The sequence below is a fragment of the Ralstonia mojiangensis genome (genome assembly GCF_023955645.1).
GTDB classification, from domain to species: Bacteria; Pseudomonadota; Gammaproteobacteria; order Burkholderiales; family Burkholderiaceae; genus Ralstonia; species Ralstonia mojiangensis.
In genome coordinates this window covers 55,730-112,828 of the sequence record NZ_JAMXHU010000002.1, presented here as the reverse complement: position 1 = coordinate 112,828, position 57,099 = coordinate 55,730, and the positions used below count along the sequence as shown (strand labels likewise).

Genomic DNA, 57,099 nt, shown 5'->3' with positions numbered 1-57,099 from the left:
GAAAGCCCTCCGGACGCTGAACGATCAATCTGCCGAAGCCCGGCGGCGGCGCACGAATGCCACCAGCAGAACCAGCGCGCCCAGGCCCAGCGCGGGCGCGTTGCCGGTCCGCACGAATGGCGTCAGGCCTTGCGTGCCTTGCACGTCAGTCTGCAATGTGCCAAGCGTGAAGACGGGCAGACGGGCCTGTACGCTGCCGTCGGGCCGCACCACTGCGGTCGCCCCCGTGTTGGTGGCGCGCAGCATCGGACGGCCCGTTTCCAGCGCGCGCATGCGGGAGATCTGCAGGTGCTGGTCCAGCGCGATCGTGTCGCCAAACCATGCAAGATTCGTCACGTTCGCGAGCATCGTGGCGGGCTGATCCGCATGCCGTAGCGATGCGGCAATTTCCTCGCCAAACAAATCCTCGTAGCAGATGTTGGGTGCGACACGCTGGTCGGCCACCGCCATGGGCGGCTGCACCGGCAGGCCGCGCCGGAAGTCGCCCAGCGGCATGTTCATCATGTTGACGAACCAGTGGAAACCGAAGGGGATGAACTCGCCGAAGGGCACGAGGTGGTGCTTGTTGTAGCGGTAGACGCCTTGGAATTGCGGGCCGACGCCGAACACGCTGTTGGTGTAGTCGACGCGCGAGTCCTCGCTGGCGGCTCCAAAGAGCACGCTTGAGCCGGTGGTATCCACATAGGTGCGGATGGCCAGCGCGATCTCCTGCGGCATCTCCTGAATCATGATCGGGAAGGCCGTCTCGGGCGTGACCACCAGTTGCGCGGGTTTTTCGGTGACCATCTTGGTGTACAGCTCCAGCGAGCGCTCGATGCCGGTCTGCTGGAACTTCACGTCTTGCGGCACATTGCCCTGCAAGAGGCGTACGGAGATCGGCTTGCCTGTCGGCTGCGTCCACGCAATGCCGTGCAGCGGCCAGCCGGCCACCAGCAGGAGCGCACCGGCGAGCCCCGCCAGCCAATGCAGGCGGCGCTCGGCCGCGACGCACAGCAGGCCGGCCAGCACGGCGGCGATCAGCACGATGCCGTAGACGCCCACCAGCGGCGCGTAGCCGGCCAGTGGGCCATCGGTGTGCGCGTAACCGCCGTTGATCCAGGGGAAGCCCGTCCAGACCGTGCCGCGCAGCCACTCCGTGACGGCCCATGCCGCGCCAAATACAAGCGCGGATGCGGTACCGGACCACCGTCCGCGTCGTGTTAGCCACTGCCATGCCCACACCGCCAGCGCCGGATGCAGCGCCAGATAGCCAGCGAACAGCAGCACGGCCAGCGCGGCCATCCATGCCGGCATGTCGCCGTAGACGTGCATGCTGATATAGAGCCACCAGACGCCGGACAGGAACCAGCCGAGCCCGAATGCATAGCCAACCCATGCCGCATCACGCAAGCGCGGGGCGCGCTGCACGAGCGCGGCCAGCCCCGTCAGCGAGAGGATCTGCAGCCACCACCAGTGGTTCGGCGCGAACGACAGCGTATGCATGACGCCAAGCAGCGCTGCCAGCGGCATCGCAAAACGCAGCCGCGCGAGCGGCACAGCTTGGGCGTCCTGCCGACGGGACGGTGCGGCAGGGGAAGAGAACTGAGCGGGCACGGAAGGATCAGGCGGGGTGGGAACCAGAAGTGTCGGCCGTGGCATTGCCGCCGGCCGGCGTGGTGAGGCGGCGCACGAGCAGCACCTGCACCTGGCGCGCATCGGCGCGCAGGACGTCGAATTGCAGCGTGCCCATGACGATCTTCTCGCCCCGGTGCGGCACGCGGCCCAGGTGGTTGGACAGCAGCCCGCCCACGGTATCGACGTCTTCGTCGGAGAAATGCGTGCCGAAGGCTTCGTTGAACTGGCTGATTTCGGTCAGCCCGCGCACGCGCATGTGGCCATCGGCGGTCGGCAGGATGTTGTCTTCTTCCTGGTCGAAGTCGTATTCGTCTTCGATGTCGCCGACGATTTGCTCGAGCACATCTTCGATGGTGATGAGGCCGGCCACGCCGCCATATTCGTCAACGACGATGGCGATGTGGTTGCGGTTGACGCGGAAGTCGCGCAACAGCACGTTCAGTCGCTTGGATTCGGGGATGAACACGGCCGGGCGCAGCATGTCGCGCACATCGAAGTCTGCGTCGGTGTAGAAGCGCAGCAGGTCCTTGGCGAGCAGGATGCCGATGATGTTGTCGCGGCTGCCCTCGTAGACGGGGAAGCGCGAATGCGCGGCTTCCTGCACGAAGGGAATGAACTCTGACGGCGCGTCGGCGATGTTGAGCGCGTCCATCTGCGCGCGCGGGATCATGATGTCGCGCGCACATAGATCTGAGACCTGGAAGACGCCTTCGATCATCGACAGGGAGTCGGCGTCGATCAGGCTGCGCGCATGGGCGTCTTGGAGGATTTCGAGCAGCTCGGCCCGCGATTCGGGCTCGGGCGAGATGAGGTCGGTCAGGCGTTCCAGCAGCGTACGGGGTTTGTCGGCTGGCTTCGGACTGGGATACGGATCATTCATGGCGCGGTCGCGCGTCGTTAAACATCGGCCCAGCATACACCAAAAGCCCTGCCGCCCCGATGACGCGGGGTGGCCGCCCAGCCTCCGGAAGTGCGTTTTATTTCACATCTGGAGGCCGGGTTCGGGCGCGTTAAGGACGGACCTTCTGCCGAAGGGGGAGCGGTCAGTCGCGTCCGCCGTCGCCGCCGCGTTGTTGGCCGTTGTCGTGCGTGTTGCTGCCATCGTTGCCCTGATGATTGTCGTTCTGGCCCGGGCCGCCTTCGCCCTGACCATGATGCTGGCTGTGCCCGCCAGAGCCGTCGCCGTCGCCGCCATGATCGTGGTCACCGCCGTGGTTGCCCTTGCCGCCATGGTCGTGATCGTCACCGTGATTGCCGTCGCCGCCATGGCCGTGATCACCGCCGTGGTTGCCCTTGCCGCCATGGTCGTGATCGCCACCGTGATTGCCGTCGCCGCCATGATCGTGGTCACCGCCGTGATTGCCATTTCCACCATGGTCGTGATCACCACCGTGATGTCCGCCGTGATCATGATCGTGGTCGTGATCATGGTGGTGCCCGTGATGGTGACCGCCTCCGTGGCAACTTCCGCACGGCGATGGGACTGGCGATGGGCTCGGCGTTGGCGTCGGCGTTGGGGCTGGTGTCGGTGTTGGACTCGGGCTCGGCGATGGAGCGGGCGACGGGCTTGGCCCGGGGCTCGGTGTTGGCGTCGGCGTCGGCGTGGGGCCGGGGCTGGGCGATGCGCCGGGTGCGGGGGCCGGTGTGGGGCTGGGCTTGGAGGGCGGCGGCGTGTTGTTGCCGTTGGGTGGCGGCGCCTCGTTGTTGCTCGTCGGCGTGGTTGCGGCCGGTGCCGGGTCTGCAGGACGCGAATTGCTGTGATACCGGCCCAGCGTGCTCGCGCCACCGTAGGCCGTCCAGCGTCCGGCGATTTCCATGTCAACGCCCGCGAGCCAATGGTCGCCCGTGGCGCCGACGCCCACCAGTGCCTTGCTGCTCGCGAAGTCGTAGCCGCCGCCAATGAGCGCCTGCACGCTCGTGCTGCCCACCACCGCCTGCAAGCGCGGCCGGATGGTGCCTTGAGCGACCATCAGGTTCACCTCGGCGCCGACCACGTTGTTGCTGTCGGAGATGTTGACGGTGCGGCAACCGACCACTGCGCCCGGATGCCACGCGCCGTCGAACACGACGACGATGCCCGCATAGCACGATTGCTTGTGATCAGCGTGTGCGATGCGTGGCGTGACTGCCAGCGCCGTGCCGACACCCACGCCCAGCAGCAGCGTGGCCCACGGAATGCTGTCCATGAAGCGTTGACGCATGATGACCTCCCCGCATGGCCTTGCCCGTCTGTGCGCGGGCTGGCCGATGGCGCTCGTTTGCGCCGAATTCGTGAAGCGCGCTCGAGTGGCGGCTTATGCGTGGAGGATAGAAATCGCTACGGCAAAACCCATGCGCCATAAGGAGAGCGGCGGGGGTTCCGGATGGCCGACGGCCTGTGCGACGTGTATGCGCGATTCGAACGGCGCGAGCATGCGCCGAATGGCGGAGAAAAACCCGTAAACCGTTGTCAGGACTGGATTTTTCTCAATGCGGGTTGATTCAGTGTTGAAACGGCATGCTGCAAGAATGGAACATGCAAAAGCAAAACGCCGGCGCGAGGCCGGCGTTTGAACATCAAGCGCGTTGCGCTTTAACGAGCTGCATACGGATCGGCAAAACCGAGGTCGCGAAGGATCTCCGTTTCGATGCCTTCCATTTCCTTTGCATCGGCCGCGTCTTCGTGGTCGTAGCCTTGGGCGTGCAGCGCGCCATGCACGATCAGATGCGCGTAGTGCGCGGGCAGCGGCTTCTTCTGTTCCTTCGCTTCCTTTTCGACCACCGCGCAGCACAGCACGATGTCGGCAGAGACCGGGTCTTCCTCGCTCTCCGCGTACGAGAAGGTCAGCACGTTGGTGGCGTAGTCCTTGCCGCGGTAGGTGCGGTTGAGCGTGCGGCCTTCTTCTTCGCCGACAAAGCGCACGTTGAGCTGCGCATCGGCAAACAGGGCAGGGGCGATCCACGCTTCAATGTCGCGTTCCTTCGGCAATGCCTTGCGAGCGGCAGCCTTGAGTTCATCGCCGTATTGCACCGTCAGGTCGAGCGTGAGCATCTCGGCGCCGGCAGTGTCGTCATCGAAGGCTTCTTCCTTGGAGTCGGCTAACTCAGCGGCCTGGGTTTCGATGCGCAACGTGATGCTGTCGTGGTGCTCGGGGCGCAGCGAGAGCATGGCGTGCATGTCGGCGTCGGCGTGCTCGGCAACCAGGGTGATTGGCCCGTCCACGGTATTCGGCAGACCGAGGATCAGGCTACGACCATCGGCAAATGCGATGCGCAGCGCGCTGGCGTCGACCGTCTTGGGTTTGCCTTGGGCGTCAAACACGTCGACGCGCGGGCCGAATGACTCGGCCGCCGTGGGTTGGGTCTTCTTGGGTTTTGCTTTGGTATCGGTCTTTGCTTTAGCCACGTTCAGGCGTCCTTATGCATCTTTATGCTGGGCATGGAATTCGTCATAGGCCTCGACGATGCGGGCCACCAGCGGGTGCCGCACCACGTCGACGCTGGTAAAGCGCGTCATCGCTACGCCGCGCACGTCACGCAGCACATGCTGCGCTTCGATCAGGCCGCTCTTCTGGCCGCGCGGCAGATCGATCTGCGTTGTGTCGCCGGTGATCACCGCCTTGGAGCCGAAACCGATCCGCGTGAGGAACATCTTCATCTGTTCCGGCGTGGTGTTCTGGGCTTCGTCCAGGATGATGAAGGCGTGATTGAGTGTGCGCCCGCGCATGTACGCCAGCGGCGCGATCTCGATCATCTGGCGCTCGAACATCTTCTGCGTCTTGTCGAAGCCGAGCAGGTCGTACAGCGCGTCGTACAGCGGACGCAGGTACGGGTCGACCTTTTGTGCGAGGTCGCCGGGCAGGAAGCCCAGGCGTTCGCCGGCTTCCACGGCGGGGCGTGTCAGCACGATGCGCTTGATGGCGTCGCGCTCCAGCGCATCCACCGCACAGGCCACCGCCAGATACGTCTTGCCCGTACCCGCGGGGCCGATGCCGAACGACAGGTCGTGCGAGAGGATGCTACGCAGGTACTCGCGCTGCATCGGTGTGCGGCCGTGCAGATCGGTGCGCCGCGTATGCAGCACCGGCGACAGATCATTGCCATCCGGCACGTCGGCGCTCGATTCCGGCAGGTACGCCCCGTGTGCGGCCACTTGGCGGGTTTCCACCAGGCCGAGCTGGATGTCGTCCACCGACAGCGGCTCACGCGCAGCGTTGTAGAACGTCTCCAGCGCGTTGGCCGCACCTTGTGCATTGGCGCCACGCACGGTGAACTTGCTGCCGCGCCGGTTGATGGTCACGTCCAGCGCTTGCTCGATCTGGCGCAGGTTCTCGTCCAGCGGCCCGCACAGGTTCTGCAGGCGCGTGTTGTCGTTCTTCGGCGCTGTGAATTCTGCGGTGGTGGGTTTCATCAAGTCAGGTCGTGTTGACGATCAGTGAGTCGCGCTGGCCGTACGCTGTTCCGCCACTTCGCCACGCAACGAATGCGGGAACGCATGCACGATGCGCACGTCGAGCATCTGGCCGATCAGCTGTTCGCGGCGCGCCTGCGGCAGATCGGGCAGCGCAAAGTTGACGACTCGGTTGTTCTCGGTGCGGCCGTGCAATTCCGTCGGATCCTTGCGCGACGGGCCTTCCACCAGAATGCGCTGCACGCTGCCGACCATGCCTTGGCTGATGCGTGCTACGTTTTCTTCGATGGTCGCCTGCAAATGTTTCAGGCGTTCGAGCTTGACGGCCTGCGGCGTGTCGTCGTGCAGGTTGGCAGCCGGTGTGCCGGGGCGCGGGCTGTAGATGAAGCTGAACGACGTGTCGTAGCCGATCTCGTGGATCAGGTCCATCGTCTTGGCGAAATCCGCGTCGGTCTCGCCCGGGAAACCGACGATGAAGTCGGTGGCGATCGAGATATTCGGCCGGATCGCGCGCAGCTTGCGGATGCTGCTCTTGTATTCGAGGACCGTGTAGCCGCGCTTCATCGCCATCAGGATGCGGTCGGAGCCATGCTGCACGGGCAAGTGCAGGTGGTCGACCAGCTTCGGGTTGGTGGCGTACGCCTCGATCAGGCGGGTGGAGAATTCCTTCGGGTGACTGGTCGTGTAGCGGATGCGCTCGATGCCCGGAATCTCGGCGACGTATTCCAGCAGCAGCGCGAAGTCCGCCCGCTCGCTGGTATCGCCCATCTTGCCGATGTAGGCGTTGACGTTCTGGCCCAGCAGCGTGACTTCACGCACACCCTGCTCGGCTAGGCCCGCTACTTCGGCCAGCACGTCGTCGAACGGGCGCGAGACTTCTTCGCCGCGCGTGTATGGCACCACGCAGTAGCTGCAGTACTTCGAGCAGCCTTCCATGATCGACACGAAGGCGGTGGCGCCATCCACGCGCGCGGGCGGAAGGTGGTCGAACTTCTCGATCTCGGGGAAGGACACGTCGACCTGCGAGCGGCCCGTACGGCGGCGCGCCGCGATCAGGTCGGGCAGGCGGTGCAGCGTCTGCGGGCCGAACACCACGTCGACGTAAGGTGCGCGCGCCACGATGGACGCGCCTTCCTGGCTGGCCACGCAGCCGCCCACGCCGACCACGAGATCCGGCTTGAGCGCCTTGAGCGCCTTCACGCGGCCAAGTTCGGAGAACACCTTTTCCTGCGCCTTCTCGCGCACGGAGCATGTGTTGAAGAGGATCACGTCCGCATCTTCGGGCGTGTCGGTGGGGACGAGGCCTTCGGCCGCGTTGAGCACGTCGGACATCTTGTCCGAGTCGTACTCGTTCATCTGGCAGCCGTAGGTTTTGATGAAGACTTTTTTCATGTGCCGTTCACAGTGGTTGACCTGGGGGCACGTGCTTCGTGGGGGGCTCTGACTACTGAGACTGCGCTTGCGCCTGACTTTGTGCCGCCACCGCAGCCTTGTAATCGTCATCGCTGACAACCCAGGCTGTCAGCAACTGCTGATACAAGTCGAGCTGATAGCGCACCTTGAACGTCTGGCCGACCACCGAACCCGGTGGAAGCAGCCGCCCATCCAGCGACAGGATCCGCACGCCCGGGGCGAAGCGGATATCGGCGCTGGTGCTTCCAAAGCCCAACAGCAGGATGCGGACGATCCCGGTGCTGCCGGTACTCAGCGTGCCGGAGTTGGCCGAATTGATGGTCAACTGGGCTGCCGGAGCCGCCGCCGGAATGTTACGCAGCACTTGCGCATGGGACAGCAGCGGCGCCGATACCGCAGCAACGGCAGCAAAGGCGAGGGCGAGGACTTGGCGTCGGGTGCGCATGGCGTCGTCAGGAGAAAGCCACCGCCGGGTGAGCGACCCGGCACACGAAACACGAGACAACCCGATATTGTAGCGTTCCGGGGCGAAGTCTTATAGCGCTTCGGCAATCTTGGCGGCCAAGGCCACGCCGCTCAGGAACGCGGCTTCCACGCGCGGGCCTTCGCACCAATCGCCGCAGGCGCCCAGGCGGGCAGCGGCGTCCCAGTGGCAGGGCATGCCGGCGGACTGCTCCACCAGCGCGTGTGGCCACAGGTGCGCGGCCATCAGATCGGGCTGCGGCGTGCCCGGGAAGGCTTCGGCAAAGCGGGCGTGCATGGCGTGGAGCGCCTGTTCGGGCGTGTCCTGAGCATGCGCGGCCGACCAGGCCGGCGACGCATGCACCACCCAAGATTCATCGACCATGACGCGGCCCGGCTTGGTGTTGTCACGGGCGGCCCAGGCCAGCATATCGTCGTCGATGCGAATGCCGTCATACGGCAGGTCCAGCGGTTGCGCAAAACCCATCATCAGCGCCCAGCACGGGGCGTAGTGCACCGGGGCGATTGCTTCCTGCAGCGACGCCGGCGTGGCGCCATGAAACAGCGCCGGCAGTTCAGGCGCGGGCAGGGCCAGCGCGATGATGTCGGCGTGAGTGGCCTCCGTGCCGTTGCGCTCGATCGTCCAGCGCCGGCCATCGTGCGCCACACGTGTGACGACGTGGCCGAAACGCACATCCAGTGGCGCGGCTAAGCTGCGCACCAGCGCGCCCATGCCGGGCAGGCCGACGTAGCGGGCTTCGTCGCGTGAATCGGCTTGCAGGGCGTCGACCGTGCGATGGCCCCAGCGCGCGGGCCACGGCAGCACCGAGCCCTGACGGCCGGCGGCATCCACCGCGCGGCGGAAGGCCTCGCTGCGCACGTTGAACGACTGCGCGCCGTGGTCGAACGCATACGCCGGTGCGGCCTCGGGGAGCACCGTGGTGGCCAGCCGGCCTCCGACACCGCCCGCGCGCTCATAGACCGTGGTGGCAATGCCTTCTGCGGCAAGTGCGTTGGCACAGGCAACACCGGCAATGCCGGCTCCGACGATGGCGATGGAAGGCTGGCTCATGGATGTGGGGTGAGTGTGGGGCGGGGAATCCGGAAATCGGCGCGTCAATCGTCGCGTAATAGTCCGCCATGATATCGGGTCGCGCCCCAATGAAAAACGCCACCCGGAGGTGGCGTTTTGCGATGGCGCAATTCTGCGGCTTAGAACTTGTAACCCACAGCCAGCCCGAACACGATCGGATCGACCTTGATGTCGGTCTTGTTGACCGCCAGCACCTGGCCTTGCTGGCTGCGGATCGTGATGGTGGAGGTCGTCTTGAGCGGCAGATACGACACCGTGCCGATGGCGGTCCAGTTCTTGGCGAACTCATACGACACGCCCACGTTGGCGACCGGCGTCCACGAACTGGACGTTTCCGCCGTCACCTTGGCCGGGCCCGTCGGAACCTGGCCCATGCCGAGCTGCAGCACCTGCCCCAGGTTTTGCAGGCCGTTGACGAAGTTTTGATTCAGCTTCAGGTTGGTGAAGAAGTTGTAGCTGACGCCTGCGCCGACAAACGGGCGCAGCTTGCTTTCCTTGGTGCCGAAGTAGTACTGCGCGACGATCGCCGGGCTCCATTCACGCACGGTGGCGACCGGGTTGTTTTGCGGCAGGCCCAGGTTGATCAGCGTCAGCGGTCCGACAACCGGCACCGGCGCGATCACATTGCCGCTGCCGTACAGGTTGAACTTGGGCGGCACGCCACCCACGAACGTACCGGCGATGTTGTCGGTAAAGAAGTGCGTGAACGTGAGCGACAGCGTATTCGCGTTACTGACTTTCACGTCAGTTCCTGGCGACTGGTAGGTGCCGAGACCCAGCGCGCTGGTGGTGGTGGTCAGCGGCGTGGCCGAATCCATCGGGCGAATGTAGAACCAGCCCAGTGCCATGACGTTACGGCCCCAGACGTAGTTGTCCATGAAACCGCTGAAGCCGCCACCACTGCTGCTGCTGATGCCACTGCCGCTACCGCTGCTGGCACTTGCAGCCACGTTGGCTTCTGCGGTGGATTGGGCGTGAGCCAGGGGGGCGGCAAGGGTGCTGGCGGCAGCGCAGGCAAGGGCTGCGGCAAGGCGACGGGCGGTGCGGTTCATGTGGTTGTCTCTCTTGATTGGATTGTTATCACGCCTTGGTGTGGCGATTTGTGTTTCCGCAGCATAACGCAGCGCTTTTGTTCGGTTGCGCTGCGATGATCGAAGTTTTCCTCTAGCGTGTACGCACGCAACAAGGGGTTTCCCCTAGTCTCGTTTCATACTCTCCACCGGTCGGCGGAGCCTTGGCCCACAACGGTCTACGGGCGGCAGTCTAAAACTTGTATTCCGGATTTTTAGGGTTGAAAGTCTGGTCGTTCCAGGTCTTGCGCGTCACGCTCTCAATGACGATTTTCTCGAGCTGATTGCCCGATTCATCCCACGCTTCTTCAATGCGCACCCACGGGTTTTTGAGGTCGAAATACAGGCGCACGCGCTTGGCGTAGAACGTGGGCGGTCCGCTTGGCGCATCCCAGGTCAGCCGCAGCATGCGTTCACCGTCTTCGGTCACCATCTTGGCTTCACTGAACTTGCCGTTGCCGCCGGCTGCCACGTGGGCGCGTCCGTCGCGCTCGACCGTGTCGACGATGAATTGCAGCCCCAGCTCGCGCGCCGTGTGGTTCGACTGCGATCTGGCCAGCGAGCCATCCAGCGCACTCCAGATCGCCACGAAACCGACGAGCCCGCCTAGGTGGCCGTACATCTCATCCTTGCGCGCGGTTTCGTCGTAGATGATTTCCTGACCGGCGTGCGAACCGCCTTTGAGCCAACGCGCGTAGACCTGGCGCGGTGCATTGCGATAGCGGATCAGCATGAGCGCCGGTTGGCTTTGCCACTGGTCTTTGACGCGTTCCTGGCGGCGCATGCGGTATTCATATTCCGGCAGCTTGGCCACCTCACCCTTGAGCCAGCGCACCAGCGTTTCGGGTTTCATGGCTTGCGCCATGGCCAGGACGTCTTCGTCAGACCAGCCCGCAAACGCGTTAGCGTGGACCTGGCTGCCGAGCCAAGCCGTCTGTCTGGCGATGTCCATGGCGGCAAAGCTGCCGATGGCTGCCGATTGCGATGTGGCCGTCGGAGCGGCTGCCGCCGGCGCGGAAGCATCCGGCGTGGCGGGCTGGGCCCAGGCGTGTGCGGCGCCTGCCAGCACCACGGCCAGGGCGAGGGTACGCAAATGCATACGGGTCTCCAGTGTTGGCGTTATTGCTGCGCCTGTGCGCGGGCGCGCTTGATGTCCGGATCGGCATCGCGCAGCTCGCGGCGCAGAATCTTGCCCACGGTCGACTTGGGCAGCTCTTCGTGGCGGAACTCGACGATGCGCGGCATCTTGTAGCCGGTCAGATGGGCGCGGCAGTGTTCGAGCAGCGCGGGCTCGGTCAGAGCGCCAGTGCGCGGCACCACGATGATCTTCACGCGCTCGCCGGCCACGGGGTCGGGCACGCCAATCGCCGCCACCTCCAGCACCTCAGGATGCAGTGCCACCACGTCTTCGATCTCGTTCGGGTACACGTTGAAACCCGACACCAGGATCATGTCTTTCTTGCGGTCGATCAGGCGGATGTAGCCGTTGGCATCCATCACGCCAATGTCGCCGGTGGAGAACCAGCCCTCGGCATCGATGGATTTGGCGGTTTCATCGGGGCGCTGCCAGTAGCCGCGCATGACTTGCGGCCCACGCACCTGCAGTTCGCCCGGTTCGCCCAGCGGCGCGATCGTGCCATCGTCGCGCTTGAAGCGCACTTCGGTGGACGGCGCGGGCAGCCCGATCGTGCCGCTGAACTCAGTCACGTGCGGCGGGTTCATCGACACGACCGGCGAGCATTCCGTCAGCCCGTAGCCTTCAACGATGGTGTGGCCCGTGACCTCTTTCCAGCGCTGAGCAATCGCACGCTGCACTGCCATGCCGCCACCGATGGTGATCTTCATGGCCGAGAAATCGCGCTTGGCAAAGTCCGGGTCTTCCAACAGCGCATTGAACAGCGTGTTCACACCTGCAATGCCCGAGAAGCGCTCGTTGCGCAGGATGAAGATCACGCGCTTTGTGTCGCGCGGATTGGCGATCAGGATATTGCGCCCGCCCAGCGTCATGAACATCAGCAGGTTCACCGTGAGCGAGAAGATGTGATACAGCGGCAGCAGCGTGACGTTGGTTTCCACGCCGCCGTTGAGCATGCTCTTGGACCACTCTTCGGCCTGCAGCAGGTTGGCGATGATGTTGCGGTGCGTGAGCATCGCGCCCTTGGCCACGCCCGTGGTGCCGCCGGTGTATTGCAGGAAGGCGATGTCTTCCGGCACCAGTTGTACTGGCTGCATTGCGCGTGAGCTGCCCGCGGCCAACGCATCGCGCAGCCAGACCGGCGACGGCAGCTTGTAGGCCGGTACCTGCTTCTGCACGTGGCGCATCACGAAGTTCAGCGCGCGGCCCTTGAGGTTGAGCGCACCGCCCATCAGGTCGCCAATGCCGGTAATGACGATGTTGCGGATCTCGCTGCCTGGCAGCGCCTGCTCCAGCGTGCGTGCGAAGTTCTCCAGCACGACGATCGTCTGCGCGCCGGAATCGCGCAGCTGGTGCGCCAGTTCCGGCACCGTGTACAGCGGATTGACGTTGACGACGATGGCGCCGGCCAGCAGCGTGCCGAACAGGCACACCGGGTACTGCAGGCTGTTGGGCAACATGATCGCTACGCGGTCGCCTTTCTTCACGCCGCGCGATTGCAGCCACGCCGCAAACTGCTTGGCCTGGCGTTCGCATTCGTCGTAGGTCATCTCGGTGCCGACACTCACGTAGGCGACGCGGGTGCGGTACTTCTCCACCGATTCGCGAAACACCTCGGCCAGCGAGTGATAGCGATCGGGATTGATTTCGGCGGGTACGCCCTCGGGGTACGACTTCAGCCAGATGCGGTCGGTAAGGCTGTTGCGGTCGGCAACGGTGTTCATGGTGTCTCCGTCCATGAAGAACGCGGCGTGGTTTTGTTATGTGCCGCGCGGGTTCTCGGGTCGGGCCGTTCCCGTATTGGCCCGAAGGTTCAATGCGACATCGTTTCGGGGCGCTCCAGAATGGCGACGACACCTTGTCCGCCAGCGGCACAGATCGACACCAGCCCGCGCCCGCTGCCGCGCTGCGCCAGCATCTTGGCCAGCGTGGCGACAATGCGGCCGCCTGTGGCGGCAAACGGGTGGCCCGTGCCCAGCGAGCTGCCGTTCACGTTGAGCTTGCTGCGGTCGATGCTGCCCATCGGGGCGCTGCGGCCAAGCTTTTCGCGGCAGTATTCGGGCGATTCCCAGGCGGCCAGCGTGCTGAGCACCTGGGCGGCAAAGGCTTCGTGGATTTCGTAGTAATCGAAGTCCTGCAGCGTGAGTCCCGCGCGTTGCAGCATGCGCGAGACGGCATAGGCCGGCGCCATCAAGAGCCCTTCGTTCTGCTCCGGCGTGCCGCTGAAGAAATCGACGGCAGCCGTGTCCGCGCAGGTCATGTAGGCGAGCACGGGCAGGTTGTGCGCGCGCGCCCAGTCTTCGCTTGCGAGCAGCACGCACGACGCGCCATCCGTGAGCGGCGTGGAGTTGCCGGCCGTCATGGTGCCGGCCGCGCTGCGATCGAATACCGGCTGCAGCTTTGCCAGTTGCTCGATGGTCAGGTTGCTGCGCAGGTTGTTGTCGCGATCGAGCCCCAGGTGGGCGGTCATCAGGTCGGTGAAGAAACCGCGCTCGTAGGCGGCCGTGAGGTTGTGGTGGCTGCGCAGGGCCAGCGCGTCCTGATCTTCGCGACGGATGCCCCAGCGCTTGGCCATCAGTTCGCAGTGTTCGCCCATCGACAGGCCGGTGCGCGGTTCGCTGTTGCGCGGCAGGAGCGGGCGCACGAACATCGAGGGCCGCAGCCCGGCCAGCGCCTTGACGCGCGCACCGGTGGATTTGGCGCGGTTGGCCTCCAGCAGGATCTTGCGCATCTTCTCGTTCAGGCCGACGGGCGCATCGGAGGTGGTATCCGTGCCGCCGGCAATACCCACGTCGATCTGCCCCAGCGCGATCTTGTTGGCGACGAGGATGGCGGCTTCCAGCCCCGTGCCGCAGGCCTGCTGGATGTCGTAGGCGGGCGTCTGCTTGGCCAGCGTGGTGGAGAGCACCGTTTCGCGCGTCAGGTTGAAATCGCGCGCATGCTTGATGACCGCGCCGGCCACGACTTCGTCCAGGCGCTGGCCGTGGAGGTTGAAGCGGTCGATCAGGCCCTGCAGTGCGGCGGTCAGCATCTGCTGGTTCGATGCCGTGGCGTAGGCCGTGTTCGAGCGCGCGAACGGAATGCGGTTACCCCCGAGGATGGCGACGCGGCGCACCTGCGCGTTGACGAGCATGAATTCAGTCTCCCGTGTTTTCTTGTGGTGCTTGTGGCAGCGTCAGCATGCCGCGCAGATAAGGTTTGTCGCCCGTGGCGTTGCGCACTTCAAACGCGCGGCCGGGAGCGGCTTTGTTGCCTTGCCACAGCGTCGCTGCGCCTGGCAGGGATAGCGGCGTTTTGAACTCGGCTACCACTTCGCCCTGGGTGAGCGGTGCCGCCGGCAGCAGGGCGGCCAGCGCACGCGCCTTCGTCCACATGCCGTGGGCAATGGGGTGCGCGAAGCCGAACAGCTTCGCGCCGATGTTGGATACGTGGATGGGGTTCCAGTCGCCCGACACACCGGCGTAGCGTCGGCCGGTATCGGCAGGCACATCCCAGTGGCCGATGGGCGACAACTCCTGCGCATTTGGCAGCGCGATCAACGGTGCGCCCTGCGGAGAAGACACCCCTACGCGCAGGTAGGTGGAAAGCGATTCCCATATCACCGCACGGCCCCTGATGACGGCCGTCTCAATAGCGAACGCCTGCCCCCGTGCATGGTGGAACAACCGGCGGGGGCGTACTTCCACGCGCACCCGCTCGCCTGCCTGCAGAGGCTGGTGCTGGCGGATCGTGTTGCACAGGTGCACCAGGCCAATCACCGGATAGGGAAACGCCGATTCCGTCATCAGCATGAGTTGCAGCGGAAAGCCCAGAAGATGCGGATACGTCATCGGCACGCCATGCGCGGGCGAGAACCCGCACACCGCTGCATACTGGGCGATGTGCTCGGCCTCAAGCGGCACTTCCTGACGCACCAGCGTGTGGCGGGGCAGCGGCCCGCCGCGCCTGCCCTTGCGTTGCGACAGCAGCGCGCGCCAGGCCAGTGCACCCGGCGACGGCGGCTCGGTCACCAGCGTCTGGGTCGCGATCATCGGATAGGGCAGGGCTAGCGAGCGCATGGTTGCGTCAGGCTCCCAGCAGGCTTTGCCCGCACACGCGCACGATGTTGCCTGTTACGCCGTTCGACGCGGGGTTGGCGAACCACGCAATCGTCTCGGCCACGTCGACCGGCTGACCGCCCTGGCTCATTGCGTTCATGCGGCGGCCGGCTTCACGGATGGCAAACGGCACGGCCGCTGTCATCTGCGTCTCGATAAAGCCCGGCGCAACGGCGTTGATGGTGATGCCGCGTTCTGCCAGCAACGGTGCGCCAGCCTGCACGAGGCCGATCACGCCAGCCTTGGACGTCGCATAGTTGGTCTGCCCCAGGTTGCCCGCAATGCCGCTGATGGACGACACACACACGATGGCGCCCCCCGCAAGCAGCGCATTGGCCGCAAGCAGCGCGTCGTTGATGTGCAACTGCGCGGTGAGGTTGATATCCAGCACACTGCGCCAAGCGGGTTCGGTCATGCGGGCGATGGTCTTGTCGCGCGTGATGCCGGCGTTGTGCACGAGGATGTCGATGCCGCCCAATGCAGCAAGTTGCTGCGCGAGCAGGGCGGGCGTTTCCGGTGCGGCAATGTCGTACGCCATGGCTTCACCGCCGATTTCCTGGGCGACGGCGTTCAGTGCTTCCTGTGCGGCGGGCACGTCCAGGCATAGCACGCGTGCGCCATCTCGTGCCAGCACGTGCGCAATGGCTGCACCGATGCCGCGCGAGGCGCCTGTCACCAGCGCGGTGCGCCCGGCCAGCGGCTTCTGCCAATCCACCGAGACCGCAGCGGCGCGATGCACGCGCACCACCTGCCCCGACACATATGCCGAGCGTGCCGACAGCAGAAAGCGCAGCGTCGATGCGGCTACGTTTTCCGCACCCTCGGCAACGTAGACGAGCTGCGCCGTGCAGCCGCGCCGGACTTCCTTGCCGAGCGATCGCGTCAGTCCTTCCAGCGCGCGCTGCGCGACCGACGCCTCGGGCGTCTTGCAGCCCTCCGGCGGACGGCCGATCACGACCACGCGCCCACAGCGGCCGATGGCCCGGACGCCATCGTGGAATACGTGATACAGCGCATCGAGGCCGTCGACCGTCGCAATGCCCGTGGCGTCGAAGACGATGCCGCCAATGCGATCAAATGCTTCGCCTTCTTTGCCGGTGGGCGCGACAAAGCGTCCGGTGATCTGCCCGTGCCGGTTGGCGGCGCCGAGCCACTCCGGATCGCTTTCATGAAAGCGCGTGGGTACGCCGGCCTCGGCAAACAGCGCGGCGAGCGTCTCGCGCATGGAGCCGCCCGGCGCCGCACCCACCAGGAACGGCCCGACAAATTCCGGTTCGCCGGGCACATAACGGCGCAACGGCACCGGCTGCGGCAGGCCGAGGTTGGCCGACAGCCACTTGCCGAAACCGGAACCGACGAAATCGAGGTACTTGTCTTGCATCGTTATTGTTGTCGTTGGTCAGGCCCGGACCCTCAGGCTGCGCGGCGCTCAGCGGCCTGCAGGGCATCGAGCGCATCCTTGCGGCGCTGCAGGTCGGCCATCAGGTTGAAGTCGGGCGGGAAGTCGTCCACGGCGACTGCGTGCTCACCGTAGCGCGCGTAGTCGCACAGCTGCTTGCGTTCGCCCTCGTCGATGAGGTCTTGCGCCACGGCTTGCGCGGTCCAGGCTTCGAAGTCGGGCAGGCTCTGCGGCACGGGCGGCAGCTTGCCTGCGCGGATGGCCGGTTTCAAGCGTTGCTCGATTGCGTCCACGGCCGGTTGCAAGCGGAAGGCCGCTTCGCCATAGGCAATCGGGTCGACCTCGGGTGTCGGACAGTACGAGTCGGCCAGCAGGCGATCGCGCACGGCGCCCGGCGTTTGCATCAGCTCGGCAACCTGCGCAGCCAGCGCATCTGACGGCTTGCGATACGGCGTGCCAAACGGGAAGATCAGCACACGCAGCAGCGCGGCGATGCCCGCGTTCGGGAAGTTGGCCAGCACGCCGTCGAGCGCATCGTGCGCCTTCACCAGCGCGTCCTGCACCGACCAATGTACGAGCGGTGCGTCTTCGGCGGGACGGCCCTCATCTTCAAAGCGCTTGAGCGTGGACGAGATCAGATACATCTGCGAGAGGATGTCACCCAGCCGCCCCGTGATGCTTTCGCGGCGCTTGAGTGTGCCGCCCAGCGTGAACATCGACACATCGGACAGCAGCGCCAGCGCGGTCGAGAAGCGGTTCACGGCTTGGTAGTAGCGCTGCATTTCCGGTGCGGCATTGCCCGGTGCCGGCGCCACGCGGCCGCCGGAGAGCGCGTGCAGGAACGCACGCACCAGGTTGCCTGCGATGAACGCGCCGTGGCCGAACAGCGCCGTATCGAACGCCTGCAGCGTCTCGGGTGAATCGGCACCTTGCGCGGCCGTCATCTCGCGCAGCACATACGGATGGCAGCGGATCACGCCCTGTCCGAAGATGATCAGGCAGCGCGTCATGATGTTCGCGCCTTCCACCGTGATGGCGATCGGCACTTGCTGATATGCACGTGCCAGGAAATTGTTCGGCCCCATGCAGATGCCCTTGCCGCCGACGATGTCCATCGCATCGGTCACCACATCGCGCGCACGTTCGGTGACGTGGTACTTGGCAATGGCGGAGATGACCGAAGGTTTCTCGCCCAAGTCAACGGCGAGCGCAGACAGACGCCGCGCCGCATCCATCATGTACAGGTTGCCGCCCATCCGACCGAGCGCTTCCTGGATCCCTTCGAATTTGCCGATGGGCGTACGGAACTGGCGTCGCACGGCGGCATACGCACCGGTGCTGCGCACGGCCAGCTTGGCCATGCCCACGTTGGACGACGGCAGCGAAATCGCCCGGCCCGCTGCCAGGCATTCCATCAGCATGCGCCAGCCACGGCCGACTTGCGCCTGGCCGCCGATCACCCAGTCGATGGGGATGAACACGTCCTTGCCGGAGTTTGGGCCGTTCTGGAACACCGCGTTGAGCGGCCAATGGCGGCGCCCGATGTTCACACCCGGATGCTTCGTCGGGATGAGCGCGCAGGTGATGCCGGGCTCCTTGTCGCTACCGAGCAAGCCATCCGGATCGACCGCGCGAAACGCCAGCCCCAGCACCGTTGCGATGGGGCCGAGGGTGATGTAGCGCTTGCTCCACGTCACGCGAAAGCCCAGCGTCTCGCGGCCTTCGTGTATGCCGCGGCAGACCACGCCCACATCGGGAATAGCTGCTGCATCAGAGCCGGCATACGCGTTGGTCAGCGCAAAGCACGGGATTTCTTCACCGCGTGCGAGGCGCGGCAGGTAGTGGTTTTTCTGCGCTTCGGTGCCGTAGTGCAAAAGCAGCTCGGCGGGCCCCAGCGAGTTCGGCACCATGACCGACACGGCTGCGGCCGAGCAGCGCGTCGACAGTTTCATGATGACCTGCGAATGCGCGTACGCCGAGAAGCCTTTGCCGCCGTATTCCTTCGGGATGATCATGCCCAGGAAGCCGGCGCGCTTCGCATAGGCCCACGCCTCGGGCGACAGGTCCTGCCAGATCTGCGTGCTTTCCCAATCGTTGGCCAGGTCGCAGAGCTTTTCGGTTTCCACATCGAGGAAAGATTGCTCTTCCGCCGACAGGCTCGGCGGCGGCGAAGACAGCAATCGCGACCAGTTGGGTCGGCCGGAGAACAGTTCGGCATCCCACCAGACGGTGCCCGCTTCGATGGCGTCGCGCTCGGTTTGCGACATCTCCGGCATGATCTTGCGGAATATCGCCAGCACCGGGCGCGTGATGAGTGCCCGGCGCAACGGTTTGAGCGCGAGCACCAGCGCCGGCAGCACAAAGACGATGGCGAGTACCGTGGTCATTACCGGGCCCACCAGGCCCAGCCAGACGCCGGCCACCAGCCACACGGCGGTCGCGACCAGCCAGGCGAATGCCGAGGCTTCCATGCTGGCGAGCCCGAGCACGCCGATGCAAAGCAGGACGATCCAGATCGTCGTCATGAGGGTCTCCATTCGATGCGTCTAGGTGCCGGATGCCTCGAACACGCGGCAGTACCTGCCAATTGCCCGAGCGACTCCCGTGCCAGCACACGGGAGATCGGCGCCGGGCCTGGGTTGTCAGGCGTTAGGGCTGCGCCAGGGGCGCATCGGGTTGGCCGGGAAGATCGCGCGTGCCGCATTGCTGCGACGAACGGCCAATGCCCGGGTGCGCGCAGAGGGCGCGGGGCCGTCGCCATCGCTGTCGTCACCGTGATGATCATCGTGCTCATCAGCGCCGAGATCGTCGTGGTCGTCTGCGGCATCGTCGGCGCTGGCGCGTGCGGCGGGTGTGCGGCCGAACAGGTCACCGGCGAAGGGCGAGGCGGTGGTGGGTGTCGAGCTGCGTTCGCCGCTGCGGCCATTGCCGTGCCCTGCGTGGCGACCGGAGCCGCTATTGCCGCTGTCGTTGCCGTTGGGGGCATCGTCTGCTTGCGCGACGGGCGTGGGCACCTGTGCTTCGGCCAGTTCGACCACCTGATCGAGCGCGCCGGCCTCACCTGGCAGCGGGGCGTTGAGCGTAGCCACCACCAGCGCCGTGAGGCGTGCCAGCAGCGAGGCATCGTTCATCGTCTTGCCCTGCGTGAACAGTGGGAGCAGGTTGTTGAGGTCGTCGCCGGCCAGCACGCCGGCGAGTGCCTTGAGCGCAAAGTGCAGGCGCCAGCCCAGTTCTGCGCGCGGCAGGTGCGGCAGCGCACGCGAAAAGGCTTCAAAGAACCGATCGAACACCAGTGCGTAGTGGCCGAGCAGATAGTTCTGCACGAACGGCGAGGTATCGGAATACACGCGTCCCATCAGCCGCAGGAACGCAGGGCCGCCGGTGTCGGGGTTGCGCGCCATCTGCAGCGCCGGCACAAACAGCGCGCCGAGCACGTGGTCGCAGGTTAGTTGCTCCTTGGTCCAGCGCTCTTCGCACGCATCCAGCAGCGCCAGCCGGCGCGTGTTGAGCGGGTCGAGCCGGCGCCCAAGCACCGACTGCATCAACGCTTCCTTGCTGCCGAAGTGATAGTTGACCGCGGCCAGATTGACCTTGGCGCGCGCCGTAATCTGCCGCAACGACATCGCCTCGTAGCCGAAATCGATGAACAGCAGTTCGGTGGCTTCCAGAATGCGGCCCTTGGTGTCTCCTGCTCCAGGACGTCCCATGTCTCCTACCTCGTTTTTTAGGCCTGATATCGGGCTCGATTGCTGCAGTGCAGCGCTCGAACGTACGATTCAAACATGTGTATGGGGTTGCCCGGGCATGTTAGGAACAGACGTTTGAAAACACCAAGCGCCCAATTCGAGCGGGCACTCTAGACGGGAGGAGCTTGCCCAGCCAATGTATGAAACACATGGTCTGGAAAGTGAGTGAACGCAAACATCAAAAAAGCCAAAGGGAGTTTGGGGCCGGGTAGGCGGGTCAGCCGGCCGGCTGATAGAGCGAGGTCAGGGCGCAGAAGAATGCGGCAGCGTTTTGTGCAAGGGCGGGGAGGTGATAGCCGCCTTCCTGGACGACCGGCGTCGGCAACCCGATCGCGCCGCCGGCCTGGCCAAGGCGGCCGAAACCCTGCGTCGAGACATCCACCTGCGATTGTGGGTCTTCGCAATAGACGGAGCGGCGTCTGTCAGCAGCCGAAGGCGCATTCCTTGCGCATTTCCGGCGGTATTCGTTGGCGGAGCGGTTGGGGGATGTGGTGAATGTGCCGTTGGCGGCTTTGCGGGCGCCGGTGGGGTAAACACCATCACCTGTTAAACTAGCGCCCTTCTTGCAGTCCCCGGGGTCCAGTCGCCCCGTCACCTACCTAGGCTTTGTCCACGATTGGCGCACGAACGAATGCGCGGGACACGCCGGTCCAATTGCTTTTCCATGTCGTTTTCCGAACTCGGCTTGTCAGACAAGCTGGTACGTGCCGTGGCCGAACTCGGCTACGCAGAACCCACTCCGATTCAACGCCAGGCCATCCCCGCCATCCTCAAGGGCGGTGACCTGCTCGCCGGTGCACAGACCGGCACCGGCAAGACCGCCGGTTTCACGCTGCCGCTGCTGCACCGCCTGTCTGCTTCGCAGCCCAACAAGGTGCAGACGCCGCAGGGCATGCGCTTCCCGATCCGTGCGCTGGTGCTGACGCCCACGCGTGAGCTTGCCGCGCAGGTGGAAGAAAGCGTGCGCGCCTATGGCAAATACCTGCCGCTGAAGTCGATGGTGATGTTCGGCGGCGTCGGCATCAACCCGCAGATCGATGCACTCAAGCGCGGTGTCGATATCGTCGTGGCCACGCCGGGCCGCCTGCTGGACCACGTCGGCCAGCGCACCATCGATCTGTCCCACATTGAACTGCTGGTGCTGGACGAAGCCGATCGCATGCTAGACATGGGCTTCATCCACGACATCCGCAAGATCCTCAACATCCTGCCGCCGAAGCGTCAGAACCTGCTGTTCTCGGCAACGTTCTCTGACGACATTCGCGAACTGGCCGATCGCTTGCTAGATAAGCCGGCGCTGATCGAAGTCGCGCGCCGCAACACGACGGCCGAGACGGTCGAGCAACGCATCTATCCGGTGGATCGCGAGCGCAAGCGCGAACTGCTGGCCAAGCTCGTGCGCGACAACGACTGGCACCAAGTGCTGGTGTTCACTCGCACCAAGCACGGCGCGAACCGCCTGGCCGAGCAGCTCACGCGCGACGGCATTCCCGCGCTGGCCATTCACGGCAACAAGAGCCAATCGGCGCGCACGCGTGCGCTGACGGAATTCAAGGCCGGAACGCTGCGCGTGCTGGTTGCCACGGACATCGCCGCGCGCGGTATCGACATCGACCAACTGCCGCACGTGGTCAACTTCGACTTGCCGAACGTGCCGGAAGATTACGTGCACCGTATCGGCCGCACGGGCCGCGCCGGTGCGCAAGGCGAGGCGATCTCGCTGGTCTGCGTGGACGAGCATGGTTTGCTGCGTGACATTGAGCGCCTCATCAAGCGCGAACTGCCGCGTACCGTGCTGGAAGGTTTCGAGCCGGACCCAACCATCGCGGCGGAGCCGATTCCAAACGGGCGCAACTCGGCGGGCCGTGGCGGCAACGCGCGTGGTGGCCGCCCGGGCGGTGGCCGTAGCCAGCAGCCTCGTCAGGCCAGCGCCAACGCTGCGCCACGCGAGCCGCGGGCTCCGCGTGAGCCTCGCGAACCGCGTCGCGAATCGAGCGGTAATGGTCAGGGGCAGGGTCAGAATCAAGGCCAAGGCCAGGGTCGCAATGGTGGCGGCAGCCGCCAGCGTCAGGCGCAAGGTCAGCAAGGTCAGCGTGACGGCCAAGCTCCAAAGCCGCGCAATGGCCAATCGCAAGCGCGCGGCCAACGCCAAGGTAATGGCCAAAGTCAGGGCCAGGGCAATGGCCAAGGTGCGCAGGGTGGCCAACAACGCCGCGCATCGAACACGCAAGCCGCGCAGCCTGCCCACAAGGGGCAGCCGGCCAAGCAGCCGTTCAACGGTCTGTTTGCCAAGGCTGCTGCGCTGCTGGGCGGCCGTAAAGCCTGACGTTCATGCACGACGACGGCCGGCCTGCATCAATTGAAGCGCCCTACGACGGCCTGACGCCCGACAGCATCCTCGATGCGTTGGCGCAGGTCGAGCTGATGCCGGACGGCCGCATGTTCGCGCTCAACAGCTACGAAAACCGCGTCTACCAGGTCGGCGTGGAAGACAGCGCGCCAGTGGTGGCCAAGTTCTACCGCCCGGGCCGCTGGACCGAGGCGCAGATTGTCGAAGAACATGCCTTTACGGCAGAACTTGCGGCGGCGGAAATCCCCGTGATCGCGCCGCTGGAAATCGATGGCCGCACGCTGCACGCGTTCGAGCGCTGGCATTTCGCGGTCTTTCCGCGTTGTGCAGGCCGGGTGCCTGCCATCGACCAAGACGACACGCTTGAATGGATGGGCCGTTTCCTCGGGCGCATCCACGCCGTCGGCGCGCAGCGGTCTTTCATGGCGCGGCCCGCACTCGACATTGACACCTTTGGCGTGCAATCGCGCGACTGGCTGCTCGAGCACGATTTCATCCCGCCCGATTTGTTACCAGCCTGGCGCAGCGTCGCCGACGCCGCACTCGACGGCGTGCGCCGCTGCTACGACCGCGCGGGCGACGTTTCGCTGCTGCGTCTGCACGGCGATTGCCACGCCTCGAACGTGCTCTGGATCGAAGAGGCCGACGCCAAGCAGGGTGATCCGCTGCGCAGTGCCGGCCCGCATTTCGTCGATTTTGATGACAGCTGCACCGGCCCCGCTGTGCAGGACCTGTGGATGCTGCTCTCGGGCGATCGCGCATCGATGCAATCGCAGCTCGCCAGCTTGCTTGCCGGCTATGAAGACTTCTGCGAATTCGACACGCGCGAGCTGTATCTGGTGGAAGCGCTACGCACGCTGCGCTTGCTGCATTACAGCGCATGGTTGGCGCGTCGCTGGAATGATCCGGCGTTTCCTGCCGCGTTTCCGTGGTTCAACACGCAACGCTACTGGCAGGACCGGGTGTTGGAATTGCGCGAGCAGATCGCGCTGTTGGACGAACCGCCGCTCTGGTGAAACCGAGCGGCGGTTTTTCTTTGAGGCTTGGGCTTAGGCGAACTTGCCGGCCTGGAAGTCACGCACGGCCTGGAAGATTTCTTCCTGCGTGTTCATCACGAACGGGCCGTATTGAGCGATCGACTCGTTCAGCGGCTTGCCCGCCACCAGCAGCACGCGCGCCTCGGCATCCCCTGCACGGATGACCACGCCGTCACTGCCTTCCGCGTTGGCGAGGATGGCCATCTGCTTGTCTTCCACGCGTTGCAGCCCAGCGTTGCCAGATGCTTCCGCATCGCCCACCAGCGCGCTGCCACGGAACACGTAGACGAACGCGTTGTGTCCGGCCGGCAGCACCTGCGCAAACGACGCTCCCGCCGGCAGCGTGATGTCGAGGTACAGCGGCTGTGTCGCTTCACGTGTCATCGCACCTTGCACGCCTTGCGATTCTCCTGCGATCACGCGCACGGCCACGCCGTCTTCCGTCGTGAACTCGGGAATCTCGTTCGACGGGATGTCGCGGTACCACGGTGTCGTCATCTTGTCGCTGGCGGGCAGGTTCAGCCACAGCTGGAAGCCTTCCATCACGCCGTCTTCTTGTTCCGGCATTTCAGAGTGCACGACGCCGCTGCCGGCCGTCATCCACTGCACGCCGCCGTGTTGCAGCAGGCCTTCATGGCCGGCGCTGTCGCGGTGGCGCATGCGGCCAGCGATCATGTACGTCACCGTTTCAAAGCCGCGGTGCGGGTGGTCGGGAAAGCCGGCCAGATAGTCGTTCGGGTCGTCACTACGAAAGGCGTCCAGCATCAGGAACGGGTCCAGCCGACGTTGCAGGTTGTTCGTCAGGACGCGCGTGAGCTTCACGCCCGCGCCGTCCGAGGTGGGGCGGCCCGTGATGATGCGCTCCACGCGGCGGCCACGTTGCACTTGCGGTTGCACGAGGGTTTCCATGTTGTTCTCCTGAAATCGGGCGTTTGTCATATGCCAAATGTAGGGTGGTTGCCCGGTTTGCACTAGTCGGTTATTGTGGGAAAAAATGTTGCTCCCGGCGAGACAATCACAATCCCAGGCCGGCGCGCATCACGATAAAAGGAGGAAAACCATGGATCTGAACCAATTGGCGCTGTTCGTGCGCGTGGTCGAAGCGGGGAGCTTCACGGCAGCGGCAACGCGGCTCGATCTGCCCAAATCGTCCGTCAGCCGGGGCATTGCGGCGCTTGAACAGGATTTGAACGTACGACTGTTACAACGCACAACGCGCACGTTGCATTTGACCGATGCCGGCCAGAGTCTGTATCAGGTGGCGTCGCATGCACTGGAAGACATCGAACGCGCCACGACCTGCGCCGGCGAGCTGCAAGACCTGCCGCGCGGCAAGGTCCGGATCACGTCTTCCGAAGACGTCGGCCGCCTCCTGGTGGCGCCTGTCGCGGCGCGCTTCATGCAGCAGTATCCGGAGATTGACCTGGACGTGGTGTTGACGCCGCGTAATGTCGATCTGGTGCAGGAAGGATTTGACCTTGCTGTCCGCGTCGGACGCTTGGCCGACAGTTCTCTCGTGGCGCGGTCGCTTGGTGTGTTGCGCATCGGCTTGTTCGCCTCGCCCGATTACCTGCAGCGCCGCGGCGCTCCAGACACCGTGCAAGGGCTGGCCGACCATTGCTGCCTCGATTTCCGCGGCACCGGCCGCGGCGAAACGCAATGGCGCCTCGTTGGCCCCGATGGCCTGAAAACGGTGGCCGTGCGCGCCCGCCTGAACTCCGACAGCCTTATCTATCTGGAAACGTTGATCGCGTCGGGCGCTGGCATCGGCCCGCTGCCGCTGTACGCGAGTGCCGTGGCGCGCGCCAACGCTCCGCTGCCTCGCCTCGTGCGCGTGCTGCCCGATTATGCGACCAGCGGAGAGCCGATCAACCTCGTCACGCCATCCGCCCGGTTCGTTCCCAAACGCGTTCGATTGTTGATCGACATGCTGACCGAGTCGATTCGGCAAGAGCTGGAAAACGCGGATCCCACCTGAGGCGTGACGGCTCAGAAGCGGGCGCGTCAAATGTTGTCACGACTGCTCCGACAGCGCGTATCGCACGGCATCATGCGCTTCGCGTGTGCCGACCAGTACGTCTGACCCTTCTTGACGTTATCCCCCGTAAGCGTTGCAGTGTGTCCCCCCGGCGCACAGCGACGCAGTCTGGCACATGCGACCCTTGGGTGTTTCCGATCCCGTCACATTGTGGGAAATACCGCCGCCCGGACCTTGTTGTCCGGGCTTTTTTTTGTCCAGATTTCGTGGAATGAATGCGGCACCGGATGATTCAAGGCGCTTCACAAATTAGGACTCTTCTCATGGTTCGTAGCAAACCTCGCCACGAAAATTGCAAACACGTAACACATGCAACGGATCGCGCTGAACGCGACGGTCGGGCGCTATCAACGCTCGCGCCATCCGGCACGCATGTGCGCAATTTTCATGGAGCCGAACATGCGTATCGCCTTGCTTGAAGACGATCCCTTCCAAAGCGAAGTCATCGTCCAGATCCTGTCCCAGTCTGGCCACGACGTGACGCCCTACAGCGATGGAGCGACGTTGCTGCGCATGCTGGGCCGATCGTCGTACGACATGCTGATCCTCGACTGGCACACGCCGGGCATGCTCGGTATCGATGTGCTGAGCGTGGTGCGCAGCCGTCACAGGGACGTGCTTCCCATCCTGTTCGTCACAGCCGAAGAAGGTGAAAAGAGCATCGTGCGCGCACTGACCCAAGGCGCCGATGACTACATTGCGAAGCCGTTCCGCATTGCCGAGCTCCGTGCCCGCGTCGATGCGTTGCTGCGCCGTGCGTATCCGATCCCGTATGGCCGCCTGCCGTTCTCGGTAGGGCCGTACCACTTCAACCCACAACGCCAGCAGATCACACTGCACGGCGAGCCCGTTACGCTGACGGGCATCGAATTTCAGCTGGCGCTGCTGCTGTTCTCGAACGTGGGCCGCACGCTGTCGCGCGACCATATTTTCGGACAGGTGTGGGGCCGTAATTCATCGGAGTACACGCGCACAATCGATAGCCACGTGTCGCGCATCCGCATGAAGCTGAACATCGAACCGGTGAACGAAGTGCGCTTGGTGGCGGTGTACAAACACGGTTACCGCGTGGACCACCTGAGGCCGGCGGATGACATGAATGCGCTGTCCCAGATGGACCTCGCATCCTACGACGCTTAAGCGCACGCCGACCGCCACGTAGTAAGGGCGCCCCAGCAGCAATGCGGGCGCCCTTTCTCGTTATCCATCGGCTGGTATGCTCGGCGCTTCCTTTTCCTTGGGCGAGGTCGGCGTGCCGTTTTTCAATCTCAATGCAGAGGCCGATGCGTTGCCGCGCGCATGGTCGTCTCGCGTGCTGGAGCGCTTTGGCGGCGGCAACTTCAAGGTGCTGCGCATGGACGGCACGCCGTATCCCGACGAAGTGCACGACTATGCCGAAGGCCTGCTGGTGATCGATGGCGAGTTGCGCCTGTGCATCGACGGCGAAGCGGTAACGGTGTCGCGCGGCGAGCTGTATGTCGTGCCCGCCGGCGTGCCGCACTGCGTGGATGCCGGCAGCACGGGCACGTTGGTCATTCTGGACGTGTAAGCGGGGCGTCGTGTGCCTCCGCGAGTTGCTTGATCCGCTGCAGCATCATCCGCCGGATCAGTCCGCTTGGCATGCGGATCAGCACCCAGTAAGGCGTGAAGCGGCGGCGGGCCGATGTGCTGGAGCAATGCACGCACGTGCGGGTGGTCAGCAGCGTACCGGTGCCGTCGGATTCGGCAACGAACGTCATGACCAGCTTGGCGATCTCGGGTTCGGAGAACGTGCGAAACGCGCTGGCTTCAACGTGGACGAGTCCGCCGTCGGATTCCCAGAAGCGGCCGACGAGGCCGAGCGCGAGTTCGCGATCTCCATCGCGGCCGAGTACCGTGAAATCGTGCAGGCCGAATCCGGCATCGATACGTCGCGCACTGGGCTTGCCCATCGCGGCGGCGATGCGCGCCGGGATGGCGCGCAGGTGCAGGAACAGCCTGGCTACCGGGAAATCCGTGACGTCAAGTTGCGAGGCCATGTCGAGCACGCGCGCGGGCGATGCATTGACCCGTATGTGGTGCTGCTCGCTGAACTGATGCTCGGGAAGGAATGTGTGCAACAGGCTCATGCTGATGGATGGCGTGGTGTCATGCTTGGGGCTTTTCGCTCGTAGACGTGGAAGCCGCAGCTGGAGCGAATGCGGCATCGCGAGCGGGCGGCTCTGCCAAGCTGCGTTTCATCAGCCATGCGACACCGGGTACGCGCAAGCCGGTGGCAAACACCACGTCTCGCATCCAACCGCCGTATTGCGCCTGGAAGCATGGCGTGAGCGCACGGCTTAGCGTCTGGTAGGCCTGCACGGTGCGCAGACGACGGGCGTGGTAGGCGAGCGCGCCATGGGTGGGGCCATGCACTTGCACGCACGCGGCAAGTGCCAGGGCATCTTGCGCGGCCAGCGTGGTCCCCAAACCGAGCTGCGGGCTCATGGCATGCGCGGCATCGCCGATGACGCAGTAAGGTGGTTTGGCCAACGCGCGCGGCCACGTGTGGCGATAGACGGCAAAAGGCATATCGTCGTGAGAGCCGATCTGTTCGACCATGGGCGCGGCGTGCGGCCACAGGCTCAGCACATGCGCCTTCCACTGCGTGATGTCGGTCTGGCGCCAGGCGTCCACGGCATCGCCGGGCAGACTCCAGAACATCGATAGGCGAGTGCGGGTGCCGTCCACTTCGGTAGGCAGCAGGCCCATCATTTCGCGTGTGCCGCGAAAGCGCTGCTGCAGCACGCGCGGGTTCCAGCCATCCACCCACCCTTGGAACCAAAGCGTGCCCCATCGATAGGTGCTCGACGGGCCGGCCAGGCCTGCGGGCTCACGCAGCGCAGAGGCCGCGCCATCGGCAATCACAAACAGATCGAAGATTGATTCGCCCTGCGTGTGCGCGACCTGCGCGCGCGGTCCATCAACAAGCAATTGCTGGATCGCGCAACCAAAGTGGAATGATGCGCCCGCGTGCAACGCTGCGTCGTACAGCATGGATGACAGCGCATGCCGCGTGACGGCGCGGCCGGGCGTCTCGGCGTAGTCGATGTCGAGCAGACGCCAGCCGCGATGGCTCAGGCCGATCAGCCGGTCGATCGGCGCGCCGATGCCCTCAAGCTCGCGGCCCACGCCGAGTGCCTCCAGCGCGCGGATACCCTGCGGCTGGATCAGCAGGCCCGCACCCATGGCGGTCAGCTGCGGGTGCTTTTCGAAGACGTGCACGTTGTGCCCCTGGCGGGCAAACGCGATGGCAGCGGCAAGTCCGGCGTTACCGGCGCCGGCGATGCCGATGGACAGCGGGCGGGGTGCGGTCATGAAGGTGTGGCGGATCGTTTGCTCAAGATGATAACGATACGGCACGCACGTTAAGCCCGTTCGTGCAGGCTGCGGAGATAATGCGCAGACCTCACGCTCACCATCCCACCCGGACGCGCCATGCAGATCAAATGGCTGGAAGACTTCAAGGAACTCGCCAAGACGCGCAGCTTCAGCCGCGCCGCCGAGAACCGCAACGTCACGCACCCCGCATTCGGCCGCCGGATCAAGGCCCTGGAGGAATGGGTGGGCACCGCACTGGTCGAGCGCAGCGAGCATCCCGTCACGCTCACGGCGGCGGGGCGCTTGTTTCTGGATGCCGCGGCCAATGCCGTCGATGGCCTGAACGATGCGCGCTTGCTGCTGCGGGAGGCGCAACTGCCCGTGGCGCTCAAGATCGGCACAGGGCGCACGCTGGCGCGCACCTTCGTCCCCGGCTGGTATGAAACGCTGGCACGCCAACGCGGCGTGTTTCCGCTTAGCGTGACGACGGGCGGCACGCAGGAGGGCGTCCTGGCACTTGCCGATGGCACGGTCGATCTGCTCATCGCCTACGCCAGCCCGCAGGCCGATGCGCTGCTCGATCCGCGCAAGTACGACCACTGCCTGCTGGGCAGCGAGACGCTCGTGCCGGTGAGCGCCCCCGACAAGCGCGGCCGCCCGCGCTTCACGCTGCCGGGTTCGGCCGCCGCACCGCTGCCGTGGCTGGCCTTTGCGCGGGGGCTGACGTTGCGGCAGATGCTGGACAGCCATCTGGCCGCTGCCGATCGCAAGGCGCATCTGCAGCCGGTGTTCCAGGCGGATTTTTATGAAGCGGTGGAAGAGATGGCCTTGCGTGGATTCGGCATGGCGTGGCTGCCGTATCGCCTGGCCAGGGCGCACCTGAACGCGGGTGAACTGCGCCCCGCTGGCGACGACGCCTGGCACATCCACGTCAACATCCGCATGATGCGCGTGCGCAGCAACCAGAGCGCGCTGCTTGACGAGGTGTGGCAACGGGCCGTCGAAAACGCCAATGCCAACGTCCGCGCCGATCTCGCCTGACCCGCATCGCAAAAAGCCCAACCTTGTGCCGAAACGGCACAAGCCGCGTGGGCACGGCACCTAGACTCCTCCGCAACCTTCGCCCGCCAGCGTTATTCAGCAAAACAGGCGGATCGGCACAGACCACGGGGAGACAACCATGCCAGCCCACACCCTCAATGCGAGCGGCCCATCCGCACGCGCCACCGACACCCATCGACATCCCTCGCCCTGGCGTGCCGTACTGGCGGCCAGCGTCGGCAACGCGCTCGAATACTACGATCTGCTGATCTACGGCTATTTCGCCATCACCATCGGCAGGCTGTTCTTCCCGACAGGTGATGCGTGGAGTTCGCTGATGCTCTCGGTCGGCACGTTTGGCGTGTCGTTCATCATGCGGCCGCTGGGCTCGATGGTGCTTGGGAGCTATGCAGACCGTGTCGGGCGCAAGGCTGCGCTGACGTGGTCGATCCTGCTGATGATGCTGGGCACGGCGATGATCGCGTTTGCGCCGACCTATGCGTCGATCGGCCTGTGGTCGCCAGCCATCGTGATCGTGGCGCGACTGCTGCAGGGCTTTTCGGCCGGCGGTGAATTCGGATCGGCCACGGCGTTCATGATCGAGCACGCCAACGGCAAGCGCATGGGCTACAACGCAAGCTGGCAGGCCGCCACGCAGGGTCTCGCCACCTTGCTGGCGGCAGGCTTGAGCGCGTGGATCACCTACGCGCTGACCACCGCCCAGGTGGAATCATGGGGTTGGCGCGCGGCGTTCCTGTTCGGTTTGCTGATCGGGCCGATCGGCGTCTATATCCGCCGCCATACGCCGGAAACGCCGGAGTTCGTCGCCATGCAGGCGGAAGCGCCGGCCGCGCTGCAAGCGCGCTCGCCGCTGCGCGACACGCTCACGCAGGGTTTGCCCGGACTGCTGCTGGGCGCGGGGGTGGTCGTGGCCGTCACCGCATTCAACTATGTGCAGAAGGTCTACATGCCGACCTATGCCATCAATCAACTGCACATCGCGACCAGTGCGTCGCTGGTCTGCACGATGATCACGGGCGCGATGCTGATGGTGATGGCGCCCGCGTTCGGCTTGCTGGCAGATCGCTTCGGCAGCATCCGCGTGGTGTCGATTGCGATGGTGGTAATCGCGCTGTCGACGTATCCCATGTTTGCCACGCTGGTCGCACAACCGACGTTCTGGACGTTGCTGGTCATGCAGGCGATTGTGGGCGTGCTGTTGGCCGCCATCCTGGCGCCGCTGCCCGCGCTCCTGGCCGACATCTTTCCGACGCGTACGCGCGGCACGGGCCTGGCGCTGAGCTACAACTTGTCGGTAACGATCTTCGGCGGGTTCTCGCCGCTGATCGTCACGTGGCTGATTGGTGTCACGCACATCAAGACGTCGCCAAGTTTTTATGTGTTTGCGACCACGCTGATCAGCCTGGCCTCGCTATGGATGCTGCGCGGACGTGCGCGTGCGCACTGAACCTGAACAGAACTTCTCGTCACACCGAAGGATTTCGCATGATGACCCTGGAGGCGCTGCGCGCCACGCTGCCGGTGTACCCAATTGAGCTGCAGAAGCCGGATATCCGCCGCTGGAAGACAGGCACGCACGGCATTGATTACGTCCATACGTTCGATAGCGGCATGCCTGGGCCCCACGTCATGATCAACGCGCTCACGCATGGCAATGAGCTGTGCGGCGCGATTGCGGTGGATACGCTGCTAGGTGCCGGCGTGCGCCCGACACGGGGCCGGCTCACGCTGTCATTCGCCAATGTGGAGGCGTACGAGCGCTTTGACATTAACGACCCAGATGCCACGCGATTTATCGACGAAGACTTGAACCGCGTGTGGTCTGCCGACAAGCTCGATGGCCTGGGCAATACGCTGGAACTGCGCCGCGCGCGCGCGTTGCGCCCGGTGATCGACACGGTTGATTACCTGCTCGATATCCACTCGATGCACGAGAAGGCCCAGCCGCTGATGCTGACCGGTCCGCATGCCAAAGGCGTCGCATTGGGCCGCCAGGTCGGTGCGCCTTCGCATCTGATGATCGATGCCGGCCATGCCGCAGGCCGCCGCCTGCGCGACTACGGCGGCTTTGGCGATGCCGCCAGTCCCAAGAACGCGTTGCTGATCGAATGCGGTCAGCACTTCGAGCGCGTGAGCCGCGATGTGGCGCTGGATGCGTGCGCGCGCTTCCTGGTGGCGCTGGGCACCGTCGATGCAGCTGCGGTATCGGAATGGCTAGGCATGGCGCCCGCGCTGGGCGTGCGCTGCATTCGCGTGACCGATCCGGTCGTCGCCAACTCCACGGCGTTCCGTTTTGCGGACGGCTATCGCGGCATGGAGACCATCGCGCGAGCTGGCACCGTCATCGCCACCGATGGAGACCTGCAGATCGTCACGCCGTACGACAACTGCGTGCTGCTGCAGCCATCGTTGCGGCATCTGGCGCCGGGCGTGACCGTGGTCCGGCTAGGCAAGCCTGAAGGCTCCGCCTAAGTGCCCAGCATGGTGCGCAATGTGCCGAGCACGACCTGCCGACAGTTGCGCACCATCTTTTCTTCGGGATCTCGATAGCCGGTCAGCAGCCACGCTGCACCGACGTTTGTCAGGGCACCCACAAGCGCAAGACCGATGATGCGTTGATCGGCGCGCAGCTCGGCATCGTCGTCACTGTGGGCGCCTGGCAGTTGGGCATTCGCCATGATCTGCTTGCCGAACTCCAGCAGGTTGCGCTGGTAGGTTGCGTCCGTTTCCGGGCTCACGCCCATCACTTCCAGCAGCAGCACGCGCGCCGCGCACGGGTCTCGCAGGAACGCGAAAAACGCGTGCAGGCCAGCGTCGACGCGCGCTTCCAGCGTGTTGCTGACAGCGGCGGTGGCGTCCGACACCCGTGTGCGCAAGTCTTCGGCATGTTGCTGGTAGGTCGCACGCAGCAGGGCTTCGGTGCTGTCGAACGCGGCGTAAAAGTACCGGTCGTTGAGCTTCGCTTCCTGGCAGATCGCGCGCACGGTGGCCTTGCGAAAGCCCACTGTGCCGAACACGCGCGTGCCGGCGCGGATCAACGCATCCCGGCGTTCTGCGGCACGTGCTTCTGGCGCCACACCGCCATACGGGCGGCCTTTCTTGGCGGGCGCGTCGGCTGTTTCAAATGTTTTCTCCATTTCGCTATTTGACGTCAGGACGTCCAAAAATTAAAGTGGTGACGAATCACACCACATTTAAGGCGAAATTTGCCACGCCCGCATCCGGGCCGCGAACAGGAGACCGCATGGACACGACGATGGAGCGAAGCGCCAACCCGGGCGCGCCCCGCAACCGGGCTGCCGCGCCGGAGGCAGACCTCGACGTGCTCATCGTCGGCGCGGGGCTCTCGGGCATTGGCGCGGCGTATCACCTGCGCGAGCGTTGTCCGTCGGCGCGCTTCGCCATCCTGGAAGGGCGCGAAACCATCGGAGGCACGTGGGACCTGTTCCGCTATCCCGGCATCCGTTCCGACTCCGACATGTTCACGCTCGGCTATAGCTTCCGGCCGTGGCACAGCAGCAAGGCCATCTCCGACGGCCAGACGATTCTCGATTACATCCGCGAGACCGCACGTGTGTTCGGCATCGACAAGTCGATCCGCTTTCGTCACAAGGTGACGGGTGCGAGCTGGGATTCCGCCGCAGCGCGCTGGACGGTGCAGGCGCTGCGCAGCGATGGCGCGGGCGAGGAGCCGGTGCAGCTCACCTGCAAGTTCCTCTACATGTGCAGCGGCTACTACGACTATGAAGAAGGCCACGCTCCGACGTGGCCCGAGATGGACACGTTCCAAGGTCGCATCGTCCATCCGCAGCATTGGCCGAGCGATCTGTCTTACGCCGGCAAGCGCGTGGTGGTGATCGGCAGCGGCGCCACGGCCGTCACGCTGGTGCCTGCGATGGCCGGCACCGCGCAGCACGTGACGATGCTGCAGCGCTCGCCCACGTACATCGTCTCGCGGCCGGAGCAGGATGCCGTGGCCAACACATTGCGCCGCTGGTTGCCGTCCGGCCTCGCTCACCGGCTGGTGCGCACCAAGAACGTGCTGCTGACGATGTACTTCTACAGCCTCGCGCGTCGCAAGCCGAAGGCATTCAAAGACTTCATCATCCGCATGGCCGGCAAGCAGATCGGCCCCGGGTTCGACGTGCGCAAACACCTCACGCCGCGCTACAACCCGTGGGACCAGCGCTTGTGCCTCGTGCCGGACGGCGATCTGTTCAAGACGATCCGCGCGGGCAAGGCCTCGATTGCGACCGACGAGATTGCATGCTTCACGCCGACCGGCCTGCAGCTCAAGAGCGGCGAGCATCTAGATGCCGACGTGATCGTCACGGCCACAGGGCTCAAGTTGAAGGTGCTGGGCGGGGCGGCCATCACCGTCGACGGGCGTGCCGTGAATCTGGCCGAGACGGTGTCGTACAAGGGCATGATGTACAGCGGCGTGCCAAACCTCGCGTCGTCGTTTGGCTATACGAATGCGTCGTGGACGCTGAAGGCCGAGTTGATCGCGCAGTACGTCTGCCGGTTGCTCAACCACATGCAGTCCAACGGTTTTGATACCTGCGTGCCACGTCTCGATGACGAAGCCATGAGCCGCGAGCCCGCCGTCGAACTGACATCCGGCTACATCCAACGCGCGGCGGCCATCCTGCCCAAACAGGGCGACAAGCAGCCGTGGAAGTCGTATCAGAACTACGCGCGCGATCTGATGATGCTCAAGTTCGGCACACTGGCCGACAGCGCCATGCAGTTCGAACGTCGCGCGCAGCCGATCGGCGCGGCACAGCCCGCTTAACTGCCTCCCGTATCGTGGACATTATGACCAGCACCATTTTTGGCGTCATCGCGCTTGCCATCCTCGCGCCCGTTGCGTTCACCTTCTTCATCGCACGCCGCGTCACAAAAGGATTCCCGCCCGAAGGCAAGTTCCTCGATGTCGGGGCAGATCGCGTGCATTACACCGATCGGGGCAAGGGGCCGGCCATCGTGTTCGTGCACGGCTTGTGCGGCAACCTGCGCAACTTCGCGTATCTGGATATGGACCGGCTTGCGCGCTCGCATCGCGTGATCGTGATCGACCGGCCGGGGGCTGGGCGATCCGTGCGCGGCGCCGATTCGCCGGCCAACATCTACGCGCAGGCGCGCATGGTCGCGCAGTGCATCGAGAAGCTCGAGCTCGACAAGCCCGTGCTGGTGGGGCATTCGCTTGGCGGGGCGATTTCACTGGCGGTGGGGCTGAACCATCCGCAAGTCATTCGCCGGCTTGCGTTGATCGCGCCGCTCACGCATGCAGAAAGCACGCCGCCCGGTGCGTTCAAGGGCCTCGTGTTGCCGTCGCCGCTGGTGCGCAGGCTGGTGTCATGGACGCTTGCGATTCCTCTGTCGATCATCAATTCGCGCAAGGCCATCGCCGCGGTCTTCGCGCCCGAGGCCATGCCGAAGGATTTCCCGTTCAAGGGCGGCGGCTTGCTGGGGCTGCGTCCGCATGTGTTCTATGCGGCTTCGTCGGATCTGGTCTCTGCGCCGGAAGATCTGCCCGACATGGAACGCCGCTATGCCTCGATGACGGTGCCTGTCGACGTGCTGTACGGCCGCGGTGACCGCATCCTGAACGTCAAGCGCCAGGGCGAAGCGCTCAAGCAGAAGCTCGACCGTGTGAACCTGCGCATCATCGACGGCGGCCATATGCTGCCCGTGACGCAGCCGGCCTTGACGACGGATTGGGTGTTGGCGGTGGCCGCCGGGGTGCCTGCGCAAGCGGAGGCGCTTGCGTAATGTGATGGCCCTGGCGGCTGGCAGGGCTGCAGCAGAAAAGCAAAAAGCCCTGCCGGAGCAGGGCTTTTTGGTATTTGGTGGCGAATCAGGGACTCGAACCCCGGACCTGCGGATTATGATTCCGTCGCTCTAACCGACTGAGCTAATTCGCCGAAGAAGCGGGATTCTACCGTCTTCGGCGAATATGTCAACCCCCTGTCTCAATCATTGCGATAGATATCCACATCCTTGGTTTCGCGTACGAACAGCACACCAATCACGAAGGTGATGGCCGCGATCCAGATCGGATACCACAAACCGTGATAGATATTGCCGTTCTGGGCCACCAGGGCGAACGAGATGGTCGGCAGCAGGCCCCCAAACCAGCCGTTGCCGATGTGATACGGCAGCGACATCGACGAATAGCGGATGCGTGTCGGGAACATCTCCACCAGCATCGCCGCGATCGGGCCGTAGACCATGGTCACGTAGATCACCAGGATCACCAGGATCACCAGCACCATGATGGTGTTCATCTGGGCGGGATCGGCCTTGGCCGGGTAGTTGGCCGCCTTGAGCGACTCGCTCACCTGCTTCTTGAAGTCGGCGATCTTGGCCTTGCTATCGGCGTCGAAGTTCTGACCGTCTGCCGTGCGGGTGGCGTTGAGCGAGGTGATCTGCTTGCCCGCAATCGACACCGTGGCGACCGTGCCGGCCGGGCCGTCAACCGTCTCGTAGCTGGCCGACGATTGCGCCAGCGTGCGCTTGGCGATGTCACACGAAGAGCGGAAGTCCACTTCGCGGGCGATCGGGCTGCCCTGGAACGAGCACTCCTTCGGGTCGACCGTGATCGTGATCTGCGCGGTCTGCTGGGCGCGCTCCAGCGCCGGGTTGGCGTAGTGCGTGAGCGCCTTGAACAGCGGGAAGTACGTCAGCACCGCCAGCAGGCAGCCGGCCATGATGATTTTCTTGCGACCGATGCGGTCAGACAGCGACCCGAAGAACACGAAGAACGGCGTGCCGATGGCAAGCGCCACCGCAATCAGCACGTTGGCCGTGAAGGCGTCGACCTTCAGCACCTGCGTGAGGAAGAACAGCGCGTAGAACTGGCCCGTGTACCACACCACAGCCTGGCCGGCGGTCAGGCCGAGCAGCGCCAGGATCACGATCTTCAGGTTGCGCCATTGGCCGAAAGCTTCCGTCAACGGGGCCTTGGAGGTCTTCCCCTCAGCCTTCATCTTCTGGAATGCCGGCGACTCGCTCATCGACAGACGGATGTACACCGACGTGGCGAGCAGCAGGATCGACACCAGGAACGGGATGCGCCAGCCCCAGTCGTCGAATGCCTTGCCGGTCAGTTCGCGCACGGCCAGGATGACGACCAGCGAGAGGAACAGGCCCAGCGTGGCCGTCGTCTGGATCCACGACGTGTAGGCACCGCGGCGGCCGTGCGGGGCATGCTCGGCGACATACGTGGCGGCGCCACCGTACTCACCGCCCAGCGCCAGACCTTGCAGCATGCGCAGCGCGATCAGAATGACCGGCGCGGCGACGCCAATCGTGCCGTACGACGGAAGCAGACCGACGATGAACGTTGACGTACCCATGATGACGATGGTCACCAGGAACGTGTATTTGCGGCCAATCATGTCGCCCAGACGGCCGAAGACCAGCGCGCCGAACGGGCGCACCAGGAAGCCGGCAGCAAACGCCAGCAGTGCAAAGATGAAGCCCGCCGTGGGGTCCAGGCCCGAGAAGAACTGCTTGGCGATGATGGCCGCCAACGAGCCGTAGAGATAAAAGTCGTACCACTCGAACACCGTCCCCAGCGACGAGGCGAAGATGACTTTCTTCTCCTCCTTCGTCATGGGCGCGGGCTGCACACGCCCGACGGGCGCGTTCGGTGCACTTTGCACGGTTGCCATGTTGTCTCCTGTTCTTTTCGTAGGTCGTCCCGCTGGGCATGGACATGACAACGCAAACGCTTTTCGCCCGCGGAAGTGTCAACGATTGTGGAAGCCGAAACTTACGGCGTTCTGACAAGCATGTGCCTTTCAATGCACGCGATCGACGGCCGGGATTTCAAGGAAATCAAGCACTTGGGCGCGCTCGGGTCGAGTGGCGGTGCATCGGTCGAGCCCTTGCGGCGACGCGTGCGCTGCATCATCTGACCCCCGCTTTGTGCCGGCAGTGCCAGACGGTATATGCACCTCTTGCGAATGTGCATACGCACAAGATGCCCGCGCTTGCCAGCGTCAATTTGGGCGAGGGACGCCGGTCAGCGGCTCATTTTCCGCCGGATGCCTTGCAGTGTTTCTTACGTTGTTCTGCAGCGCTAGGGAAAACCACTATCGCAGTAAACCGCCACAGACGGCGTGAGTAAGAGTTCAGTCAGTTTCGCTATCCAGAATCGCCGCACACATTCCAAGAGCAAACCAGGAGACAGGCGATGCAGGATGGATTGGTAGGAAAAATCGAGGCGCATCCGAAATATGCGCAGCTCAAACAGCGACGCAACAAGCTCGGACTTGTTCTGACAGTGCTGATGCTGGCCGTGTACTACGGCTACATCGCGCTGATCGCGTTCGATAAGGCGTTTCTCGCCAAGCCGGTGGGTACAGGCGTGATGAGCGTGGGCGTGCCAGTCGGTATGGCGGTCATCATCTTCACCGTCGTCATTACCGGCATCTACGTGCGCCGGGCCAACAGCGAATACGACCAACTCACGCAGGACATCCTGAAGGACGTCGCCAAATGAAGAAGATGCTTTCGATTCTGCTGGTGGCGCTACTGGCCGCTGGCGCCTGCGGAGCAGCTCTGGCTGCCGGCGGCGATGTCGGACAGACCGCCAAGCAGGAAACCAACACCACGGCCATCGTGCTGTTTGCGCTGTTTGTGGCCGGCACGCTGTGGATTACGAAGTGGGCAGCCAAGCGTACGCGCTCCGCGGCAGATTTTTATACGGCGGGCGGCGGCATCACCGGTTTCCAGAATGGCCTGGCCATCTCGGGCGACTACATGTCCGCTGCGTCCTTCTTGGGCATTTCCGCGGCCGTGATGACCTCCGGCTACGATGGCCTGATCTATTCCATCGGCTTTCTGGTCGGCTGGCCGATCATCACGTTCCTGATGGCCGAGCGTCTGCGCAACCTCGGCAAGTTCACCTTTGCGGACGTGGCCGGCTACCGGTTTGAGCAAGGCCCCATCCGCAGCTTTGCCGCAGTTGGCACGCTGGTGGTGGTGGCGTTCTATCTGATCGCTCAGATGGTCGGTGCAGGTCAGCTCATCAAGCTGCTGTTCGGGCTGGATTACTGGATCGCGGTGGTGATCGTCGGTGCGTTGATGATGGTCTACGTGCTCTTTGGCGGCATGACCGCAACCACCTGGGTGCAGATCATCAAGGCGTGCATGCTGCTGGCCGGCGTGACCTTCATGGCGATCATGGTGATGGCGCAGTACGGCTTCAGCTTTGAAGCGCTGTTCGCCAAGGCGGTACAGGTCAAGACCGCCATTGCAGCCAATGCTGGCAAATCGCCCGACGAGGCTGCCAAGATCGGTCTGTCTGTGATGGCGCCGGGCGGCTTCATCAAGGATCCGATCTCGGCCATCTCGTTCGGCATGGCGCTGATGTTTGGCACCGCTGGTCTGCCGCACATCCTGATGCGTTTCTTCACGGTGCCCGATGCCAAGGAAGCACGCAAATCGGTCTTCTGGGCAACCACCTGGATCGGCTACTTCTACATCCTGATCTTCATCATCGGCTTTGGTGCGATTACGCTGGTCTTGACGAACCCTGAGCTCTCCGACGTGGCCAAGGGTGTCATCAAGGGCGGCGCGGGCACGGCCAACATGGCAGCCGTGCTGGTGGCCAAGACGGTCGGCGGCGATGTGTTCTACGGCTTCATTTCGGCCGTGGCATTTGCAACGATCCTTGCGGTGGTGGCGGGTCTCACGCTGTCGGGCGCGTCGGCGGTGTCGCATGATCTCTACGCCACGGTCTTCAAGAACGGCAAGGCCAACAGCGCAGATGAGCTGCGGGTGTCGCGCATCACCACGCTGGTGCTCGGTGTGATCGCCGTGTTGCTCGGCATCGCTTTCGAGAAGCAGAACATCGCGTTCATGGTGTCGCTGGCGTTTGCGGTGGCGGCGTCTGCCAACTTCCCGGTGTTGTTCCTCTCGATGCTGTGGAAGGGCTGCACCACGCGTGGTGCGGTCATTGGCGGGTTCCTGGGGCTGATCTCGTCGGTGGGTCTGACGATCGTTTCGCCGTCGGTGTGGGAAGCCACGCTTGGCTATCCGAAGGGCTCGGCGTGGTTCCCGTACACGTCGCCCGCGCTGTTCTCGATGACGATCGGCTTCGTGGGCGTGTGGCTGTTCTCGGTGCTGGACAGCAGTGTTCGCGCCAAGAACGAGAAGGCGTCGTTTGCCGCGCAGCAGGTTCGTTCGGAAACGGGTCTCGGTGCGGCTGGCGCATCGGGCCACTGATCGGCTATTCGCCTCGCTGATGGGAGGCGGGTGACGCGATTGCATCGCCCGCCTTCAAGGCAACCATGCCCAGCGCTTTCAACTTCGCCGTCTGGCCGTTCGATTGCCTCAATCAGGACGAGCAGCGCCTGGTGCGCGATGCCGTCGACATCGGCTATTGCCCGGAAGGGCAGATCATCCTCGATACGGGTGCTGCACCGCTGCACCTGTTCCTGATCATCAAAGGTCACGTCGCTCAGTACGACGGCGACGAACTGATTGCCACCTATGGCCCCGACGATTGCTTCGACGGTCGGGCGCTGGTGGCCGGCAAGGCAAGCAGCCGCTTCGTCGCGGCTGAAGAAGTGGTGGTCTATCAGGTAGCACGTCAGGCCGTGCGTGACCTCATTGCCGCCAACGCCACCTTCGGTGCGCTGCTTTTTTCCGACCTCGGCAGCAAGCTCAGCGCTATCGCACAGCGGCAGAGCATGGAGACGATGCAGTCGCTGGCCGTCTCTCGCGTGAGCGATGCCTTCATCCGGCCCGCCCATTTTGTGGATGCCGACACGGACGTGGTCTCCGTGGTCAAGCTGTTCCAAGCCCATAACACCTCGAACGTGCTCGTGCGTGATGGCACCAGCAGCCCGCCGAGCGTGGGCATCTTCACACGCAGTTCCTTGCAGCGCGCCGTCCTGCAAGGCACACCGCTGGATCGTCTGGCGGTAGGGCAGATGAGCCAGTTCTCGCTCATCACCGTGCCGGCCTCCGCGCAGATCGGCGACGCCCTGACACTGATGCTGCGCCATCGCGTGCACCGGCTGGTCGTCACGCACGGAGATGAGATTCTCGGTTTGCTGGAATCACTGGATGTGTTCAGCTTCCTGGCCAACCACTCGTATCTGCTGACGGTGCAGATCAACCTGGCTCAGGACTTGGACGCCCTCGCGCAGGTGGCCGCGCAGATCACGCGGATGGTCGCGTTGCTTACACGTGGCGGTTCGCGCATTGATCATGTCGCCAGCCTCGTGCGCGAAATCAACGCACGCCTGTTTGAACGGGCCTGGCAGATGATCGCGCCGCCCGAGCTCGTGGAGAACAGTTGCCTGTTTGTCATGGGCAGTGAGGGGCGTGGCGAGCAGTTGCTCAAGACCGATCAGGACAATGCGCTGGTGCTGCGCGATGGTTACGTGCCACCCGCGGACCTGCAGCGCATCGTCACGCGCTTCTCCGATGCACTGGCCGCGTTCGGCTACCCGCCGTGCCCCGGCGGCATCATGCTCAGCCGGCCCGAGTGGTGCATGACCGCGAGCGACTTTGCGCGGCGCATTCGCGAATGGCTCATCCTGCCCAGCCCCGAAGGCTTGATGCATCTGGCAATCTTTTTTGATGCGCATGCGGTGTGCGGCGATGCCGCCTTGCTCAAACAACTGCGGCGGACGTTGCCGGAACTGACGATCGACAACGACGCCGTACTGGGCCGCTTTGCCGCTGCAATTGAGGCTTTCAGTGCCGCGCCAGGTTGGCGCGATCGCATTCTCGGGTTTGGCGATTCCGATCCCGTGCTCGACGTGAAGAAGGAGGGCATCTTCCCCATCGTCCACGGGGTGCGCAGCCTTGCGCTGGCCCACCGCGTACTCGACGAGACCGGCACCGTGCCGCGCCTGGATGCACTGGTGCGGGCCGAGGCGCTCGACGCACACATGGCTGCCGAGTTGAGCGAGAGCTTGCACTTTCTGATGATGCTGCGGCTCAAGGCCGGGCTGGCGGAAATCGATGCGCATCAACCGGTGTCGTGTGACGTGCATCTGTCGCGCCTGTCATCGTTGGAGCGTGATCTGCTCAAGGATGCGTTGAGCGCCGTTAAACGGTTCAAGGCGCTGCTGCGGCAGCGCTGGCGGACCGAGTGGATGTGAATATGAGCGAGCGGTCATGAACGGACGGCTCTCCGACTGGCTGCAGGCACTGCAAAGGCGGCGCCAGTTGCGCAGGTTGCGCGATCCGGCGTTTCGCTTCCTGTTCGAGGCCCCGCCTGCAGATGAGTGGGTCGCGCTCGATTGCGAGACCACCGGCTTGAACGTGCGCACCGACGAGATCGTCTCCATCGGTGCTGTCCGCATCGCCGGCAATCGCATTTTGACCAGCCAGCGCCTGGAGCTGCTCATCAGGCCGCGCGGGGAGATGCGCGCAGAAAGCATTTGCGTGCATCGTCTGCGCAACCGCGACCTGGACAGCGGTATGTCGATCGAGCAAGCCGCCCATGCACTGCTGCACTTCATCGGCAGCCGGCCATTGGTGGGTTACTACCTTGAGTTCGACGTGGCGATGCTCAATCGGGTGGTGGTGCCCATGCTGGGCATCGGCTTGCCGCAGCCCAAGATTGAAGTTTCCGCCCTGTATTACGACTACCAGTTCCGACAACTGCCGCCGTATCGGCAGCAGGGCGACCCCGATCTGGACCTGCGCTTCGCCACTGTCATGAAGGGATTGGACTTGCCGACCTGGGATGCGCATGACGCGCTTAACGACGCGGTGATGGCGGCGTTGGCGTTTGTGAAGCTGCGCCATCTGGGTGCGGCGTAACGTGCTGGTGTCAGATGGACGGCGGAGGAGATGACTCCGGCGCATCATGCTGCGCCGTTTCGTCGTGTTGCGCGGCTGCATCCGCGGCGCGGTTGGTGCGCCACGCATAGAGCACGGTAATCAGCACATAAACGATGGGCGCACCCTGGGCGCCGACCCAATAGGCGAACGTCCAGTCCGAGTTGAAAAAGTGCGTCGACAGGTCACGCGCAAAGAACGCGATCACGAATGTCACCACAAACCACACCGCGAGCAGCGCCGCGATCCAACGCATGTTGGCGATCCAGCGGCGGCGTGCAGGGGTTCCGGGCGTGATGCTCATGCGGTGGCCTCTTCGCCAGACGAGGCGCGATGCAGCGTGATGCGAAAGCGCGCCCCCGCCAGCCGCGGAGATGCCTGATACACGTTGTCGAGCACCTCGATGTCGCCGCCGTGCTGCTGCACGATTTCGCGCACGATGGCCAGGCCCAAACCGCTGCCCTCGGCCTGTGTGCCAAGAATGCGGTAGAAGCGCTGCATCACGCGTTCGCGCTCGGCCACGGGGATGCCGGGGCCAGTGTCATCCACGTCGATGAAGACGAACGGCTCAAACGGCGCGGTGGTCACGCGCACGGTGACATGTCCACCGTCGGGCGTGTAGCGGATCGCGTTGTCCAGCAGATTGTTGAGCATCTCGGCGAGCATCGTCGCATTGCCCGAAATCGTGACCGGCGGCCCAGGCTCCTCAAAACCGAGGTCGATCTGCTTGGCCCAGGCCTTTGGCAGCCACTCTGCCACCACCTGGCGTGACAGCGCGCAGATATCCAGCGGCACCAGACCGTCGGTGGCGCCCATGTTTTCCATGCGCGCCAGAGAAAGCAACTGCTTGACGAGGTGCGCGGTGCGATCCGAGCTGTCGGCGATATGCGCGAGCGTGCGACGCAGCTCGTCGGGCGATTGTTCGCGCTGTGCCAACTCCGCTTGCATGCGCAGACCCGCCAGCGGCGTCTTCATCTGATGCGCGGCATCCGCGATGAAGCGCTTCTGCGTATGCACCGATTGCTCCAGCCGCCCAAGCAGATCATTGAACGACGCCACCAGCGGCGTCAGCTCCTGCGGCGCGGCGCCTTCGTCGATGGGGCTGGTGTCGCCCGGGTTGCGCGCGCGGATGCGCTCCTGGATCGCGTTGAGCGGCGCCAGCCCGCGCGTCAGCCCAAACCACACCAGGATTACTGCCAACGGCAGGATCACGAACTGCGGCAGGATCACGCCCTTGATGATTTCGTTCGCGAGTTGCGCGCGCTTGTCGAGCGTCTCCGCCACTTGCACCAGCGCGGGCTTGTCGCCAGAGCCCGGCCGCTGCACGAACGTATACGCAACACGAATCTCAGCGCCGTGGATGTGGTCGTCGCGCAGTTGCACGAGCCCCCCCGCGTTGGCGTCTTCTTCGGGCGGCAGGGGCAGGTCGCGGTCCCCGGAGACAAACTCGCCGTTGGTGCCGAGAACCTGGTAGTAAATGTTGTCGGTTTCGTCGGCACGCAAAATCTCGCGTGCCGAGATCGGCAGTTGCAGCGTCACGCGGCCATTCACCTCGCGCAGTTGCTGGCTGAGCACGATCGCGCTCGATTCCAGCGCGCGGTCGTAGGGCGCGTTCGCAATCGACTTGGCCACCAGATACGTCACCGCAATGCTCATCGGCCACAGCAAGAGCAGCGGCGCGAGCATCCAGTCGAGAATTTCGCCGAAGAGGGATCGGGCGACGGGCCGCGTGGCGTCGTCTTCGAGGTGGGGGAGTGTGTCGGTGAGATCGCCGCCGTCATCGCGGCCATCAGTCCCGGGAGTCGTGTCGTCACGGTCGCGCAGCGACGCGCGATGCCGACGCCACGGCCAGGCCAACCGATCACCCATGGGCAGCCGTCGCGGTTGTCGTCGGGGTGGCCATGCGTTCCAGGCAATAGCCCAGCCCGCGCACGGTAGCGATGCGGATGCCTTCCACCTCGATCTTCTTGCGCAGCCGGTGGATGTAGACCTCGATGGCGTTGTTGCTGACTTCTTCGCCCCAGCCGCACAGGTGGTCGACCAGTTGCTCTTTCGACACCAGGCGGCCGACGCGCGCCAGCAGAATCTCCAGCAGCCCGATCTCGCGTGCCGACAGTTCCACCACCTGATCATGGATATAGGCGATGCGCCCGACCTGATCGAATGCCAGCGGCCCATGGCGGACAAGCGTGGCGCCACCGCCCGTACCCCGCCGCACCAGCGCGCGCACGCGCGCTTCCAGCTCAGACAGCGCGAACGGCTTGGCCATGTAATCGTCCGCGCCCAGATCAAGGCCCTTGACGCGTTCTTCCACACTGTCTGCGGCGGTCAGGATCAACACCGGCAGCATGGCCCCGCGCGAGCGCAGGCGCTTGAGGACCTCCAGCCCGGACATGCGCGGCAGGCCCACGTCGAGAATCAGCAGGTCATAGGTTTGGGCCGTTTGCGCGGACAGCGCCGCGTCGGCAGTCGCCCCATCGGAGGCTTGGTCGACGGCATAACCCGCCTGGCGTAGCGAGCGAGTAAGCCCGTCAGCCAGCGTGGCGTCGTCTTCGGCAATCAGAATGCGCATGCGTGTCTCCCCGCGATGCCGGGCAAGATGTCTTGCCCATCCCGCCCGCTACATTGTTTTCGCGCGATATGTGTTCTGGAGACTTGTCAAAACCACTGGTTTTTTATACAGTACTCCGAATTCGCGGTGCTGTAGTCTTGGCGGCGCTAAAGTCATGAAATGGGTCGTGTCGGGGGCAATCACGCTGCGGCCCGTTATTGCAGGCAACCGCTGGAATCGCAAGCCCTTGCGGCCCATTTATACACCAATTTGCACGAAGGACGACCATGGAAGACGGTAAGAAGGCAGCCGCAATGAGCGCAGAAAAGCAGAAGGCGCTGGCTGCCGCGCTCGCGCAGATCGAAAAGCAGTTCGGCAAAGGCTCCATCATGAAGATGGGCGACGCCGAGGTCGAGCCGGTCCAAGTCGTGTCGACAGGTTCGTTGGGGTTGGACGTGGCGCTGGGCGTTGGTGGCTTGCCGCGCGGCCGCGTGGTGGAAATTTACGGTCCGGAATCATCGGGTAAAACTACCCTGACACTGCAGGTGGTTGCCGAGATGCAGAAGCTGGGCGGCACTTGCGCCTTCATTGATGCTGAACATGCGCTTGACGTCACTTATGCCGACAAGATTGGTGTGAGCGTGCCGGACCTGCTGATTTCCCAGCCGGACACGGGTGAACAAGCTCTAGAAATTGCTGACGCGCTGGTTCGGTCGGGCTCGGTTGACCTGATCGTCATCGATTCGGTGGCTGCCCTGGTGCCAAAGGCTGAAATTGAAGGCGAAATGGGCGACGCACTGCCCGGCCTGCAGGCCCGTCTGATGAGCCAAGCACTGCGCAAGCTGACCGGCACCATCAAGAAGACCAATTGCATGGTCATCTTCATCAACCAGATCCGCATGAAGATCGGCGTGATGTTTGGCTCGCCGGAAACCACCACGGGTGGTAACGCGCTCAAGTTCTACGCTTCAGTGCGTCTGGACATCCGCCGCATCGGTTCGATCAAGAAGGGCGACGACGTGGTCGGCAACGAGACCAAGGTCAAGGTCGTCAAGAACAAGGTGGCGCCGCCGTTCCGCGAAGCCATCTTCGACATCCTTTACGGCCAGGGTGTGTCGCGCGAGGGCGAAATCATCGACCTTGGCGTGGAAGCCAAGATCGTTGAGAAGTCCGGCGCCTGGTACAGCTACGGCGGCGAGCGTATCGGCCAAGGCCGCGACAACTGCCGTGAATACCTGCGCGAGAACCCTGACCTCGCCCGCGACATCGAGAACAAGGTCCGCGAAGCACTGGGCGTGACGCCGATGGGCGCCGTCGCGGTGGCCGAGGAAGTCGGAGAAGAGTAATTGGGTTGGCCGTCGGCGCAGATCGACGGCTCTATCGAGCTTCATACGCCTGCCGTCCCCCAACGGCGGGCGTTTTCTTTTTGAGCCTGAAACCGTATGCCGTTGCCACGCCCACCGTTATCGCTGAAGGCACGTGCGCTGGGCTATCTGTCTCGGCGCGAGCACAGCCGCGTCGAATTGCGCCGTAAGTTGGTGCCGCACGCCGAGTCGGCCGAGCAGGTCGATGCGCTGCTGGATTGGCTGGAGGGCGAAAACTGGCTTTCCAACACGCGTTTTGCCGAAAGCATGGTGCACCGCCGCGCGGGCCGCTACGGTACGGCGCGCCTGATGCAGGAGTTGAAAACACATCAGCTTGGCGCAGAGACGCTGGGCGAGGTCAAGGCGCAACTGCAAAGCACGGAAGCAGCGCGCGCCAAGGCTCTGTGGGAAAAGCGCTTCGGCCGCCCACCAGCCGATCTAGCCGAACGGGCCAAGCAGGTGCGATACATGATGGCGCGTGGATTCTCCCGGTCGGTGGTGTCGCGCATCATCGCGGGGGCCGATGAACTGCTCGAAGATGGCGACGAGTCGGACTGAACGCCGTCGATCTAGCAACAATTCGCTCGGACAATCCTCTTGTGTGCGGATCGTGGCCGTTGCACCTTACCCGGTTGTTGCAACCGCTTTCACACTGCGTTGCAGCACGCGACCAGTCTGGGCGTGACGACGTGTTAAAATTCAAGTCTTTGGTACCGTCCTTCATCTCAATTGCCGGACGGTAGTGTTCGTGTGTGGCGGCTGATGCGCTGCTGCATATGTCCCGTGGGCGATGCGCGAGATCCGCGCGCGCCGCCTCCATCGGTCCTATCAGTCGTCTGGTCCATGCCTCTGTCTGCTCCCGTCCCGCGCGTCATGCGCCACCGCCGTGCCATCACGGTGGAGGCCTATTTGCGGGAAGACGGCCTGTGGGACATCGAAGCGCGCCTGACCGACACCAAACCACGTGACATCCCCCTGGCCAGCGGCGGCGTGCGCCCGGAAGGCCAGCCGCTGCATGACCTGTGGCTGTGCGTGACCATCGATACCCGCATGAACGTTGTGGATGCCGAAGCGTGCTCCGACTGGGTGCCGTATCCAACACATTGCGACACGATTGGCCCCGCCTATCGAAAGCTCATCGGCCTGAATCTGATGAAGGGATTTCGAAAGGCCTCGCGTGAGAGACTTGGCGGCGTAGCGGGTTGTACGCACCTGACGGAGCTGTGTGGTGTGTTGCCGACCGCCGCCATCCAGGCCTTCGCGGGCGACGTCTTCCCGGTGCGCGATAACTCCAACGACCTCCGGCCTGTCGAGCCCGGTGAAAAACCGCCTTATCAACTCCATGGCTGCCATGCCCTGCATCTTGAGGGTGAGGTGGTCCGCAAGCATTACCCGCGCTGGTTTGCATACCAGCCCGAAGCCAAGATCCAACCGCCACCCACCGAACTGTCGCCTGAGCCCTCGTCCTGAAGGGCACCGCGCTGTTCGCGTTTTCAATACTCATCACACTCACTCTGCCTAGCAAAGGAAACACGCATGAATATCCATGAGTACCAAGGCAAGGAAATCCTGCGCAAATACAATGTGCCGGTTCCGCGCGGCATTCCGGCCTTCTCGGTCGACGAGGCTATCAAGGCCGCAGAAACCCTGGGCGGCCCGGTGTGGGTCGTGAAGGCACAGATTCATGCGGGTGGCCGTGGCAAGGGCGGCGGCGTGAAGGTTGCCAAGAGCATGGAGCAGGTCAAGGAATACGCCAGCAGCATCCTGGGCATGACGCTGGTGACGCACCAGACCGGTCCGGAAGGCAAGCTGGTCAAGCGCCTGCTGATCGAAGAAGGCGCGGACATCAAGAAGGAACTGTACGTGTCGCTGGTGGTGGACCGTGTCTCGCAGCAGGTCGCGCTGATGGCCTCCAGCGAAGGCGGCATGGACATCGAAGAGGTCGCCGAATCGCACCCGGAAAAGATCCACACGCTGCTGATCGATCCGCAAGCCGGTCTGCAAGACGCCCAGGCTGACGACATCGCCCGCAAGATCGGCGTGCCCGACGCGAGCGTGCCGCAAGCCCGCCAAGCCCTGCAGGGCCTGTACAAGGCATTCTGGGAAACCGACGCTTCGCAAGCTGAAATCAACCCGCTGATCCTGACCGGCGACGGCAAGGTCATCGCGCTGGACGCCAAGTTCAACTTCGACTCGAACGCGCTGTTCCGTCACCCGGAAATCGTTGCGTACCGTGATCTGGATGAAGAAGATCCGGCGGAAATCGAAGCCTCGAAGTTCGACCTGGCCTACATCTCGCTCGACGGCAACATCGGCTGCCTGGTGAACGGCGCCGGTCTGGCCATGGCCACGATGGACACCATCAAGTTGTTCGGCGGCGAGCCGGCCAACTTCCTCGACGTGGGCGGCGGTGCCACCACCGAGAAGGTGACCGAAGCCTTCAAGCTGATGCTGAAGAACCCGGACGTGAAGGCCATCCTGGTCAACATCTTCGGCGGCATCATGCGTTGCGACGTGATCGCCGAAGGCGTGATCGCGGCAGCAAAGGCTGTGTCGCTGTCGGTGCCGCTGGTTGTGCGCATGAAGGGCACCAACGAAGACCTCGGCAAGAAGATGCTGGCCGACTCGGGTCTGCCCATCATCGCCGCAGACACGATGGCAGAGGCCGCCGAGAAGGTCGTGGCCGCAGCCGCCGGCAAGTAAGCCGCCCGCTGACCCAACCATACGCGAACGCGAGCTGCGCCCGCTGCTGAGTACGTCGGCGCGGCTCGCTGCATAAAAGGATTACAGCATGTCGATTCTGATCAACAAAGATACCAAGGTCATCACCCAGGGGATCACCGGTAAGACCGGCCAGTTCCACACCCGCGGCTGCCGCGACTACGCCAACGGCAAGAACGCCTTCGTGGCAGGCGTGAACCCGAAGAAGGCCGGCGAAGACTTCGAAGGCATTCCCATCTACGCAACCGTCAAGGACGCCAAGGCCCAGACCGGCGCGACCGTGTCGGTGATCTACGTGCCGCCCGCTGGCGCCGCTGATGCCATCTGGGAAGCTGTCGAAGCTGAACTGGACCTGGTGGTTTGCATCACCGAAGGCATCCCCGTGCGCGACATGATGATGGTCAAGGACAAGATGCGTAAGGCCGGCAGCAAGACGCTGCTGCTGGGCCCGAACTGCCCGGGCCTGATCACGCCGGACGAAATCAAGATCGGCATCATGCCGGGCCACATCCACCGCAAGGGCCGCATCGGCGTGGTGTCGCGCTCGGGCACGCTCACGTACGAAGCCGTGGGCCAGCTGACCGCGCTGGGCCTGGGCCAATCGTCGGCAGTCGGTATCGGCGGCGACCCGATCAACGGTCTGAAGCACATCGACGTGATGAAGATGTTCAATGACGATCCGGAAACGGACGCCGTGGTCATGATCGGTGAGATTGGTGGTCCGGACGAAGCCAACGCGGCTTACTGGATCAAGGACAACATGAAGAAGCCGGTGGTTGGCTTCATCGCTGGCGTGACCGCGCCTCCGGGCAAGCGCATGGGCCACGCCGGCGCGTTGATCTCGGGCGGTGCCGACACCGCGCAAGCCAAGCTCGACATCATGGAAGAGTGCGGCATCAAGACCACCAAGAACCCGTCGGAAATGGCACGTCTGCTCAAGGCGATGCTGTAATCGGCAAGGTTTGAGGTTGTGCGAGAACGGGGGCTTCGGCTCCCGTTTTTGTTTGATCGCGATGCAGCATGCGATCCAGGCACGACATGTGTATAAGCACACAAGACGCTGCAAACCGATTTCCCCGCCAACCCGCAAGGACATCTTCGAGAACACTATGGCGCTCACCTCAAGCGCATTCTGGTTCGCACTTGGCTCCATCATCCTGACCAACATCGTGCTGTCGGGCGACAACGCGGTGGTCATCGCGCTGGCCGCGCGCAACCTGCCCAAGCGTCAGCAGAAGCAGGCCATTTTCTGGGGCAGCGCCGGCGCCATTGTGCTGCGCGTGGTGTTGACCGTGCTGGCCGTCAAGCTGCTTGCGTTGCCATACCTGAAAACGATTGGCGCGGTGCTGCTGGTCTACATCGGCGTGAAGCTGCTGACGGAAGCCGACGAGGAGGCCGCCGATCGCCATCAGCGTGCCGGCCTATGGGCGGCCATCCAAACCATCCTCATCGCCGACTTTGTGATGTCGCTCGATAACGTGGTCGCCGTGGCCGCCGCCGCCGAGAAGGGGCCGCCGGGCACGACGTTTCTGCTGCTGGTGTTGGGGCTTGGATTGTCGGTACCGCTGATCGTGTTCGGCAGCACGTTGCTGGTGGGCGTCATGGCGCGCTTTCCCGTCATCATCACACTCGGAGCGGCGCTGCTCGGCTATCTAGCTGGCGACATGCTCGTCACCGATCCGATCGATGCGGCGTGGTTTGAGCGCGCGATGCCGTATGCGGATGTAGTGGTGGGGTGCGTTGGGGCGCTGCTGGTCGTGAGCGTAGGCCGGTGGCTCAGCCGGCGAACGTTGCGGCAGGCCTAGTCCGAACGAATCCCCTCGAAAGTAGGTGATGACGGGTTCTGTCCGGAATTCTGTCAAGAACGGTCAGATTTGCGCCGCAAATTTCGACAAAGCGCGCCAGTTTTTTCCCCGAAATATGGTGTGTGCCTTGGCATAGTCCGTGCACGGTGGCCTCCCAACAACAAAATGCCTTTTGGGGAGAGGTCATGGGCTTCAAACACAGCAAGGGAACAAGGCGTCAGGCGGGCGGTTTTACGCTGATCGAGCTGATGATTGTGGTGGCGATTGTTGGGATTCTGGCGGCATTGGCGATTCCGGCGTATCAGGACTATACGATTCGGTCGCGGGTGACGGAGGGGCTGATCATTGCGGTGCAGGCGAAGGCGTTGGTGGTGGAGAATGCCGCCAATTCGCAGAGCGATCTGTCATTGGGTTGGGCTTCGCTGCCTACCAGCAAGAACGTTTCGGGCATGCAGGTGAATAGCGGGAACGGGGAAATCACGATTCAGTTTTCATCAGCGGTTGCTCCAGCGGGGTCGAATCAGTTGATCCTGACGCCGTATTCCGGCGGAGCTTCATCGACGTATGTCAATCTTAGCGCTAGCGCTCCGCCGCCCGCGCTCGTGATGTGGACTTGTTCCGCGAATGGGAAGCAGATGCCCACCAACGTTACCCGGACTGCCACGCCTACGCTGGATTCTCGTTATGCCCCCTCAGAGTGCCGATAGGCACAGCAGTTGGCGGTCCCCGGCAAGGGCGCCTTTGAGGCGCCCTTGCCATTCGTTTGTCTGAATGCAGTGGAAGCGAATGTGGTGTGGAGCCCGATAAATTGACGGTCTTCGTCACGCAATGTCAAAAACTGTCACTTCATGTCGGGGTAGACATGTGGATGGCGCCAGTTTTGGCACACAAATTCACGAAATCGAGTTGGCACACTCCCTGCTCTAATAGCTCTGCATCATCCTTAACCAAATTTTTCCGGGGGAAAATTCAATGAAATCGATGCGTCGTCTGAACAAGCGTGTCCAGAAGGGCTTCACTCTGATCGAACTGATGATCGTGGTCGCGATCGTCGGTATTCTGGCTGCTATCGCAATCCCTGCGTATCAGGACTACACGATCCGCGCCCGCGTGACGGAAGGCCTGTCGCTGGCTGCCGCTACCAAGGTTCTCGTGGCTGAAAACGCTGCGAACGGCAACGATCCGGCCAACGGCTTTGCATCGGTGCCGGCAACCAAGAACGTCACTAATTTGCAGCTCGCTTCGGGCACTGGCGTGATTACCATCACGTATGCGTCGAATGCTGGTGCAGGTACTCTGAATCTGATTCCCTATTACAGCAGCGGTGGTACCGCCACTGCGCTGTCAACTGGTGTTGTGCCGGCTGCCCCGATTCAATGGTCGTGCGCCGCTGCGGGTAAGACGCCCCCGGTTGGCTCTGCTGGTACGTTGGTATCCAAGTACGCTCCGGCTGAGTGCCGCTAAGTTAGACTTCTGGCTTGTCCTGAAAGAGCGCCTTCGGGCGCTCTTTTTATTGCGCGTTGCTGTTTCCTTACCTACCTCGATGTCTCGTTCATCGCCTTTCTGGCTGCTATCTTGGTTTGCCGCCGGCGCGTGCTGGGCAGCGCCCTTTCTAGTCGCCCCACATACGTATCCGATTCCGACGTTTTACGGTGAGGCTGTAACAGCGGCCGTCTGGGCTTTGTGGGGGCTACTCGTCCTTGCAAGCAGTTGGAGCAGCAAGCGAGACTTGCCTGTGACTGTGTTGGCCCCGGCCGGTCTAGCGCTTGTCCTGCTATTGCAGTTACTGGTCGCACCGCCACTGAACCCAATTTTGTCTTTCGGAGCAATTGTTGCGTTGCTGGCAGCTGCTGGGATTGTCGGAATTGCTGCGCGTTGCAAGGACGTGCCGGGTGTGGTCGAGGCAATTGCAGTTGGTGTCATTGTCGGCTCACTGCTGACGGTAGCGATTGAGTTACTGCAACTGTTCAATGTACGAACTTTCTCGGCGGGCTGGATATCCCTTCCGCCGGAGCCGCCGGCACGCAGGATGTGGGGCAATCTGAATCAACCAAACCACGTAGCCTCTTATCTGGCGATAGGTCTCGCTGCATGTGTGTTTCTGGTGTATCGGGCAGTTCGCTGGAAATGGCTCGCCTTACCGATTGCCATGGCGCTTTTGGTGGGCATCACGCTGACCTTCTCGCGCACCGCTTGGATTCACGTCGTTGTGGTCGGCGTGCTATGTGGGTTGCTACAAAAGGGAGAACGGCGGGGATTCCAAGGCTGGTTGAATGCCGCGGTGCCACCGGCCGTTTTTGTGCTCTGCTACCAGTTGTGCAACTTGCTCGTTGCTTATACCAACGATGTCATGCATCTCGGTTTGCCTACGTCCCTGGGAGAACGGATGGTGCATGGCGTATCGGACCGTGCCCCGCTCTGGAACCATGCATGGCATATGTTCAAAACGCATCCCTGGGTCGGAGGTGGCTGGGGCGATTATGCCTACAACCAGTTCGTTCAGACCGACACACTTGGCGACGTGGTCATGTCGATGAACGCGCATAACGTTGTGCTGGACCTATTAGCCAAGGTCGGCATCTTGGGGCTTCTGGCAGTTGCGTTGCCCTGCATGGGATTGGTCATCGTCGTCTGGCGACGGAAGTTGACGCCTGAACTCGCTTTTTTCTATGCAGTCATCTTGGTGCTTGCCGCACACTCCATGTTGGAGTACCCACTCCATTACCTGTTTTTCCTCTTTCCTTTCGCATTTGCTTTGGGTTGGGTTGACAGTCGCACCCTGTCCAAGCCAAGTCCAAAGATGGCGTGGACATTGACCGCCACATTTATTATCTGCGGCACAGCGTTACTGCTCAAACTTTGGCCAAACTACCGAGCGGTGGAGAATCTCTATTATTTTCAAGGAGACTATCGGGCGATGCTTAAGGACTATGAGAAAGAACCGCTTACACTGCTGTCACCCTATGCCAATCTTGCAATTGCCATGAAGCTCGGGGTGTCATTTGAGATGGCGCCTGTCGTGGCAGCAGTCCAGCGCCAGGCTGTGCAGCTTTATCCTGGACCAGGGACTGTGCAGCGTTATGCGGTGGCGTTAGCCTACCAAGGGAAGATCGATGATGCGGTTACGCAAATGCGACGATTGCGCCATGAGTACTGGTCCGATTATGGCGCGCAGACGACCTTTGTACAATCGACATGCGCAGCCAAGCTTGAGGGCCTCGAATCTTTCTGTTCTCGACTGAAAACAGACGGTCTGCTTTCGCCAGGAAATTAGGAAATTTCCTGAGAATAATAAGAATGCCAGTCAAGATTTATTGAGTCGAAGCAGTTTTTGCCGATCATCCGCTAGTCTTGTGGGTCTGTTTTGCGCAATGAGACGCGCAATCAGTATCGGAATATGACTAGTGGAGGATCGATGAATTTTCGTGGTGCATTATCGAAAAGGGCGCAACGCGGTTTCACTCTGATTGAGCTAATGATTGTCGTAGCGATTGTAGGTATTCTGGCCGCTATCGCCGTCCCGGCATATCAGGACTACACCATTCGTGCGAAGGTTACCGAAGGTCTGACAATTGCCGCACAAACCAAGACTCTGGTTGCGGAAAACGCTATTGCAGGCCAGAGCGACTTGTCCAAAGGAATGTCGAGATTCACGGCGACCAAGAGCGTTTCGGACTTGGCTGTTAATAAAGATACGGGTGAAATTGTTGTGACGTACGACTCGGAAATAGTACCGGTCAACAAGAGCAAATTGGTTCTGATGCCGTATTCAGATAGTGCCAATCTTCAAGCTGGCAGTGTGCCTATGGCTGCAATTCAGTGGGTCTGCGCAGCAGGCGGAAAAAGCATGCCCGAGGACAGCGTGAAACTGAGTACTACTCCTACGCTGGATGCTAAATATGCTCCAGCTGAGTGCCGCTGATTTCCACCCGTCATAAGCAAAAAAGAGCGTCAGAAAGACGCTCTTTTCTTTTGTCGGGACAGGATTATTCCACCACCCAATCCCCCGACTTCCCCCCATGCTTTTCCAATAGCCGCACATCCCCAATCACCATCCCCCGATCCACAGCCTTACACATGTCATAGATGGTAAGCAGCCCCACCTGCACCGCAGTCAGCGCCTCCATTTCAACGCCAGTTTGCCCACGCGTCTCAGCACGAACCGTACAGCGGACGGTGTGTGAAGCCTCATCCAGCGCAAACTCCACCCCAACCTTCGTCAACGCCAACGGATGACACAACGGAATCAAATCCGACGTCCGCTTAGAGCCTTGGATGGCCGCAACGCGCGCAATCCCGAGCACATCGCCTTTCTTGGCGTTGCCATCGCGCACCAGCGCAAACGTCTCGGGCAGCATGCGGATCGTGCCGGTGGCGACGGCCACGCGGTGGGTGACAGCCTTGTCGCCGACGTCGACCATATGGGCTTGTCCGGCGGAATCGAAGTGGGTGAGTTGCGACATGAGTGACAGCGCGTTTTGCGGGGCAGGGTGCGAAGCGTTTTATGATAGCAAGCACCCGGCTTGCGGCGATGTTGCCGCGCTGATTCCGCTCTCCGTGCTTTCCGTATGACGCTTTCCCTTTTTCGGCCGCGCGTCCGCAAGCTGACGGCCACTGTGTTGTTATCGACATGGCTGGCGCCCCTGCCGCTGCCCGTGCTGGCGCAGGCGGTGGCGTCCGCGCCGGCGGCCTCGGTCAACCCGGGGTTGGGCTCTGCCGTGGCGGCGGATCAGGTGCAGAGCAACCTGAACCGCAGCGTGCAGATCGGCCGGCAGTCGCCGTATTTGCCGAAGGAGCCGGCTGTCATAGATGCGCCGACGTACGAGTTGCCCGACATGGGCGATCCGTCGACGGCGTCGTTGTCGCCCGAGATGGAACGCCGTCTGGGCGATCGCGTGATGCGCCAGATCCGCCGCGATCCGGACTTTGTGCCCGACCCGCTGATCACCGATTACCTCAATACCATCGGCTACAAGTTGATCGAAGCGGCGCGCCGTCAGCACGTGGCGGGCAGCACGTCGGCGTCGAGCTTTGAACTGTTTGCCGTGCGTGATCCCGGCATCAATGCGTTTGCGTTGCCGGGCGGCTACATTGGCGTGAACACGGGTACGTTGGTCGCGACCGAGAGTGAATCGGAGTTGGCTTCGGTGCTCGGCCACGAAATCGGGCACGTGCTGCAGCGGCATATTGCGCGCGGCATTGATAAATCCGGTGAGTCGATGTGGATTGCGCTGGCGTCGATTCTGCTGGCCGGTCTGGCGGCCACCAAAAGCGGGGACGCCGCGCAGGCGCTGGCGATGGGTGGGCAGGCGGCCGCGGTGTCGAACCAGCTCGCGTTCTCGCGCGGCGCGGAGCGCGAGGCAGACCGCGTAGGCTTCACACTGCTTACGGGCGCGGGCTACAACCCCGACGGCATGCCGGACTTTTTCCGCCGTCTGCAGCGTGTGACGAACATTGCCGATACCGGCGTGATTCCCGGTTATGCGCGCACCCACCCGCTGACCGGCGAGCGCATCGCCGACATGGAGGACCGCGCGCGTGGCTTGCCGCATCCGCGCCAACCTCGCCGGCCAGAATTTGGTTTCGCAAAGGCGCGC

At 63.4% G+C, this 57,099-nt stretch carries 50 protein-coding genes, 1 tRNA gene and 1 pseudogene (1 of these 52 running past the window's edge); 25 read left to right on the top strand and 27 right to left on the bottom strand.

Translation table 11 applies throughout. From position 1 onward, the window contains the following. Positions 1-24 precede the first annotated feature (24 nt). The 17 genes and pseudogenes from lnt to NG898_RS07125 all read right to left on the bottom strand — a co-directional run. Entirely contained in the window at positions 25-1,536 is a 1,512-nt protein-coding gene (gene lnt / locus NG898_RS07205) for an apolipoprotein N-acyltransferase (protein WP_252692495.1), read from the bottom strand. A gap of 64 nt (positions 1,537-1,600) precedes the next feature. After that, a complete protein-coding gene (locus tag NG898_RS07200) occupies positions 1,601-2,494 on the bottom strand; it encodes an HlyC/CorC family transporter (protein ID WP_252691710.1) in 894 nt (297 codons plus the stop codon). Positions 2,495-2,657: 163 nt separating this feature from the next. Continuing rightward, positions 2,658-3,815, bottom strand: coding sequence for a hypothetical protein (locus tag NG898_RS07195; RefSeq protein WP_252691709.1), 1,158 nt, complete (start codon positions 3,813-3,815; stop codon positions 2,658-2,660). A gap of 371 nt (positions 3,816-4,186) precedes the next feature. Further along, positions 4,187-4,999 (bottom strand): rRNA maturation RNase YbeY, encoded by an 813-nt coding sequence (ybeY, locus tag NG898_RS07190; RefSeq protein ID WP_252691708.1) that lies wholly within the window; start codon positions 4,997-4,999, stop codon positions 4,187-4,189. A 12-nt stretch (positions 5,000-5,011) separates the two neighbouring features. Further along, on the bottom strand, positions 5,012-6,004 hold the full coding sequence (locus tag NG898_RS07185; protein WP_092973202.1) for a PhoH family protein: 993 nt from the start codon (positions 6,002-6,004) through the stop codon (positions 5,012-5,014). A 21-nt stretch (positions 6,005-6,025) separates the two neighbouring features. Then, positions 6,026-7,396 carry a tRNA (N6-isopentenyl adenosine(37)-C2)-methylthiotransferase MiaB gene (gene miaB / locus NG898_RS07180; protein ID WP_252691707.1) on the bottom strand — a complete coding sequence of 457 codons (1,371 nt, stop codon included), beginning with the start codon at positions 7,394-7,396 and terminating at the stop codon, positions 6,026-6,028. 52 nt (positions 7,397-7,448) lie between these two features. Then, complete coding sequence (locus tag NG898_RS07175) at positions 7,449-7,862, bottom strand: hypothetical protein (protein ID WP_252691706.1); 414 nt, start codon at positions 7,860-7,862, stop codon at positions 7,449-7,451. Between the two features lie 90 nt (positions 7,863-7,952). Beyond that, positions 7,953-8,951 carry an NAD(P)/FAD-dependent oxidoreductase gene (locus NG898_RS07170; protein WP_252691705.1) on the bottom strand — a complete coding sequence of 333 codons (999 nt, stop codon included), beginning with the start codon at positions 8,949-8,951 and terminating at the stop codon, positions 7,953-7,955. A 140-nt stretch (positions 8,952-9,091) separates the two neighbouring features. After that, positions 9,092-10,024, bottom strand: coding sequence for an OmpW/AlkL family protein (locus tag NG898_RS07165; RefSeq protein WP_252691704.1), 933 nt, complete (start codon positions 10,022-10,024; stop codon positions 9,092-9,094). Between the two features lie 211 nt (positions 10,025-10,235). After that, positions 10,236-11,141, bottom strand: a complete 906-nt coding sequence (locus tag NG898_RS07160) for a DUF1571 domain-containing protein (protein WP_252691703.1) — start codon at positions 11,139-11,141, stop codon at positions 10,236-10,238. Positions 11,142-11,161: 20 nt separating this feature from the next. Then, a complete protein-coding gene (locus NG898_RS07155) occupies positions 11,162-12,901 on the bottom strand; it encodes an AMP-binding protein (RefSeq protein ID WP_252691702.1) in 1,740 nt (579 codons plus the stop codon). Positions 12,902-12,990: 89 nt separating this feature from the next. Then, complete coding sequence (locus NG898_RS07150) at positions 12,991-14,310, bottom strand: acetyl-CoA C-acetyltransferase (RefSeq protein ID WP_252691701.1); 1,320 nt, start codon at positions 14,308-14,310, stop codon at positions 12,991-12,993. A 4-nt stretch (positions 14,311-14,314) separates the two neighbouring features. Further along, complete coding sequence (locus tag NG898_RS07145) at positions 14,315-15,235, bottom strand: MaoC/PaaZ C-terminal domain-containing protein (RefSeq protein WP_252691700.1); 921 nt, start codon at positions 15,233-15,235, stop codon at positions 14,315-14,317. A gap of 7 nt (positions 15,236-15,242) precedes the next feature. Beyond that, complete coding sequence (locus NG898_RS07140) at positions 15,243-16,655, bottom strand: 3-oxoacyl-ACP reductase (RefSeq protein ID WP_252691699.1); 1,413 nt, start codon at positions 16,653-16,655, stop codon at positions 15,243-15,245. Between the two features lie 32 nt (positions 16,656-16,687). Then, the gene (locus tag NG898_RS07135) at positions 16,688-19,198 is read right to left on the bottom strand and encodes an acyl-CoA dehydrogenase (protein WP_252691698.1); all 2,511 of its coding nucleotides are present in this window, start codon (positions 19,196-19,198) and stop codon (positions 16,688-16,690) included. Between the two features lie 117 nt (positions 19,199-19,315). Then, entirely contained in the window at positions 19,316-20,380 is a 1,065-nt protein-coding gene (locus NG898_RS07130; protein WP_252691697.1) for a TetR/AcrR family transcriptional regulator, read from the bottom strand. Positions 20,381-20,636: 256 nt separating this feature from the next. Then, positions 20,637-20,828: pseudogene (locus NG898_RS07125) on the bottom strand (hypothetical protein); the annotation flags it as partial. 255 nt (positions 20,829-21,083) lie between these two features. On the opposite strand from NG898_RS07125, the gene NG898_RS07120 reads away from it, so the two are divergent. Next, positions 21,084-22,745, top strand: a complete 1,662-nt coding sequence (locus NG898_RS07120) for a DEAD/DEAH box helicase (RefSeq protein WP_252691696.1) — start codon at positions 21,084-21,086, stop codon at positions 22,743-22,745. A 5-nt stretch (positions 22,746-22,750) separates the two neighbouring features. Then, positions 22,751-23,785 (top strand): serine/threonine protein kinase, encoded by a 1,035-nt coding sequence (locus tag NG898_RS07115; RefSeq protein WP_252691695.1) that lies wholly within the window; start codon positions 22,751-22,753, stop codon positions 23,783-23,785. 33 nt (positions 23,786-23,818) lie between these two features. Here NG898_RS07115 and NG898_RS07110 read toward each other — a convergent pair whose 3' ends face one another. Further along, complete coding sequence (locus NG898_RS07110) at positions 23,819-24,715, bottom strand: pirin family protein (RefSeq protein WP_252691694.1); 897 nt, start codon at positions 24,713-24,715, stop codon at positions 23,819-23,821. Positions 24,716-24,866: 151 nt separating this feature from the next. On the opposite strand from NG898_RS07110, the gene NG898_RS07105 reads away from it, so the two are divergent. The 3 genes from NG898_RS07105 to NG898_RS07095 all read left to right on the top strand — a co-directional run bounded on the left by NG898_RS07105 (position 24,867) and on the right by NG898_RS07095 (position 27,393). Beyond that, a complete protein-coding gene (locus NG898_RS07105) occupies positions 24,867-25,784 on the top strand; it encodes a LysR family transcriptional regulator (RefSeq protein WP_092973177.1) in 918 nt (305 codons plus the stop codon). 459 nt (positions 25,785-26,243) lie between these two features. Next, positions 26,244-26,984: a response regulator transcription factor gene (locus NG898_RS07100; RefSeq protein WP_252692494.1), complete on the top strand. Its 741-nt coding sequence runs from the start codon at positions 26,244-26,246 to the stop codon at positions 26,982-26,984. 76 nt (positions 26,985-27,060) lie between these two features. Further along, positions 27,061-27,393 (top strand): cupin domain-containing protein, encoded by a 333-nt coding sequence (locus NG898_RS07095; RefSeq protein ID WP_252691693.1) that lies wholly within the window; start codon positions 27,061-27,063, stop codon positions 27,391-27,393. Here NG898_RS07095 and NG898_RS07090 read toward each other — a convergent pair. Both NG898_RS07090 and NG898_RS07085 read right to left on the bottom strand, forming a co-directional pair. Continuing rightward, entirely contained in the window at positions 27,377-27,952 is a 576-nt protein-coding gene (locus NG898_RS07090; protein ID WP_252691692.1) for a hypothetical protein, read from the bottom strand. The genes NG898_RS07095 and NG898_RS07090 overlap by 17 nt on opposite strands. A 19-nt stretch (positions 27,953-27,971) precedes the next feature. After that, entirely contained in the window at positions 27,972-29,180 is a 1,209-nt protein-coding gene (locus NG898_RS07085) for an FAD-dependent oxidoreductase (RefSeq protein ID WP_252691691.1), read from the bottom strand. 120 nt (positions 29,181-29,300) lie between these two features. Between NG898_RS07085 and NG898_RS07080 the strand changes: the two genes are divergently transcribed. The 3 genes from NG898_RS07080 to NG898_RS07070 all read left to right on the top strand — a co-directional run bounded on the left by NG898_RS07080 (position 29,301) and on the right by NG898_RS07070 (position 32,717). Then, complete coding sequence (locus tag NG898_RS07080) at positions 29,301-30,224, top strand: LysR family transcriptional regulator (RefSeq protein WP_252691690.1); 924 nt, start codon at positions 29,301-29,303, stop codon at positions 30,222-30,224. 139 nt (positions 30,225-30,363) lie between these two features. Beyond that, complete coding sequence (locus tag NG898_RS07075) at positions 30,364-31,692, top strand: MFS transporter (RefSeq protein ID WP_252691689.1); 1,329 nt, start codon at positions 30,364-30,366, stop codon at positions 31,690-31,692. Between the two features lie 38 nt (positions 31,693-31,730). Then, the gene (locus NG898_RS07070; protein ID WP_252691688.1) at positions 31,731-32,717 is read left to right on the top strand and encodes a M14 family metallopeptidase; all 987 of its coding nucleotides are present in this window, start codon (positions 31,731-31,733) and stop codon (positions 32,715-32,717) included. On the opposite strand, the gene NG898_RS07065 is transcribed toward NG898_RS07070, so the two are convergent. Further along, positions 32,714-33,382 (bottom strand): TetR/AcrR family transcriptional regulator, encoded by a 669-nt coding sequence (locus NG898_RS07065; protein WP_252691687.1) that lies wholly within the window; start codon positions 33,380-33,382, stop codon positions 32,714-32,716. The two genes, NG898_RS07070 and NG898_RS07065, sit on opposite strands and share 4 nt — an antisense overlap. Before the next feature lie 119 nt (positions 33,383-33,501). Between NG898_RS07065 and NG898_RS07060 the strand changes: the two genes are divergently transcribed. Continuing rightward, positions 33,502-35,040 carry a flavin-containing monooxygenase gene (locus NG898_RS07060; RefSeq protein ID WP_252692493.1) on the top strand — a complete coding sequence of 513 codons (1,539 nt, stop codon included), beginning with the start codon at positions 33,502-33,504 and terminating at the stop codon, positions 35,038-35,040. A gap of 23 nt (positions 35,041-35,063) precedes the next feature. Beyond that, on the top strand, positions 35,064-36,020 hold the full coding sequence (locus NG898_RS07055) for an alpha/beta fold hydrolase (RefSeq protein WP_252691686.1): 957 nt from the start codon (positions 35,064-35,066) through the stop codon (positions 36,018-36,020). Between the two features lie 75 nt (positions 36,021-36,095). Here the strand turns inward: NG898_RS07055 and NG898_RS07050 are convergent. Both NG898_RS07050 and NG898_RS07045 read right to left on the bottom strand, forming a co-directional pair. Beyond that, positions 36,096-36,172 (bottom strand) — tRNA-Met (locus tag NG898_RS07050). A 48-nt stretch (positions 36,173-36,220) separates the two neighbouring features. Continuing rightward, positions 36,221-37,924, bottom strand: coding sequence for an MFS transporter (locus NG898_RS07045; RefSeq protein ID WP_252691685.1), 1,704 nt, complete (start codon positions 37,922-37,924; stop codon positions 36,221-36,223). Positions 37,925-38,448: 524 nt separating this feature from the next. Between NG898_RS07045 and NG898_RS07040 the strand changes: the two genes are divergently transcribed. The 4 genes from NG898_RS07040 (at position 38,449) to NG898_RS07025 (ending at position 43,043) form a co-directional block, all read left to right on the top strand. Next, entirely contained in the window at positions 38,449-38,757 is a 309-nt protein-coding gene (locus NG898_RS07040; RefSeq protein WP_092973156.1) for a DUF485 domain-containing protein, read from the top strand. Continuing rightward, a complete protein-coding gene (locus NG898_RS07035; RefSeq protein ID WP_252691684.1) occupies positions 38,754-40,484 on the top strand; it encodes a cation acetate symporter in 1,731 nt (576 codons plus the stop codon). The genes NG898_RS07040 and NG898_RS07035 overlap by 4 nt, the downstream gene beginning before the upstream one ends. A 65-nt stretch (positions 40,485-40,549) precedes the next feature. Continuing rightward, on the top strand, positions 40,550-42,376 hold the full coding sequence (locus NG898_RS07030; protein WP_252691683.1) for a DUF294 nucleotidyltransferase-like domain-containing protein: 1,827 nt from the start codon (positions 40,550-40,552) through the stop codon (positions 42,374-42,376). Positions 42,377-42,392: 16 nt separating this feature from the next. Further along, positions 42,393-43,043 (top strand): 3'-5' exonuclease, encoded by a 651-nt coding sequence (locus tag NG898_RS07025; RefSeq protein ID WP_252691682.1) that lies wholly within the window; start codon positions 42,393-42,395, stop codon positions 43,041-43,043. A 10-nt stretch (positions 43,044-43,053) separates the two neighbouring features. On the opposite strand, the gene NG898_RS07020 is transcribed toward NG898_RS07025, so the two are convergent. From NG898_RS07020 to NG898_RS07010, 3 genes are read right to left on the bottom strand one after another with little or no spacing between them, the layout of a single operon-like run. Then, entirely contained in the window at positions 43,054-43,365 is a 312-nt protein-coding gene (locus tag NG898_RS07020; RefSeq protein WP_252691681.1) for a DUF4212 domain-containing protein, read from the bottom strand. Then, positions 43,362-44,930, bottom strand: a complete 1,569-nt coding sequence (locus NG898_RS07015) for a sensor histidine kinase (protein ID WP_252691680.1) — start codon at positions 44,928-44,930, stop codon at positions 43,362-43,364. Before NG898_RS07015 ends, NG898_RS07020 begins: the two co-directional genes overlap by 4 nt. Continuing rightward, entirely contained in the window at positions 44,923-45,633 is a 711-nt protein-coding gene (locus NG898_RS07010) for a response regulator (protein WP_024976564.1), read from the bottom strand. Before NG898_RS07010 ends, NG898_RS07015 begins: the two co-directional genes overlap by 8 nt. A gap of 266 nt (positions 45,634-45,899) precedes the next feature. Between NG898_RS07010 and recA the strand changes: the two genes are divergently transcribed. The 10 genes from recA to NG898_RS06960 all read left to right on the top strand — a co-directional run bounded on the left by recA (position 45,900) and on the right by NG898_RS06960 (position 55,424). Continuing rightward, positions 45,900-46,958 carry a recombinase RecA gene (gene recA, locus NG898_RS07005; protein WP_252691679.1) on the top strand — a complete coding sequence of 353 codons (1,059 nt, stop codon included), beginning with the start codon at positions 45,900-45,902 and terminating at the stop codon, positions 46,956-46,958. Positions 46,959-47,054: 96 nt separating this feature from the next. Beyond that, entirely contained in the window at positions 47,055-47,534 is a 480-nt protein-coding gene (gene recX / locus NG898_RS07000) for a recombination regulator RecX (protein ID WP_252691678.1), read from the top strand. 285 nt (positions 47,535-47,819) lie between these two features. Further along, positions 47,820-48,446, top strand: coding sequence for a DUF2889 domain-containing protein (locus NG898_RS06995; protein ID WP_252691677.1), 627 nt, complete (start codon positions 47,820-47,822; stop codon positions 48,444-48,446). A gap of 66 nt (positions 48,447-48,512) precedes the next feature. Continuing rightward, a complete protein-coding gene (gene sucC, locus NG898_RS06990; protein ID WP_092973140.1) occupies positions 48,513-49,679 on the top strand; it encodes an ADP-forming succinate--CoA ligase subunit beta in 1,167 nt (388 codons plus the stop codon). A gap of 88 nt (positions 49,680-49,767) precedes the next feature. After that, positions 49,768-50,649 (top strand): succinate--CoA ligase subunit alpha, encoded by an 882-nt coding sequence (sucD, locus tag NG898_RS06985; protein ID WP_012434934.1) that lies wholly within the window; start codon positions 49,768-49,770, stop codon positions 50,647-50,649. 157 nt (positions 50,650-50,806) lie between these two features. Then, a complete protein-coding gene (locus NG898_RS06980) occupies positions 50,807-51,502 on the top strand; it encodes a TerC family protein (protein ID WP_252691676.1) in 696 nt (231 codons plus the stop codon). Between the two features lie 185 nt (positions 51,503-51,687). Further along, complete coding sequence (locus NG898_RS06975) at positions 51,688-52,209, top strand: pilin (protein WP_252691675.1); 522 nt, start codon at positions 51,688-51,690, stop codon at positions 52,207-52,209. Between the two features lie 265 nt (positions 52,210-52,474). Continuing rightward, positions 52,475-52,966 carry a pilin gene (locus tag NG898_RS06970; RefSeq protein WP_252691674.1) on the top strand — a complete coding sequence of 164 codons (492 nt, stop codon included), beginning with the start codon at positions 52,475-52,477 and terminating at the stop codon, positions 52,964-52,966. Positions 52,967-53,279: 313 nt separating this feature from the next. After that, positions 53,280-54,776, top strand: coding sequence for a PglL family O-oligosaccharyltransferase (locus tag NG898_RS06965; RefSeq protein WP_315862492.1), 1,497 nt, complete (start codon positions 53,280-53,282; stop codon positions 54,774-54,776). A gap of 141 nt (positions 54,777-54,917) precedes the next feature. Next, positions 54,918-55,424, top strand: coding sequence for a pilin (locus NG898_RS06960; protein ID WP_252691673.1), 507 nt, complete (start codon positions 54,918-54,920; stop codon positions 55,422-55,424). Positions 55,425-55,488: 64 nt separating this feature from the next. Here the strand turns inward: NG898_RS06960 and moaC are convergent, their stop codons facing one another. After that, positions 55,489-55,965 carry a cyclic pyranopterin monophosphate synthase MoaC gene (moaC, locus tag NG898_RS06955; RefSeq protein ID WP_252691672.1) on the bottom strand — a complete coding sequence of 159 codons (477 nt, stop codon included), beginning with the start codon at positions 55,963-55,965 and terminating at the stop codon, positions 55,489-55,491. 105 nt (positions 55,966-56,070) lie between these two features. Here moaC and NG898_RS06950 point away from each other — a divergent pair, with 105 nt between their 5' ends. Then, on the top strand, positions 56,071-57,099 hold the 5' portion of the coding sequence (locus tag NG898_RS06950) for a beta-barrel assembly-enhancing protease (protein WP_252691671.1). The gene runs 675 nt beyond the window's last position; 1,029 of the gene's 1,704 nt are visible here — the first part of the coding sequence; the start codon lies at positions 56,071-56,073; the stop codon falls past the right edge of the window.

What these genes read in the sequence shown, in the direction of transcription:
- NG898_RS07200 (WP_252691710.1), bottom strand. Translation starts at nt 2,494, where the DNA reads ATGAATGATCCGTATCCCAGTCCGAAGCCAGCCGACAAACCCCGTACG.
- NG898_RS07195 (WP_252691709.1), bottom strand. Translation starts at nt 3,815, where the DNA reads ATGCGTCAACGCTTCATGGACAGCATTCCGTGGGCCACGCTGCTGCTG.
- NG898_RS07185 (WP_092973202.1), bottom strand. Translation starts at nt 6,004, where the DNA reads ATGAAACCCACCACCGCAGAATTCACAGCGCCGAAGAACGACAACACG.
- miaB (WP_252691707.1), bottom strand. Translation starts at nt 7,396, where the DNA reads ATGAAAAAAGTCTTCATCAAAACCTACGGCTGCCAGATGAACGAGTAC.
- NG898_RS07175 (WP_252691706.1), bottom strand. Translation starts at nt 7,862, where the DNA reads ATGCGCACCCGACGCCAAGTCCTCGCCCTCGCCTTTGCTGCCGTTGCT.
- NG898_RS07170 (WP_252691705.1), bottom strand. Translation starts at nt 8,951, where the DNA reads ATGAGCCAGCCTTCCATCGCCATCGTCGGAGCCGGCATTGCCGGTGTT.
- NG898_RS07165 (WP_252691704.1), bottom strand. Translation starts at nt 10,024, where the DNA reads ATGAACCGCACCGCCCGTCGCCTTGCCGCAGCCCTTGCCTGCGCTGCC.
- NG898_RS07160 (WP_252691703.1), bottom strand. Translation starts at nt 11,141, where the DNA reads ATGCATTTGCGTACCCTCGCCCTGGCCGTGGTGCTGGCAGGCGCCGCA.
- NG898_RS07155 (WP_252691702.1), bottom strand. Translation starts at nt 12,901, where the DNA reads ATGAACACCGTTGCCGACCGCAACAGCCTTACCGACCGCATCTGGCTG.
- NG898_RS07150 (WP_252691701.1), bottom strand. Translation starts at nt 14,310, where the DNA reads ATGCTCGTCAACGCGCAGGTGCGCCGCGTCGCCATCCTCGGGGGTAAC.
- NG898_RS07145 (WP_252691700.1), bottom strand. Translation starts at nt 15,235, where the DNA reads ATGCGCTCGCTAGCCCTGCCCTATCCGATGATCGCGACCCAGACGCTG.
- NG898_RS07140 (WP_252691699.1), bottom strand. Translation starts at nt 16,655, where the DNA reads ATGCAAGACAAGTACCTCGATTTCGTCGGTTCCGGTTTCGGCAAGTGG.
- NG898_RS07135 (WP_252691698.1), bottom strand. Translation starts at nt 19,198, where the DNA reads ATGACGACGATCTGGATCGTCCTGCTTTGCATCGGCGTGCTCGGGCTC.
- NG898_RS07130 (WP_252691697.1), bottom strand. Translation starts at nt 20,380, where the DNA reads ATGGGACGTCCTGGAGCAGGAGACACCAAGGGCCGCATTCTGGAAGCC.
- NG898_RS07120 (WP_252691696.1), top strand. Translation starts at nt 21,084, where the DNA reads ATGTCGTTTTCCGAACTCGGCTTGTCAGACAAGCTGGTACGTGCCGTG.
- NG898_RS07115 (WP_252691695.1), top strand. Translation starts at nt 22,751, where the DNA reads ATGCACGACGACGGCCGGCCTGCATCAATTGAAGCGCCCTACGACGGC.
- NG898_RS07110 (WP_252691694.1), bottom strand. Translation starts at nt 24,715, where the DNA reads ATGGAAACCCTCGTGCAACCGCAAGTGCAACGTGGCCGCCGCGTGGAG.
- NG898_RS07105 (WP_092973177.1), top strand. Translation starts at nt 24,867, where the DNA reads ATGGATCTGAACCAATTGGCGCTGTTCGTGCGCGTGGTCGAAGCGGGG.
- NG898_RS07100 (WP_252692494.1), top strand. Translation starts at nt 26,244, where the DNA reads ATGCGTATCGCCTTGCTTGAAGACGATCCCTTCCAAAGCGAAGTCATC.
- NG898_RS07095 (WP_252691693.1), top strand. Translation starts at nt 27,061, where the DNA reads ATGCTCGGCGCTTCCTTTTCCTTGGGCGAGGTCGGCGTGCCGTTTTTC.
- NG898_RS07090 (WP_252691692.1), bottom strand. Translation starts at nt 27,952, where the DNA reads ATGAGCCTGTTGCACACATTCCTTCCCGAGCATCAGTTCAGCGAGCAG.
- NG898_RS07085 (WP_252691691.1), bottom strand. Translation starts at nt 29,180, where the DNA reads ATGACCGCACCCCGCCCGCTGTCCATCGGCATCGCCGGCGCCGGTAAC.
- NG898_RS07080 (WP_252691690.1), top strand. Translation starts at nt 29,301, where the DNA reads ATGCAGATCAAATGGCTGGAAGACTTCAAGGAACTCGCCAAGACGCGC.
- NG898_RS07075 (WP_252691689.1), top strand. Translation starts at nt 30,364, where the DNA reads ATGCCAGCCCACACCCTCAATGCGAGCGGCCCATCCGCACGCGCCACC.
- NG898_RS07070 (WP_252691688.1), top strand. Translation starts at nt 31,731, where the DNA reads ATGATGACCCTGGAGGCGCTGCGCGCCACGCTGCCGGTGTACCCAATT.
- NG898_RS07065 (WP_252691687.1), bottom strand. Translation starts at nt 33,382, where the DNA reads ATGGAGAAAACATTTGAAACAGCCGACGCGCCCGCCAAGAAAGGCCGC.
- NG898_RS07060 (WP_252692493.1), top strand. Translation starts at nt 33,502, where the DNA reads ATGGAGCGAAGCGCCAACCCGGGCGCGCCCCGCAACCGGGCTGCCGCG.
- NG898_RS07055 (WP_252691686.1), top strand. Translation starts at nt 35,064, where the DNA reads ATGACCAGCACCATTTTTGGCGTCATCGCGCTTGCCATCCTCGCGCCC.
- NG898_RS07045 (WP_252691685.1), bottom strand. Translation starts at nt 37,924, where the DNA reads ATGGCAACCGTGCAAAGTGCACCGAACGCGCCCGTCGGGCGTGTGCAG.
- NG898_RS07040 (WP_092973156.1), top strand. Translation starts at nt 38,449, where the DNA reads ATGCAGGATGGATTGGTAGGAAAAATCGAGGCGCATCCGAAATATGCG.
- NG898_RS07035 (WP_252691684.1), top strand. Translation starts at nt 38,754, where the DNA reads ATGAAGAAGATGCTTTCGATTCTGCTGGTGGCGCTACTGGCCGCTGGC.
- NG898_RS07030 (WP_252691683.1), top strand. Translation starts at nt 40,550, where the DNA reads ATGCCCAGCGCTTTCAACTTCGCCGTCTGGCCGTTCGATTGCCTCAAT.
- NG898_RS07025 (WP_252691682.1), top strand. Translation starts at nt 42,393, where the DNA reads ATGAACGGACGGCTCTCCGACTGGCTGCAGGCACTGCAAAGGCGGCGC.
- NG898_RS07020 (WP_252691681.1), bottom strand. Translation starts at nt 43,365, where the DNA reads ATGAGCATCACGCCCGGAACCCCTGCACGCCGCCGCTGGATCGCCAAC.
- NG898_RS07015 (WP_252691680.1), bottom strand. Translation starts at nt 44,930, where the DNA reads ATGGGTGATCGGTTGGCCTGGCCGTGGCGTCGGCATCGCGCGTCGCTG.
- NG898_RS07010 (WP_024976564.1), bottom strand. Translation starts at nt 45,633, where the DNA reads ATGCGCATTCTGATTGCCGAAGACGACGCCACGCTGGCTGACGGGCTT.
- recA (WP_252691679.1), top strand. Translation starts at nt 45,900, where the DNA reads ATGGAAGACGGTAAGAAGGCAGCCGCAATGAGCGCAGAAAAGCAGAAG.
- recX (WP_252691678.1), top strand. Translation starts at nt 47,055, where the DNA reads ATGCCGTTGCCACGCCCACCGTTATCGCTGAAGGCACGTGCGCTGGGC.
- NG898_RS06995 (WP_252691677.1), top strand. Translation starts at nt 47,820, where the DNA reads ATGCCTCTGTCTGCTCCCGTCCCGCGCGTCATGCGCCACCGCCGTGCC.
- sucC (WP_092973140.1), top strand. Translation starts at nt 48,513, where the DNA reads ATGAATATCCATGAGTACCAAGGCAAGGAAATCCTGCGCAAATACAAT.
- sucD (WP_012434934.1), top strand. Translation starts at nt 49,768, where the DNA reads ATGTCGATTCTGATCAACAAAGATACCAAGGTCATCACCCAGGGGATC.
- NG898_RS06980 (WP_252691676.1), top strand. Translation starts at nt 50,807, where the DNA reads ATGGCGCTCACCTCAAGCGCATTCTGGTTCGCACTTGGCTCCATCATC.
- NG898_RS06975 (WP_252691675.1), top strand. Translation starts at nt 51,688, where the DNA reads ATGGGCTTCAAACACAGCAAGGGAACAAGGCGTCAGGCGGGCGGTTTT.
- NG898_RS06970 (WP_252691674.1), top strand. Translation starts at nt 52,475, where the DNA reads ATGAAATCGATGCGTCGTCTGAACAAGCGTGTCCAGAAGGGCTTCACT.
- NG898_RS06960 (WP_252691673.1), top strand. Translation starts at nt 54,918, where the DNA reads ATGAATTTTCGTGGTGCATTATCGAAAAGGGCGCAACGCGGTTTCACT.
- moaC (WP_252691672.1), bottom strand. Translation starts at nt 55,965, where the DNA reads ATGTCGCAACTCACCCACTTCGATTCCGCCGGACAAGCCCATATGGTC.